The sequence below is a fragment of the Paraburkholderia dilworthii genome, assembly GCF_000472525.1.
GTDB lineage: Bacteria > Pseudomonadota > Gammaproteobacteria > Burkholderiales > Burkholderiaceae > Paraburkholderia > Paraburkholderia dilworthii.
Genome location: NZ_AWZT01000001.1, coordinates 682285 through 739801 on the forward strand (window position 1 = coordinate 682285; position 57517 = coordinate 739801).

General features: G+C 61.7%; 46 protein-coding genes and 2 pseudogenes (1 of these 48 cut by a window edge). 9 read left to right on the forward strand and 39 right to left on the reverse strand.

Features of this window, described 5'->3' with window-relative positions:
* The 17 genes and pseudogenes from F759_RS0103465 to betC all read right to left on the reverse strand — a co-directional run.
* Positions 1–220, reverse strand: the 5' end (the start) of a protein-coding gene (locus F759_RS0103465; RefSeq protein ID WP_027798619.1) for a hypothetical protein. The gene continues 458 nt to the left of window position 1, outside the view; 220 of the gene's 678 nt are visible here — the first part of the coding sequence; the start codon lies at positions 218–220; its stop codon lies off the left edge, out of view.
* Positions 217–1623 (reverse strand): selenium-binding protein SBP56-related protein, encoded by a 1407-nt coding sequence (locus tag F759_RS0103470; RefSeq protein ID WP_027798620.1) that lies wholly within the window; start codon positions 1621–1623, stop codon positions 217–219. The genes F759_RS0103465 and F759_RS0103470 overlap by 4 nt, the downstream gene beginning before the upstream one ends.
* A 198-nt stretch (positions 1624–1821) precedes the next feature.
* The gene (locus tag F759_RS0103475) at positions 1822–2823 is read right to left on the reverse strand and encodes a sulfonate ABC transporter substrate-binding protein (RefSeq protein ID WP_027798621.1); all 1002 of its coding nucleotides are present in this window, start codon (positions 2821–2823) and stop codon (positions 1822–1824) included.
* Positions 2811–3140: a hypothetical protein gene (locus F759_RS43200; protein ID WP_027798622.1), complete on the reverse strand. Its 330-nt coding sequence runs from the start codon at positions 3138–3140 to the stop codon at positions 2811–2813. The genes F759_RS0103475 and F759_RS43200 overlap by 13 nt, the downstream gene beginning before the upstream one ends.
* Positions 3141–3322: 182 nt before the next feature.
* Positions 3323–3943 carry an ANTAR domain-containing response regulator gene (locus F759_RS0103485; protein ID WP_027798623.1) on the reverse strand — a complete coding sequence of 207 codons (621 nt, stop codon included), beginning with the start codon at positions 3941–3943 and terminating at the stop codon, positions 3323–3325.
* Positions 3940–5115 (reverse strand): transporter substrate-binding domain-containing protein, encoded by a 1176-nt coding sequence (locus F759_RS0103490; protein ID WP_027798624.1) that lies wholly within the window; start codon positions 5113–5115, stop codon positions 3940–3942. Before F759_RS0103490 ends, F759_RS0103485 begins: the two co-directional genes overlap by 4 nt.
* A gap of 33 nt (positions 5116–5148) precedes the next feature.
* Entirely contained in the window at positions 5149–6450 is a 1302-nt protein-coding gene (locus F759_RS0103495; RefSeq protein ID WP_027798625.1) for an amidase, read from the reverse strand.
* A gap of 19 nt (positions 6451–6469) precedes the next feature.
* A complete protein-coding gene (locus F759_RS0103500) occupies positions 6470–7177 on the reverse strand; it encodes a branched-chain amino acid ABC transporter ATP-binding protein (RefSeq protein WP_027798626.1) in 708 nt (235 codons plus the stop codon).
* Positions 7174–9081 (reverse strand): ABC transporter permease subunit, encoded by a 1908-nt coding sequence (locus tag F759_RS0103505; protein ID WP_027798627.1) that lies wholly within the window; start codon positions 9079–9081, stop codon positions 7174–7176. Before F759_RS0103505 ends, F759_RS0103500 begins: the two co-directional genes overlap by 4 nt.
* Positions 9074–9907, reverse strand: a complete 834-nt coding sequence (locus F759_RS0103510) for a branched-chain amino acid ABC transporter permease (RefSeq protein WP_027798628.1) — start codon at positions 9905–9907, stop codon at positions 9074–9076. Before F759_RS0103510 ends, F759_RS0103505 begins: the two co-directional genes overlap by 8 nt.
* An 83-nt stretch (positions 9908–9990) precedes the next feature.
* The gene (locus tag F759_RS0103515) at positions 9991–11160 is read right to left on the reverse strand and encodes a substrate-binding protein (RefSeq protein WP_027798629.1); all 1170 of its coding nucleotides are present in this window, start codon (positions 11158–11160) and stop codon (positions 9991–9993) included.
* A 54-nt stretch (positions 11161–11214) separates the two neighbouring features.
* Positions 11215–12105 (reverse strand): nitrilase family protein, encoded by an 891-nt coding sequence (locus F759_RS0103520; RefSeq protein ID WP_027798630.1) that lies wholly within the window; start codon positions 12103–12105, stop codon positions 11215–11217.
* 222 nt (positions 12106–12327) lie between these two features.
* Positions 12328–14748, reverse strand: coding sequence for a flavin monoamine oxidase family protein (locus F759_RS0103525; RefSeq protein ID WP_027798631.1), 2421 nt, complete (start codon positions 14746–14748; stop codon positions 12328–12330).
* 355 nt (positions 14749–15103) lie between these two features.
* Positions 15104–15244 (reverse strand): annotated as a pseudogene (locus F759_RS43205) (ISNCY family transposase); the annotation flags it as partial.
* A gap of 285 nt (positions 15245–15529) precedes the next feature.
* Positions 15530–16678 (reverse strand): porin, encoded by a 1149-nt coding sequence (locus F759_RS0103535; protein WP_027798632.1) that lies wholly within the window; start codon positions 16676–16678, stop codon positions 15530–15532.
* 267 nt (positions 16679–16945) lie between these two features.
* Entirely contained in the window at positions 16946–17899 is a 954-nt protein-coding gene (locus tag F759_RS0103540; RefSeq protein ID WP_084534188.1) for a choline ABC transporter substrate-binding protein, read from the reverse strand.
* Between the two features lie 45 nt (positions 17900–17944).
* Positions 17945–19483 (reverse strand): choline-sulfatase, encoded by a 1539-nt coding sequence (gene betC / locus F759_RS0103545; protein WP_027798634.1) that lies wholly within the window; start codon positions 19481–19483, stop codon positions 17945–17947.
* A gap of 171 nt (positions 19484–19654) precedes the next feature.
* Here betC and F759_RS0103550 point away from each other — a divergent pair, with 171 nt between their 5' ends.
* Together F759_RS0103550 and purU are read left to right on the forward strand one after the other, a co-directional pair.
* Entirely contained in the window at positions 19655–20569 is a 915-nt protein-coding gene (locus F759_RS0103550; protein ID WP_027798635.1) for a choline sulfate utilization transcriptional regulator, read from the forward strand.
* A gap of 126 nt (positions 20570–20695) precedes the next feature.
* Positions 20696–21571 (forward strand): formyltetrahydrofolate deformylase, encoded by an 876-nt coding sequence (purU, locus tag F759_RS0103555; RefSeq protein ID WP_027798636.1) that lies wholly within the window; start codon positions 20696–20698, stop codon positions 21569–21571.
* A 66-nt stretch (positions 21572–21637) separates the two neighbouring features.
* On the opposite strand, the gene F759_RS0103560 is transcribed toward purU, so the two are convergent.
* The 10 genes from F759_RS0103560 to F759_RS0103605 form a co-directional block, all read right to left on the reverse strand.
* A complete protein-coding gene (locus F759_RS0103560) occupies positions 21638–22495 on the reverse strand; it encodes a glycine betaine ABC transporter substrate-binding protein (protein WP_027798637.1) in 858 nt (285 codons plus the stop codon).
* 166 nt (positions 22496–22661) lie between these two features.
* Positions 22662–23930: a hybrid-cluster NAD(P)-dependent oxidoreductase gene (locus tag F759_RS0103565; RefSeq protein WP_036023410.1), complete on the reverse strand. Its 1269-nt coding sequence runs from the start codon at positions 23928–23930 to the stop codon at positions 22662–22664.
* A gap of 33 nt (positions 23931–23963) precedes the next feature.
* Positions 23964–25268, reverse strand: a complete 1305-nt coding sequence (locus F759_RS0103570) for an aromatic ring-hydroxylating oxygenase subunit alpha (protein WP_027798639.1) — start codon at positions 25266–25268, stop codon at positions 23964–23966.
* Positions 25269–25341: 73 nt separating this feature from the next.
* Entirely contained in the window at positions 25342–26130 is a 789-nt protein-coding gene (locus tag F759_RS0103575; RefSeq protein WP_027798640.1) for a drug:proton antiporter, read from the reverse strand.
* A complete protein-coding gene (locus F759_RS0103580) occupies positions 26127–27296 on the reverse strand; it encodes an electron transfer flavoprotein subunit alpha/FixB family protein (protein ID WP_027798641.1) in 1170 nt (389 codons plus the stop codon). The genes F759_RS0103575 and F759_RS0103580 overlap by 4 nt, the downstream gene beginning before the upstream one ends.
* A 4-nt stretch (positions 27297–27300) precedes the next feature.
* Positions 27301–29214, reverse strand: a complete 1914-nt coding sequence (locus F759_RS0103585) for a (Fe-S)-binding protein (RefSeq protein WP_027798642.1) — start codon at positions 29212–29214, stop codon at positions 27301–27303.
* A 2-nt stretch (positions 29215–29216) separates the two neighbouring features.
* Positions 29217–31280 (reverse strand): NADH:flavin oxidoreductase, encoded by a 2064-nt coding sequence (locus F759_RS0103590; protein WP_027798643.1) that lies wholly within the window; start codon positions 31278–31280, stop codon positions 29217–29219.
* A 34-nt stretch (positions 31281–31314) separates the two neighbouring features.
* The gene (locus tag F759_RS0103595) at positions 31315–31851 is read right to left on the reverse strand and encodes a DUF5943 domain-containing protein (RefSeq protein ID WP_027798644.1); all 537 of its coding nucleotides are present in this window, start codon (positions 31849–31851) and stop codon (positions 31315–31317) included.
* Positions 31852–31903: 52 nt separating this feature from the next.
* Positions 31904–32875 (reverse strand): dipeptidase, encoded by a 972-nt coding sequence (locus F759_RS0103600; protein WP_027798645.1) that lies wholly within the window; start codon positions 32873–32875, stop codon positions 31904–31906.
* 16 nt (positions 32876–32891) lie between these two features.
* Complete coding sequence (locus F759_RS0103605) at positions 32892–34166, reverse strand: serine hydroxymethyltransferase (protein WP_027798646.1); 1275 nt, start codon at positions 34164–34166, stop codon at positions 32892–32894.
* Positions 34167–34665: 499 nt separating this feature from the next.
* Between F759_RS0103605 and F759_RS0103610 the strand changes: the two genes are divergently transcribed.
* Entirely contained in the window at positions 34666–35661 is a 996-nt protein-coding gene (locus F759_RS0103610) for a GlxA family transcriptional regulator (protein WP_027798647.1), read from the forward strand.
* Between the two features lie 94 nt (positions 35662–35755).
* Here the strand turns inward: F759_RS0103610 and fdhA are convergent, their stop codons facing one another.
* Positions 35756–36955, reverse strand: a complete 1200-nt coding sequence (fdhA, locus tag F759_RS0103615) for a formaldehyde dehydrogenase, glutathione-independent (RefSeq protein ID WP_027798648.1) — start codon at positions 36953–36955, stop codon at positions 35756–35758.
* 240 nt (positions 36956–37195) lie between these two features.
* Here fdhA and betI point away from each other — a divergent pair, with 240 nt between their 5' ends.
* The 4 genes from betI (at position 37196) to ampC (ending at position 42360) form a co-directional block, all read left to right on the forward strand.
* Positions 37196–37783, forward strand: a complete 588-nt coding sequence (gene betI / locus F759_RS0103620; protein ID WP_027798649.1) for a transcriptional regulator BetI — start codon at positions 37196–37198, stop codon at positions 37781–37783.
* 87 nt (positions 37784–37870) lie between these two features.
* On the forward strand, positions 37871–39340 hold the full coding sequence (gene betB, locus F759_RS0103625; RefSeq protein WP_027798650.1) for a betaine-aldehyde dehydrogenase: 1470 nt from the start codon (positions 37871–37873) through the stop codon (positions 39338–39340).
* A gap of 11 nt (positions 39341–39351) precedes the next feature.
* Positions 39352–41037, forward strand: coding sequence for a choline dehydrogenase (gene betA / locus F759_RS0103630; RefSeq protein ID WP_027798651.1), 1686 nt, complete (start codon positions 39352–39354; stop codon positions 41035–41037).
* Positions 41038–41187: 150 nt separating this feature from the next.
* A complete protein-coding gene (gene ampC / locus F759_RS0103635) occupies positions 41188–42360 on the forward strand; it encodes a class C beta-lactamase (RefSeq protein WP_027798652.1) in 1173 nt (390 codons plus the stop codon).
* 68 nt (positions 42361–42428) lie between these two features.
* On the opposite strand, the gene F759_RS0103640 is transcribed toward ampC, so the two are convergent.
* Positions 42429–43847, reverse strand: coding sequence for an MFS transporter (locus F759_RS0103640; protein WP_027798653.1), 1419 nt, complete (start codon positions 43845–43847; stop codon positions 42429–42431).
* 374 nt (positions 43848–44221) lie between these two features.
* Here F759_RS0103640 and F759_RS0103645 point away from each other — a divergent pair.
* Positions 44222–44593 (forward strand): annotated as a pseudogene (locus F759_RS0103645) (acyl-CoA dehydrogenase family protein); the annotation flags it as partial.
* A gap of 117 nt (positions 44594–44710) precedes the next feature.
* On the opposite strand, the gene F759_RS0103650 reads toward F759_RS0103645, so the two are convergent.
* The 6 genes from F759_RS0103650 to F759_RS0103675 form a co-directional block, all read right to left on the reverse strand.
* Entirely contained in the window at positions 44711–44974 is a 264-nt protein-coding gene (locus F759_RS0103650; protein WP_027798655.1) for a hypothetical protein, read from the reverse strand.
* 73 nt (positions 44975–45047) lie between these two features.
* On the reverse strand, positions 45048–45704 hold the full coding sequence (locus F759_RS0103655; RefSeq protein WP_027798656.1) for a sarcosine oxidase subunit gamma: 657 nt from the start codon (positions 45702–45704) through the stop codon (positions 45048–45050).
* Positions 45694–48696: a sarcosine oxidase subunit alpha family protein gene (locus F759_RS0103660; RefSeq protein ID WP_027798657.1), complete on the reverse strand. Its 3003-nt coding sequence runs from the start codon at positions 48694–48696 to the stop codon at positions 45694–45696. Before F759_RS0103660 ends, F759_RS0103655 begins: the two co-directional genes overlap by 11 nt.
* Positions 48693–49007, reverse strand: coding sequence for a sarcosine oxidase subunit delta (locus tag F759_RS0103665; protein ID WP_027798658.1), 315 nt, complete (start codon positions 49005–49007; stop codon positions 48693–48695). The genes F759_RS0103660 and F759_RS0103665 overlap by 4 nt, the downstream gene beginning before the upstream one ends.
* Before the next feature lie 28 nt (positions 49008–49035).
* Entirely contained in the window at positions 49036–50280 is a 1245-nt protein-coding gene (locus tag F759_RS0103670; protein WP_027798659.1) for a sarcosine oxidase subunit beta family protein, read from the reverse strand.
* Positions 50281–50396: 116 nt separating this feature from the next.
* Complete coding sequence (locus tag F759_RS0103675) at positions 50397–51791, reverse strand: L-serine ammonia-lyase (RefSeq protein ID WP_027798660.1); 1395 nt, start codon at positions 51789–51791, stop codon at positions 50397–50399.
* A 284-nt stretch (positions 51792–52075) separates the two neighbouring features.
* On the opposite strand from F759_RS0103675, the gene F759_RS0103680 reads away from it, so the two are divergent.
* The gene (locus F759_RS0103680) at positions 52076–53158 is read left to right on the forward strand and encodes a GlxA family transcriptional regulator (protein ID WP_027798661.1); all 1083 of its coding nucleotides are present in this window, start codon (positions 52076–52078) and stop codon (positions 53156–53158) included.
* Between the two features lie 114 nt (positions 53159–53272).
* Here F759_RS0103680 and F759_RS0103685 read toward each other — a convergent pair whose 3' ends face one another.
* From F759_RS0103685 to F759_RS0103700, 4 genes are all read right to left on the reverse strand, one after another.
* On the reverse strand, positions 53273–54217 hold the full coding sequence (locus F759_RS0103685; RefSeq protein WP_027798662.1) for a choline ABC transporter substrate-binding protein: 945 nt from the start codon (positions 54215–54217) through the stop codon (positions 53273–53275).
* 108 nt (positions 54218–54325) lie between these two features.
* The gene (locus F759_RS0103690) at positions 54326–55324 is read right to left on the reverse strand and encodes a GlxA family transcriptional regulator (protein WP_027798663.1); all 999 of its coding nucleotides are present in this window, start codon (positions 55322–55324) and stop codon (positions 54326–54328) included.
* 7 nt (positions 55325–55331) lie between these two features.
* Positions 55332–56234 (reverse strand): choline ABC transporter permease subunit, encoded by a 903-nt coding sequence (gene choW, locus F759_RS0103695; RefSeq protein WP_027798664.1) that lies wholly within the window; start codon positions 56232–56234, stop codon positions 55332–55334.
* Complete coding sequence (locus F759_RS0103700) at positions 56227–57408, reverse strand: quaternary amine ABC transporter ATP-binding protein (protein ID WP_027798665.1); 1182 nt, start codon at positions 57406–57408, stop codon at positions 56227–56229. The genes choW and F759_RS0103700 overlap by 8 nt, the downstream gene beginning before the upstream one ends.
* Between the last annotated feature and the right edge of the window lie 109 nt (positions 57409–57517).

Genomic DNA, 57517 nt, shown 5'->3' on the forward strand with positions numbered 1-57517 from the left:
GCACGACCGCGAGCATCGCAAACGGCAACACCACCAGGAAGATCGCCAGCACGTGTCCGGCCGCGAGATAAAAAAGGGCGGTGAACAGCGCGCGCGCCCGTCGTTGCATCAATGCGTTCGATACGGCAAGCGGCCAGCCCATGGCCGGATTGGCGCCGTGATAGCAGCCGCTTGCGACGACCGCGAGCCAGAGGCCGGTCTGCGACCAACCGCCGCTCAAATGCCCACCGACGGGTAACAGAACGAATCAGTCGAGCAGTCTCCGCCTTCGAGGCGAATCTGGTGAGCCCGGTAGCCATCGGGAAACCTCACCCAGAAATCGTCGGCGAGCGTCAGGCCGCCGCCCGAATCCGCATGCGCCATAACCTGCGCCGCGGGCACGCCGTTCGGATAGAACTGGTTGTCCCACGTCGAGTAAAGCGAGTTGGTCCAGTACACGCGCCGGCCGTCGCGGCTAATCTCGACCATCTGCGGGCCGCCCGCGAAAGGCTCGCCGTTCGGATGCGGCGTGCGCCGCACAATGCCGCCCAGATGAACCGAACCGGCGAGCTTCGGCTTGCGCGGCTCCGTCACGTCGTACTGGCGCATTTCGCCGGTGCCCCAGCAGGCGACATAGAGGAACTTGTCGTCGATGGAAAGATCGATGTCGGTGACGAGCGGCGGCACCGCGCCGAACCCTTGCAGCAACGGCGGCAGCGACGCCGGATCGGCCGGCTCGGGGGCAATGGTCGCCGTCTTCTCGATATGGAACTGGCCGCCTTCGCGCCACCATGTCCAGATCGAGCCTTCGAGATTGGTCGTATCGACCACCACGCCGATAAAGCCGTACTCACGGGCTGGATCGTGCGCGGGACGCACTTCGAGCGCCATCTGATGATTCGCGCCGAGGTCTATCGTCTGGACATTGCGCCGGGCGCGCAGATCCCAGAAGTGAACCGCGTGCCCGTACCTGTTCGACAGAAGATCCTCCGGCACGATGCCGTTCTCGAACTGCGGCGGCAACGCCCATTCGCTCGACACCATGTAGTCGCGCGGCAGATTCCACCAGAAATCGTAGTGTTTCTCCTGCAAGCCGCGATCGATTTCCCAACGGCCCAGCACGTCGAACGTTTCGCAGTCCATGATGAAGATGCCAGGCGGCCCGTCGGTGCCGTCCGGTCCCGCGCCGCCAAGCGTGCTGACGTAAATCCCCTCGGGTCCGCAATGAACCGTGTGCGGCCGCGAGTATCCGGTCTTGCGGAAGATCTCCTCGGGCTCGATGATCTTGTGAATCCGCGCCTGCGTCGGATGCGGCTTCGTATCGACGATGTAAATGCGCGACGAGCGCATACCCGGAATGATCAGAAAGCGCCGTTCGAGAAACGCGTGGCCGGTCAGCGGCGAGAGCGCCGACGAGCAGGCATTCCAGCCGAAATGATGGAATTCGTCGCCTTTGTTCGGCACCGGCACCGTGTGAACCACCTGGCTATAGGTCGGCGATCCGGGTTTGACGTCAATCACGGCGAGCGCATCGGGCTGCGAGAAATCGGGGCTGAGCAGCAGCGTGTACGCGTATTCTTCCGCGGGGGCGTCCATCGCGAGTTTCGGCGACGCGTGGAAGGTAGGATCGGGGCGCATACCCATGACGGCTTCTCCTCTGTCTGATCGGGGCGCGGGCTTGCCGCCGGAACGCGCTCCGGCTTTAGATGTAGTTCACCGCGGCGCCGAGAGCAACCGGAACTTTCATGGAGCTTGCCCGCATGGACGTCGGCAGCGCATGGTCCGGGAACGAGCGCCTTTAAACGCTTCGTCGGCGGACATCCGATGTCCGCGCCTGCATCGTCATGCAAGATCCAGTGGTCCGGCCCTCAGCACGTCGACGTGTTTCGGAATCAGACCGAGGTCGAGGAACGCATCCGCAATTAGCTGCTGCTCGCCGAGAATCGCGCGCGTGATGCGCTCGGTGCCGAACTGCTGGCGGGCCACGACAACATCCACGACCGCCTTCGGCAAGCCCCACAATTGCGCGAGTTCGCTCGACAGTGGGTCCTTGTTGCGGCTGCCCCATTGATCGACCTTTTCGATTTCCTCGATCACGATCCGTATCACGTCGGGATTCTTCGCCGCGTAACTCTGCGACGAGAAGTAGTAGCCGCGATTGCCTACCACGCCGCTCGCGTCCGCGAGTACGCGCGCGCCGAGCGACTTCTGCGCGGCAGCAAAGAACGGGTCCCAGATCACCCATGCGTCGATGGACGCGCGCTCGAACGCGGCGCGTGCGTCGGCCGGAGCGAGAAAGGCCACGTTCACATCGGCGTATTGCAGGCCATGCTGACGCAGCAGCTTGACGAGAAAGTAGTGAACGTTGCTGCCTCGATTGAGCGCGATTTTCTTGCCTTTCAGATCCGCTACCGAGCGGATTGGGGAGCCGGGCGGCACGAGCACGGCTTCGGATTGCGGACGGGGCACCGTGGCTGCCACATAGACGAGCGGCGCGCCGGCCGCCTGCGCGAAAATCGGCGGCGCTTCGCCGACATCGCCGAAATCGATCGAGCCGACGTTCAGTGCTTCGAGTTGCACGGGGCCAGCGGCGAACTCCGTCCAGCTGACCGATACGTTCAGCGGCGCGAGCCGCTTTTCGAGCGTGCCGCGCCCCTTCAGCACATTCAGGTAGCCCTTCTGATTGCCGATCCGCAATGAGCGCGGTGCCGCGGTTTTTGGCGCAGAAGCCGGCGCTTGCGCAAAGGAAAGCGGCGCGGCCACGGCGGATGCGGTGGCAGCCGCCGCGCCGACGGAAAGCTTCAGAAAAGTGCGGCGGTTGCGTGGTGTTGTTATCGTGGGCATGGCGGTTGTCTGGTTAGGGATGCATGGCGAGCCATCCTACCTGCGGGCGCGAGGTCGGCGAACCGATCTTTCGCCGTAAGCAAATGACGAGAGGTGGAATAGACGCATAGACGCCTGGACGCGTACTTCGCATTCCAGCGCGTGGGTTCGCGCATCGAAGGCATGCCGGAGCTCGATGAGCCGCCGTCGCTGAACAGATCGGCGAGAATCTGCTCGATCTCGCGCGCAATGTTCTGGTCGCTCTCGCTGCCGGAACCGTTGGCGCCGAGCTGATGAATGAGCTGGTCTAGACGTTGGAGTTCGGCGGCTTCGATCATGATGGTCTCGCTCGAAAGGTGAAGGACGAGATCGGTTGAACGTGCGGGATCAGGCCCACTGTAGCAATGGGCTTTTTGTGGTTCGCAAGAGTTCGGAAGTCGACGACGCTACAGCGAAGCGACGAGCCGCATCGCCAGCGATGCGAGGATGTTGACGCACGTAAAGCGTTCGGTGTTCGGAACTACGGCTTGGTCCGCTTGCCGAGCCCGAGCTTTTCCATTCCCTCATAAGCGTCGATCACGATGGTCGCGATTTCGCCCACCGTGACGCGCAATTCCGTCGCGCGAGAGCGCATGTGCTCATAGGCTTCGTTTTCGCTGAGCCGATGTGCGTCGATCAGAATACGCATCGCGCGTTCGATATGACGGCGCGCCTTGATGGCTTCCTCGAGCTTGCCGATCTTTGCGTGCAGCCGCTGCTGATAACCCGACGACGCCCGCGCGAGCACGAGCGTGCTCAGCACGCCGGTGGAGCGATACGGCTTCGTGATGACGCCGTGCGCCTGCGTATCCAGCAGCATCTTCAACGCGGTCGGATTCTCGTAGTCGGATAGCGCGATCAGCGTGGCTTGCGTATCGGCGGCGCTCCAATTACCCGCGTTCCTGATTTCCGGGCCGACGAGAATAAATATCACATCGGCATCCGCGGGAAGATGGGCGGGTAGCGGCCAGACCGCGCGAACCGGGCAGCCTATGCGCCGCAACTGCTCTTCGAGCACGCTGCGGTCGTCGCCGGGCGGGTGAATCACCACCACGCGCAGCGTGCGCAGATCGTCGAATATGCGGCGCGCGCCCGCATTCATACCGGCTCTCCATCGAGCCAGAATTCCGCGAATCCATACGAAGTCAGATAAGGATCGGGTTTCACCGGACTACGGCCTTCCCAGACGATATCGAATGCGCCGTCGGGCCGGCACACGGCAATGCGCGGCGTGAGAACGGCGTGATTGTTCGCGCGGTCGATTCGCAGCACGCCTTCCGGCGAGTCGAATTCCACGTCGTACACCGCGTCCACCAGCTTCGCCGTATCGAGGCTTCTCGTTCGAGCCAGCGCGAGTGCGAACAGATGCACCTGGTTGTAGGCCATCTCGGACCACATGCTCGCAGGCTGTTCGCCAAAGCGCGCGCGCCACGATTTGAGGAAGCGCTGGTTGCCCGGCAGCGTCAGCGTATTCACGTAGCTCGCAGAAATGATGTGGTTGCCGCACAGTTCAGGACCGATCATTCGCGTTTCGCCCTCGGTCATCGTCAAGCTTGCAATCGGGACACGTGCGGGATCGATTCCGCGCTCGCGATAGAGCTTGTAAAACGCACGCGCCCCCCGGCCAATCAACGTGGAAAATACCACGTCGGGCTCGACGGTCCTGATCTGCTCGACGACTTCCTGCAACGCCGCGGGCTCCGCGTCGCTAGGCAGATAGACTTCTTCGACAATCTCGCCGCCATGCTGCTCGACCATGTCGCGCATGATCCGGTTCGATTCTCGGGGATAAATATAATCGGCGCCAACCAGAAAAAAACGCCGGCCGTGATTGCGCAACAGGTAAGCGGCCAGCTGCATGCTGTTCTGGTTCGGCACCGCGCCCGTGTAGATCACGTTCGGCGAATACTCGAATCCTTCGTAGATCGAGCAATACCAGAGCAGCGCGTTATAGCGTTCGATCACCGGCAGCACCGCCTTGCGGCTCGACGAAGTCGAGCAGCCGAAAATGACCGTGACCTCGTCTTCCTGCAACATGCGCGACGCGAGTCTGCGGTATTCGTCAGGATCGCTTTTTGGATCGTAGGCGACAGGGTCGAGCAGGCGCCCGTCGATGCCGCCTGCCGCGTTGACTTCCTCGATCGCGAGCACCGTGCCGAAAAAATGCTCGGATTCCGTCGCCGCGGTCACGCCAGTACGCGAGAACAGCACGCCGATGCGCCAGCCGGCGTCGGCGGGCAACGGCTTCGCGGACTGTTGCGGGTTCGTCTCCATGCTGTGTTCTCCTTGCTGCGGCTTTGCAATCGGCTAGGCTGCGGCGTGATGTGCGGCGGTTGCCGCGATGGCCCGCTCGACAAACGCGGCGGCGTCGAGGCAGCGTGCATCGTCCCACGGACGGCCGACAACCTGCACGCCGATAGGCGCGCCGCGCGTGCCCCGAAGACCGGGCACATTCACGCACGGACAGCCGAGCAAGGTCCAGTTGCGATTGAACGAAGGGTCTCCCGTCGAAGCGAGTCCGTCGGGCGCTTCGTCGGGTGCGCTCGGCGTCAGTAATGCCGTGACGCCGTCGAACAGTTCCGCGAGCCTCGCTTTTGCGCGAGTCATCGACGCACACGCGTTCGCATATGAAGCGGCATCGACTTTCGATGCACGCGCGAGAAAAGCAAACAGCATCGGCGACAGTTGCCCGCGATAACGATCGTACTCGAAGCCGAGCGCTTGCCATGCTTCATAGCTTTGAATCGTGTCGTGCGCGGCGATCAGATCGGCCATCCACGAGTCGAAGCGCACGCGGCGGATGCGGCCGCCCGAGTGTTCGATCGCTCGGATCGCGGAGTCCAGCACGTTGCTCGCATTCGCCGACGGCTCGGTCCACGGGTAGCTCTCCGGCACACCGAACACGGGGGCCTCGCCATGAGCTTCGGCTGCAAGCGGACGTCCGGTCAAAACCTGCGCGAAATAGGCCACGTCGCGCACGCCAGCAGCAAAGAGGCCGACCGTATCGAAAGACCACGAGAAGCATTTCATGCCGACCGTCGGCAGCATGTCGAACGTCGGCTTGAAGCCGGCGACGCCGCAAAACGACGCGGGCCGTATCGTCGAGCCGCCGGTCTGCGAACCGATTGCGAACGGCGCGATCCCCGCTGCGACGGCGGCGGCCGAACCCGACGACGAGCCGCCAGCGGTGCGGCCAGAATCGCACGGATTGCGCGTGACGGTCGGCGCCATATAGGCGAACTCGCTCGTCACGGTCTTGCCCACGATTACGCCGCCGTTGCGCTTGAGCAGCGTGACGATCGCGGCGTCGGCCTTTGGTCGATGTCCTTCGTAGATCGGCGAGCCGTAGGACGTGACGAAGTCCCCGGTTTCGAAGATGTCCTTCACCGCAATGGGCATGCCGGCAAGCGGGCCTTGCGCTGCAAGGGCGTTTTGGGCAGCGCTCTCGCGGCTCGCGACGGCCGTCATCGCTCGAACGTCGGCGTCGATTTCCTCGATGCGCGCGAGCGATTCGAGCACAAGACGGCTGCGCTCACGCGGGTCGTTCGCCGTTCGCTCGAGCAGCGCGTGGGCGCTGAGCGGTCGATAGAATGATTGTGCAGTGGTCATGGAGTGAGTGCCGCGCCGGTCAGACGCGCAGATGTTCATAGATCGATGCGGCTGCCGCTTCGTCCTTCGCGTTGCCTTCGTCGATGATTTCGCCTTGCTTGAGCACCGCATACCGGTCCGCGACCTTCAGCGCAAAAGGCACGTTCTGTTCGATCAGCAGCAGCGTCGTGCCGTGACGGCTGCGCTCCCACAACAGCGCCTCGGCGAGCCGGTCGATCACCGACGGCTGCAAGCCCTCGGTGATTTCATCGAGCAGAATGATCGACGGGCGCATCATCAGCGCACGCGCCACCAGCAGCATCTTCTGTTCGCCGCCTGACAGCGTGCCGGCATACTGACGCAGACGGCTTCCGAATACAGGAAAAACCGGTTCGATTTCGGCAAAGCGCTCGTCGAACACCGACACGTTCGCAAGCCCGAGCCGCAGGTTGTCGCGAATGCTGAGATCCTGGAATAACGCATGCTCCTGCGGTGCATAGGCGATGCCCGCCCGCGCGATCCGGTGCGGCGGCAGACGCGTGATGTCCTGTCCATGCACGTGAACGGCGCCGCTCTGCTTGGGCAGATAACCCATGATGGTCTTCAGCAGCGTGGTCTTGCCCATGCCGTTCTTGCCAAGCAGCGCAACGGCCTCGCCGTTGCCGACGCTGAACGACAGCTTGCGAAGTACGACCGACGCCTTGTATCCGCTTGTCACGTCCTTCAGGTTCAACGCAATCTCGCTCACGAGGCCTCCCGTTGTGGTGCTGCGCCGACAGACGCGTTGCTCTGCCGGTCCGTCTGCGACTCGGCCTGCGCCGTGCCCGCATAGATCGTTCTGACGAGCTCCGAGTTGACCACCTCCTCGAAATTGCCTTGCATCACGATGCGCCCCTGATGCAACACGACGATGCGGGTGGCGATGCCAGCAACGAAGTCGAGGTCGTGCTCGACCAGCAGACAACACAGTTTATAGCGGTGTGCCAGCGAGGCGAGCACGTTGCCGATCTGCGTGCGCTCGGTTTTCGTGAGGCCAGCGGTCGGCTCGTCGAGCAGCACGATACGCGGTTCCAGCGCGAGCACCATCGCCAGTTCGAGGGCCTGCTGCTCGCCATGCGAGAGATCCTTCGCCACCGCGCCAAGCTTGCGGTCGAGATTCGTGGTGCGGACCACCTCCATCGCATACGGCGGCAACGCAAGCGTGGCCGAGCGACCCGTTAGCGACGGCCGCTCGATCAGCGTACCGGCAATGCGCAGGCATTGCGCCACCGTGAGCGTTTCGAAGATGTTGGCGTTCTGGAACTTGCGCCCGAGGCCGAAACGCACGCAACGGTCGGGCGGCAATTGCCGGATATCGTTGCCGCACAGCATGACGGTGCCAGCGGAACGTTCGGCGCCGTCGCTCATGCAGCGCATCAGCGTTGTCTTGCCCGCGCCGTTCGGACCGATGAGGCCGACCAGTTCGCCCGCGTTCGCCTCCAGATCGATACCTTGCAGGACCTTGAGGCTGCCGAAATGACGCGCGACTCCGCTCATCTGCAATGCGGGCGTGGGCGCACGCTGCTCGTGGTCCGCGCGCACAGGCCGCTCGACGAGTTCTGGCTCGCCGCTGTCGCCCGCGAGGCGGCGCAACGGCTTCACCAGCAGCGGCACGAGCCCCTGGGGCAACAATACGATCACCGCGACGAACGCCGCGCCGAGTATCAATTGCCACGCGAACGGCATGATGCCGCTGAGATATGACGTGCCCACGTTGATCAGAAGCGCGCCGATCACCGGGCCCCACAACGTGCCGCGTCCGCCGAGCGCGACCCAGATGATCAACTGCGTGCCGAGCACGAAGCCGGTCAGTTCGGGCGCGACCACGCCGCTAAATGCGCCATACCCGAAACCCGCGAGGCCCGCGACGGCAGCCGTCGCGACCAGCAGCACGATCTTCACGAGCGACGTGTTGATGCCGAGATACAGGCAGCGCGACTCGTTGTCGCGAATCGCCGCCAGCACGCGGCCGCCGTCGCTGCGCACGAAAACCCAGGCGAGCGCCACGACGATTGCAAGCGCCGCGCCTGCGATCCAGTACCACGCTTCCAGCGAGAGATCGAAGGTCTGATAGCCGGTCAGCCCCGAACTCGATCCGGTCCATTCGCCGCCCGACAGGAGCAATTGACTGAGCACGATGGGCAGCACGAGCGACATGACGGTCGCAAAGAACGGCGACGCGCCGCGATAGAACGACAGCCAGCCGAGCAGGGCGGCCACGCCCGCGGTTACGGCGAGCGTCGCTGCAAGCGCGAGCACCACATACGCTGCCGAGAAGCCACCGTGCGTGAACACGAGTCCGGCCGCATACGCGCCGAGTCCGAAAAAGGCCGATTGACCGAACGTCAGGTAGCCGGTGTAGCCCCACAGGATATCGACCGTCACCGCAACGATCGAGAAAAAGAACGCCTGGATCAGGACGTTCAGCAGATACGAACCGAACAGGAACGGCCCGGCGGCGATCAGCAGAATGCCGAGGCAGCCGGTTACCGCGAGGCCGCGCAACTGCTTTTGCCGATTGCCCGCCCGTTTGCCGTCCCGCTTGTCCGCCCGTTTGCCGGCCGGCGACGGATCGCGTCCGGCATCATCCAGCGACGCATTGACTTTAGCCATGAGAAAACCCCTGCGGACGGATACGCAGCGTGAGCGCGGCCAGCACGGCAATGGTCAACCCGCCGAGCACCGGGCTCACGAACGTACTCACGAGAACCTGGCAAGCGCCGAATACGAAGCAGGTGACGAGCAGACTCACCATCGAATGGCCGGACACCATCACCAGCATGAACGCGCTCACGAGCCACGGCAGCCCCATGTCGGGATCGACGCTCGATAGCGGCGTGATCAGCACGCCGGCAAGCGAACCGAAGGCTGCACCGAGGCTGAACGTAATGAAACGGATACGTCCCGAATGAATGCCGAGCCCGCGGGCGAGGTCTTCGTTCATGATTACCGCGCGGGTCTTCACGCCGAAACGGGTGCCGGTCAGCAACGCGGTCATGATCGCGCAGATGCCGAGCGCGACCGGAATCAGCAGCAGGCGGTAAGCGGAATAGTCGGTGCCTGCGATGGAGACCACGCCCTTCAGCGGTGTCTCGACGAACTGCACTTCACGGCCGAATGCCATCACGATGAGTTGCCCGATCACGATGCCGAGGCCCCACGTCGCGAGGATCGCGTCGAGAGGGCGTTTGTACAAAGGCCGCACGATGATCTGTTCGACCAGCATGCCGACCACGGTGCCGACCACGATCGCAAGCGGCAAGCCGAGCCAGGGATTGAGCTTCAGTTGCGTGACGACGAAGCTCGCGTAGGCGCCCATCGTCAGCAACGCGCCATGCGCGAAATTGACGATTTTCATGACGCCGAAAATCACCATCAAGCCGGCCGTGACGATGAACAGCACTGCCGTGGTGGTCAGGATGTCTAGTGCGAGAACCATTGTTGTCTCCAGTCGCATCCGCATGAAAGCGTGGCAAAGCGCAGACCCCGACGCTCACGCGGATGCCGTGTTGCCGGTAGCGCCTACTTGATGTTCGGGCACTGCGCGCCCGGATCGACGTCCGGGAAAGTTTGCAGGATCTTCACCGAGCCGTCCGCCTGAATCTGGCCGAGGCGCATCGCGAGCGGTGTATGCCGGCTCTTGTCCATTTCGATCTGGCCGCGCGGTCCATTGAACGATACCTGATCGAGCGCCTTGATCACTTTGCCCGGATCGGTGGAGCCCACTTTCTCGACGGCGGCCTTGTACAGATAGAACGCCTCGTACTGCGGCTCGGACAATTCGTTCGGCGTCTTCACGTCTTTGCCGAAGCGCTTGTCCATCGCCGCGAGAAACTTCTTGTTTGCAGACGTATCGATGCTGGTCAGATAGGAGCCCGACATATAGATGCCGGTGGCGACATCGCCCATGCTTCTCGCCGTGCCTTCGTCGATAGCGAGGTTGCCGTATGGCAGTGTGAGGCCCGAACCCTTCAACTGTTTGGCGAGCGCGACGTTGGGCGCGCCGCCCGCCGTCGCGCTGATCAACGCATCGGGATGCGCGGAGCGGATTTTCGACAGGATCGGTGTCCAGTCCGTGCCGTCGGTCGGCAGATACTCTTCGCCGACTACCTTGCCGCCGTGCGCCTCGATGTACTTACGCGTGAACTGCAGCATGCCGCGGCCGAAAGCGTAGTCGTTGCCGACGAGATAAAAGGTCTTCGCACTCTTGCTCTTCGCGAAGTAGTCCACCACCGGCGCGACCTGCTGCTCCGGCACCCAGCCGTTCACGTACATCCACGGATTGCACGAGCGCCCTTCATAGAACGACGTGTAGATGAACGGCTTCTTGCCGCGCGCGACGATAGGCAGCGCCGCATTGCGCGCGGCGCTCGTTTCCATCGAGATGATCGCGTCGACGTTCTTCTGGAACACGAGCGTGTCGTAGGCTTTTTGCGCGCCGACCGCGCCGGATGCGTCGTCGGTGATCTCCAGTTGGACCGGCCGCCCGAGAATGCCGCCGGAAGCATTGATCTCGTCGACTGCGAGTTGCGAGGCCTGAACCACTGCGGGCGCCACCACGCTGTTTGCGCCTGACAATCCGACCGCCACGCCGATCTTGATCGGCTCGGCGGCGAACCCGCTCTCGCAAATGCCCGCACCGGCGATTGCCGCGACGGCGGCAACGAGGAATAGTCTATTGAACAGTTTCATGATTTCCTTCGCAGTGAATGTGAGTGTGGTGAAGTTCGATGAACATGACAGAGCTCACGCCTGAAAAGAAGGCCAGCGGGCGCCCAGCATCGGGTCGTACACATCCGCGCGGCGATCGCGCAGCACGTGATTGAACGCGTTGAGCGTGCGCGCGGCGCGAGTGCGCTTGACGTCGATCGTCGCGTACAGCACTTCTTCGCGGTCGATGCTGGCGGGACCGGCCAACGGCCAGCCGTCGCCGCCTACGATCAGACTCTGACCGATGAACAGCTGCCCGCGCTCGGTGCCGATGCGATTTGCGCATGCGATCGCCATGCCGTTGCTGTGCGCGGCGGCCATCGTGAGCGTTGCGGCCATCGCGGAACGGTTCTCGGGCTGTGAGGGCATCGGCACCCAGTTGGTAGGCACGCATACGACATCGGCGCCTTGCATGGCGGCGAGCCGGTAGGTTTCGGGAAACCATCCGTCGTAGCAGATCGCAATCGCAATGCGTCCGAGCGGCGTGCCGAACACAGGTACGCCGCGGTCGCCCGGTTCGAAAAAACGGTTTTCGTTATTCCACAGATGCAGCTTGCGATAAATGCCGATGTGACCTGATGGACCCGTGAAGAGCGCCGAGTTATAAAGGCGCTTGCCCGCACGCTCCGCGATTCCGATGACGATATGAATGCCGAGCCGCTGCGCCGTGGCGGCGAAGAGTCCGGCGGTCTCGCCGTCGGGCAGTCCTTCTGCCAGCGCGAAAGCCTCGTCGCGGTCCGCGAACACGTAACCGGTCGTCGCGAGCTCGGGCAGCACGACGAGCGATGCACCGTTGCTCGCGGCCGTTTCGACATGCCGGATCAGGCGCGCCACGTTGGCGCGCCTGGCGCCGATGTGCGGCTCCATCTGCACACACGCGATGACGACGTCTTCCAATTCGGGCTTTGCGAGGTCGTAGTGCGACATTGCTGTTTTCGTCTCCCAAAACAAAAAGCCCCCTGACCAGCGTTGTAAACGCAAGTTAGGGGGCTACATAGCCTTCCGTGTGTAGCACGGCAACGTTGCCGTGTTGCCACCACAAAGAGACATGGCGACAGAGTGAAACGAATTTATGAAATCAAATTCCGCATGTCAAGCAATAAGGCCGTTTATAGGGAAAGCACTTGCCTCGTCGTGTGCTGTGCCGGTTCACAGCAACTCCTGATAGTACGGCGAATTCGGCGGCAACTTGCCGCCTTGGCGCCGTACGAACTGCTGCACGCCGTGTGTCGCCGACGCCAGCGCTCCGCTCGCGAACCCGCCCTCGAACGTCAGTTCCTCACCGATCGCGATTGCGCCGTCACTCATCCGCAGAAGGGCCTTGTAAAGCGTGCGGGTGTTGTCCAACTGGTCGGGGCCGTCCATCTTGAACGCGCCGTACTGGTGGCGCTCGAGTCCCCAGTGCGTGTACGCGATCCCCTCGCGACTCTGTTCGACGACGTCGGCCAGATTCGCGAGCTTCTGATGGGCCGGATTGTCGGGATCGCGCGAGGCGACGTCGCGAAGCGTACGGATGTACAGGTCCATCTGCTCGCGATCGGACATGCCGGCTACCTTCGTCGCGTTATCGCCGAGCGTATAGCTAGGGTAGAACACGGCACTGCCGTCTTTACCCTTGACGAGATACGACTGCTGAAATAGTTCGTCCGCCTGAACATTACCGGGCAGTTCGCGGTCTTCCATCAGATCCGCGGCGATCTTCACGGCCATCTTGGTTGCGCCGACCACGCGTGCGTCCTTGACGGCGGCGGCGAAATCCTCCGGCAACAACGGCTCGGAACCCGCCTGCGGACCAGTGAGGCCGAGACGCACCGCCTCGCGCGGTCCACCAGCAAAAAACAGTTCGTCGTACTGCGCGGTTTTTGTTTCTTTGGTGGTCTTGTCGAGCCACGTGACGTGGTACTTGCCGTCTACTTTCTTGATGCTGGTGACTTCGGCGTTCAACTGGATCGCGTTCTGCTCGGCAAGCGATACCGCTCCTTCCGGCAGATCGTCGCTGTCCTCGATCATCTTGTAAAGCGGTGCATCGGCCCCGTCGACGAGGGCAACGTGATCCTCCAGACGCTCGTCCGCGAGAAAGCGGAACTCTTCGAGAAAGCCGGTGCTGAAGTAGCCCGAATAGCCGCCCACGCCGATGCCGGTTGCACCGAACGTGCGCCATTCTTCCTTGTTCCAGGTAATGCCTTTCTCTTTCAGCAACGCCTTCAGGCCGGACTGGAACGTGTGGCTGTCGAACTTCTTTTTCGCGTCGTCGCACAGTTCGCGAAAACGCGCGGTGTCGCCCGCGTCGCGCGCCTCGCGGATCGGTGCGAGCAGCGGCTCGGTCATCGAACGCATGACGTCTTCGGCGACCTTGCGCATCGTTTCGTTTTCCGGCGGCTCGCCTGACTGCGCTTCATAAACGTTGCCGCCGATGATGTACGAGGTCTGCACCGAGCTCGAGTTCGGAAACGGCACATGCCGCAGCTTGTAATGTTCGGCGATGCTCCAGTAGAAGTTGCCGCGTGTCGTGTGAAAACGCATGCCGCCGGGGTGATAGGGCGTCGGGTCGCCTTCCCAACGGCCTGATGCAATGCGGCCGCCGATGTGGTCCGCCTGTTCGAGCACGACCGGCTTCACGCCGATGCGGTTCAGCGCGTCCGCCGCCATGATGCCGGCCGGGCCCGCGCCGACCACACAGACCTTGAGGTTCTCGGCCACGCCTTCGGGCAGCGTGCCGACCTGGCGGTTGTTGTCCCACCAGAAGCCGGTGTAGTCGTACATGTGATCGAGCGGCATGGTCATGCGCAGATCGGCGAAGCGGTCCTTTAGCAATGCCTTCAGATCGCTATCGTCGGCTGCGGCCTTCATCGGCATTTCAAGGTTCTGGCGAGCCTGCGGCGTGCATGAGCCGAGCAGCCGTCCGGCGACTTCGGGCTTCATGAAGACCGCCGTATGCTCGAGCCAGTCGCGAACAGGCGTGCGCGGCAGATCGTGCGCGGCCTCGCGTGTCGTGTCGCCGAGCAGATCGGACTGCCGCGTACCGAGCGCTTCGAGCACGTCGCCTTGCTCGGCTTCGCAGAGTGCATGCCATTGCAGCGTGGTTTCGAGGTGCAGTTGTTCACGCTTCGGTCCCGCTTCCATGCTGGCGAGCCGGGCCAGGTTGCTGTTGACTGCGGGGCCGAGCTTGTTCCGGTCGCGTGGCCAGTCGCCCACCGGTTCCTTGAAATAGCGGCCGACCGACTGCGGAGTCAGGGGCGGCAGGGCGCGTCCAACCGTATTGAGCGAGGGATCGCGAGCGAGCGCGCCCGAGCCTGTCAAGTTAAGGTACTTGCTCATGAACGCTTCGCGAGGCCACGCGCTGCGCACTGCGGGTGTAGGCGCTTCGGGCTTCGCGGGAAGCGCCTGGCGGGCGCGGCCCGCTGCGGCAGGTTCTCCTGATCCTTCGGCGCGTGCTCTCGCGCCCGGCATGCCGGGCGGAAGCGCCCGCGGTGTGGCCGCGGGCGTAGTTGGCTCGGACGGAACACCGCCGGGCGGCGGCAGATGCGCGTTATTGCCGGATGAAGGGGAGCCTGGTTCGATCTGGGGCATGTTGTGTTTCCTGGTTAAGTTGTCTCGACGTCATGACGGCGCGAATCGACTGGCTTTCACATCGACTGTGAGCGCAGGCGGCCGGCGACGGGTAACCGGTGAAGGACGCGCGGCAAGCAATGCATGAAGTGCCCGGAGCGAAAATCGCCGGTCTGCCGGATGCGGTTACAGGTGGGCAGCCGGCGTATGCAAGCGGGTCAGTCGGACTGCATGCATCGGCGACGGCAGGGTTGCTGCGCGAACGTTGATACAGTTAGGGAAGTTACTATCGCGCGGATCGCTAGCCACGGAGGAAGCGAATCGCGTGACGAAGAAACGAACAGGGAAAGACGAGTTGTCAGCGTCTGGAAACGTGCAACCGCTCAACCTGACGCCGGCTCAACTGAAGCCGTTCTGCTGCCTGCCACGTCATCAGCATGCCATCGACTACCGACTGGATCGTCCTGAGCCGGTCAACCTCGCGCATCGTCATGGTGATCGTCCCGGATGTCGTCATGCGAGCCTCCCATTAAAGGTCAACCAGCATGACATGCGACGCTTCAGCTTTGCCCAGGTACGACATTACAGCTTTGCCGTAACATCGAAATAGTTGATAATTTATATTATGTCAATTAACATGAGTCGTCATACCGAGTGACCTGATTCACCAACCCAACGCATGTCCAGTCCACCGCGCTCACGTTGCCCCAATCAGAGAACCTGCGCGGAGCCCCCACTTCGCCCAGCAAAGCCCAGAAGCACAGGCGGACTCCCGTTGCCGGCAATCCGCCCTCGCAAACTTTCAGAATGAATGGCGCATGCCGATACGCACATCGGCTTGCGTACTCGTGGTCGACGGCGTGAAGCTGTAGCCAATGACCGCATTGACACCATCCGATGCGCGCAGATAATCGCCGGAAATATAGACGTCGGTGCGTTTCGACAACAGGTAGTGAAGACCAAGCGACCCCTGATTCCAGTGGTTTCCTTCGAAACGTGTGTGCTGATAGCCGCCGTACAGCATCAACGCCGGCGTGAAAGTATACGAAGCGCCGCCTTCGTAAACCTGCATGTGCGACGTCTGCCCGAGGCCCTTGATCGTCGTGTACGTAAAGTTGCCGCTCAACATCACATTGCCGATCGTGTAGGCGGCGCCGACTGCAAAAGCGCCCTGCTTGTCGACCGGGAACGAAGAAGAACTATACAAATCTGTTACCGCGCCGGTTGCAGGATCGACCGAAACAGTCGGCCGGCCGAGGAAAGTATGCGTGCCGATCATCGCATACGGATCGAATGCGTAAATGCCGAACGGATTGTTCAACTGCGTATAGGCGGCGCCCATGTTGAACGCGCCGTGTTCATAACGCGCGCCCACACTCCACGCGCTTTTCTGATGGAAGTCGCCCGCAGTATTGCCGAACGAGTACATGCCGCCAAAAGAAAAACCGGAGATATCGTTGGAGAGAAACTTGATTGAGTTCGGCAGCCGGTCGCCGTTCATCCGGTCGAAGTCGCCCTGGTGAATCGCATAACCGCTCGCCCACGCCGATATGTTGTACAGGTAGGCGAACTCTTCGGTCATGTCCAGCTGGTTACCGAACGACAAAGTGCCCCAGTTGTTTTTCAGCCCGACATACGCCTGCCGGCCAAACTCGGCGCCGCCGAATCCTAGCTGTCCATTACCCAGGTGGAAACCCGACTCCAGTACGAATACCGCCTGCAAGCCCCCGCCGAGATCCTCGACGCCCTTGAAGCCGATACGATTGCCATATGAAATGCCGTCATCGAATTTGACCTGGTGGGAGCCACCGGCGTTGCTCACGTACGTGATGCCTGCGTCCAGAATGCCGTACAGCGTCACGCTGCTTTGCGCGTGGACAGCCGATGGCGCGAATGCGGCGCTTGCTGCAATAGCGAGTCCCGAAAGACCGACGGCATTTCTCTTCTTCATTTGATTCTCCCCTGCTCTGTGCCTGCGCAATTCGTTGGATAAAGCGATCCCTGCCGCGCTACTTTCAGGCGCGCGGCATTTCTCGCGTGACGGGCAGTTCGAAACCGGCTGAGACCGATCGATATGGCCTGGCCTTTATTTGCCGGGCATAAAAATTTCGCCAGACCTGTATCGACGGGTCAAGAATACGGGTCCAGATTTACGACGAATCGATTGGATGCGACATGAATCTGTCGCCCGGCGACCTCGCGATCCCCATTGCTTCTGCTACTTGATCCCTAGCGCCGTCTGAACAGCTTGCAAGCCATTAGCGCCACTCGCAGTATTCACGCCGTCGAGCCAGGATTTGAGAACCTCCGGGTGGCGCTTGAGCGCTTCGGTCGCGGCCGCATCGACACCGGTTTTCTTTTCGAGTACTTCGGTGATCACTCCGTTTTCCAGATCGACGTTGAACGTCAGTTGCCTGAAAAGACGGCCCACGTTAGGGCATTGTTCCGCGTAGCCGCTGCGTGCGACGGTGTTGACCGTGGCGCCTCCATAGTTCGGGCCAAAGTACTTGTCGCCTCCGTCGAGATAGGTCAGCTTGAACTTGGTATTCATCACGTGCGGCTCCCATGCGAGAAACACGATCCACTTCTTCTCGCGCACCGCACGCTCGACCTGCGTGAGCATGCCCGTTTCGCTCGATTCCACGACCTTCCAGTTGCCGAGCCCGAACGCTTTGTCATCGACCATCTTCTTGATGTTCTGATTGGCGGGCGCGCCTGGCTCAATGCCATAGATTCTGCTGTCGAACTTGTCAGCGTTCTTTGCAAGGTCCGCGAATGAGTGAACACCTGCAGCCGCTACGTAGTCGGGCACCGCGAGCGTGAACTTCGCATTGCTCAGGTTCGGATGCACGACCTCGATCGATTTTTCTTCCTCGAAAGGTTTGACGACCGGCGCTTGCGCGGGCATCCAGTTGCCGAGAAACACGTCGATTTGCCCTTTTTTCAGGCCCTGATACGTGATGGGCACCGAAAGGTTCGCCACCTTCTGTTTATAGCCGAGTGCCTTCAGCACGACGCCGGTCATCGCATTAGTTGCGTCGATGTCAGTCCATCCCGGCCCCGCCATGTTGACCTGCGTGCATGATTGCGGCTCGGCGGCCGACGCGAAACTGGCCGCCGCGCATAGCAGCGCAACGCCGGATATCGCCTGTTTGAATAGCTTGTTCATCATCGCGGCTTCCTGTGGGTGGGTGAATCGTTAGCGTCCAGAGATCGATTAGTGCTCGACGGCTGGAAAGCGCGCCATTGCCTCCAGCGTATCGAGATCGATGTGATTGCGCATATAGCGCTGACTTGCATCGACCCACGGTTGCCAGTCCCACGAAGCCACGATGCCTTGCGTGGTCGCAGCGAAATGGAAGCGGCGACGACGCTGGCTTTGCAGCACAACCTCGTGCAGCGCGGCGAGATTCCAGCGGGTGGCGATCTCTTTGCGCAATGCCTCGACTTCGGTGGTGTACTCCGCTTTCAGTGCGAGGTTCACTCGCTCGAGCGGATCGGCTTCGACGTCGTAGAGCTGGTCGGGGTCGGCAGGCGTGTGTATAAATTTGAAGCGCCCACGCCGCAGCATCACGATCGGCGCGATAGCGCCTTCAGCAAGGTATTCGCCGGTTGCTTCATCATGACCGCCCTGCTCTGCTCGAAGATGCGGCACGAGACTATAACCGTCGAGAGAATCGGGCCACGCCGCCGGTTGTTCGCCGCGCGCCAGTTCGACCAACGTGGGCAGCAGGTCGAGATGCGATACGGAAGCGCGAACGCGGTGCGCGTCGAATTGCTGCGGCGCATGCACAATCAGCGGCACACGGCAGCCACCTTCGAAGAATGTCATCTTGTACCAGAGGCCCCGCTCGCCGAGCATTTCCCCATGATCGGAAGTGACGACGATGATCGTATCTTTCGCGAGCCCCGCCTGTTCGAGCGCTTCGAGAATCGCGCCGAACTGATCGTCGACATAGGAAATAGCGCCGTAATAAGCGCGCCGTGCGTTGCGGATCTGCTGTTCGGTGGGCGGCGTACGATCGGTCTCGCAAACGTGCCGCAAGCGCCTGGAGTGGGGATCGGCTTCGTCGAATGAATCGCGATGTGCGGGCATGTCGATATCTTCATCCCGATACATGTCCCAGTACTTTTGTGGAATGGCGTACGGGTCATGCGGATGTGTCAACGAGGCGACCATGCAGAACGGCCTCGCATCTTTTCCGGCATGCCGTTCGCGCGCGATATTGAAGAGCTTCTGGCGCGTGGTGAACGTGACCTCATCGTCGAAATCCAGTTGGTTCGTGCGCACGCACGGGCCCGCGTCGATGACCGAACTCATGTTGTGATACCACGTGGGACGCGCTTCGAAATCGTCCCAGTCCGGCGTCCAGCCAAAGTCGGCCGGATAAATGTCGGTGGTAAGGCGCTCTTCGAAACCATGCAACTGGTCGGCGCCGCAGAAATGCATTTTGCCCGAGAGAATCGTGCGATATCCTTCCGCGCGAAGGTAATGCGCGAATGTCAGTGTTTGCGACGGAAATTCCGCTGCATTGTCATAGGCGCCAATCGCGGAAGGCAGCTTGCCCGATAGAAACGAAAAGCGCGACGGGGCGCACAGCGGACTCGCGCAATACGCGGAATCGAATACCACGCCCTGCTTTGCAAGGCGGTCGAGATTGGGTGTTCTGGTCAGCGGATGTCCGTAGGCCGCGAGCGCAAACGGAGTCATCTGGTCGGCCATCAGAATAAGAATATTCTTTTTGCTGTCAAGCATTGGAGCGCCTCGAATAAAATCATGAATGTCAGTGCAAGTACCTATGCCGTTGCAAGTTCAAGTTCGACTGCAAGCAAGGAGCGCGGCCCGCTTCCGGCATGAATGTCACTATTGCCGGCCAATTCGGCGCTGTGAAGACGGCAATTCGTTATGTGCCTATAAGGGGGCGTTATGTCGAGGCAGGACCGCTTGCCGTCAATGCAGGCATTGACGATGTTCGAGTCCGCCGCGCGTCTCGCGAGTTTCACCGCGGCCGCGCGCGAGCTAGGCTCAACGCAGCCGGCAGTGAGCCAGCGCATCGTGCAGCTCGAAGAGACGCTGGGTGCGCCGCTTTTCGAGCGAGGTCATCGCGGCGTCAGGCTCACGGAAGACGGTGAGCGGCTCTTCGAAGCGGTGCGGCATGCGCTCGACACGATCCGCTTTGCCACCGCTGAAATCCGCGCGCGCCGCACGCCGCAGACACTCACGCTGTCCACCGATTTCGGCTTTGCGACTTATTGGCTGATGCCGCGCCTTTCGCAATTCAAGGCGCTGATGCCCGATGTCGACGTGAAGATCATCACGTCGCAAAGCGTGTTCGACCCGTCTCACGATCAGGCGGACGTGGCGATCGCATTCGGCGACGAACATGCGGACTGGAACGCGCGTAGCGTGGTCAAGCTCTTTCCGGAGCGTGTGACGCCGGTGTGCAGTCCCACATTTTTCGCGGCGCACCCGCCGCTGAGCTCGCCGTCCGAATTGCTCGCGCTACCGCTTCTGCATCTCGAACCAACGCAACCGGCGCGCTGGCTATCATGGGCCGACTGGTTCGCGGCACATGGCCTCGTTGCGCCCGCCGCGCATCGCGGCATCACATTCAACAGCTTTACGCTCGTCGCTCATGCAGCGATCATGGGCCAAGGCGTAGCGCTCGGCTGGGCGCCGCTTGTCGACGAACTGCTCGCGACCGGCCAGCTGGTCGAGCTGTTCGGTGCCCCTGTTGTGACCGAGCGCGGCTATATGCTCGTCACGCAGCGCGCGGCCACGCCGGCCGTCGACGCGTTCCGCCAATGGCTACTCGGCGAATGCGGACTCGACGCGGAATAATCAACTGGCGTTCCCATTCCACTGCCACGGCGATTCGCTTCTATCCGCGCCGCGTGTCAATTTGCTCTACTGCGACGATGCATGCCGCGCCCCGCGGCATCGCCCTTTCGTCTATGTGGAGAGCGCATGTCCGCCGATTCCCGTCCCGATCAACTGGTCCTTACGGTTGCGTGTCCGAGCGCTGCGGGCCAGGTTGCCGCCGTTGTCGGCTTTCTCGACCGGCATCATTGTTATATCGACGAACTCACCGTCTTCGACGACGACCTCAGTGAACGTTTTTTCGTGCGCTGCGTTTTTCATGGCGTGGACAACAACGAAACGCTGAATATCGCGGCGCTCAAACGCGAGTTCAGGTCCATTGCCGAGCGCTTTCGTATGACGTGGGCAATGCACGACGTCGGCACCCGGCCTAAAGTACTCATCATGGTGTCCAAGCTCGAGCACTGTCTCGCGGACTTGCTATTCCGCTGGCGAATGGGCGAACTGAAAATGGACATTGTCGGCATCGGGTCGAATCATCGCGATCTTGAACCGCTGGCGAGGCAGCACGGATTGCCGTTTCATCATCTTCCGATCACGGCCGATACCAAGCCGCAGCAGGAAGCGCGTTTGCTCGATCTGTTCGAGACGTCCTGCGCCGAATTGATGATTCTCGCGCGCTACATGCAGATTCTTTCCGGCGAGACGAGCCGCGCACTCGCCGCGCGCGCAATCAACATTCATCATTCGTTTCTGCCCGGATTCAAGGGCGCCAAGCCCTATCACCAGGCGCATGCGCGCGGCGTCAAGCTGATCGGCGCCACCGCGCACTTCGTGACCGACGACCTCGACGAAGGTCCGATCATCGAGCAGGTGGTCGAACGTGTCGATCATTCATACAGCCCCGAGCGGCTGCTCGCGACCGGACGCGATGTCGAGTGCATTACGCTCGCCCGCGCGGTGAAGGCGTTTATCGAGCGGCGCGTGTTCATCAATGGCGACAGGACTGTCGTGTTGCAATAAGCAAAAAAAACGCCGCTTAAAAAAGCGGCGTTTCCTTGAGTTCCGGCATCGGCCGCTAAAGGGGACTCACTTCACCCAGCTATCCACTCGATCGCCATGCGCGCTGATCCACGCATCGGCGGCGGCAGTCGGCTTCTCGCCGTTTTGCGTCGCGAGCATCACACTGTCGATCTCGCCCGGTTTCCACTGGAATTTCTTCAGGAACGCAACGACCGGCGGCGCCTTCTTCTCCAGTTCCGGATTGACGACGCTGTCAACGTGCTCGGCCTCACCGAATACCTTCTTCGGGTCTTCCAGGAACTTCAGCTTGTACTTCGCGAACATCCAGTGCGGCTTCCAGCCGGTCACGATGATGGGTTTGCTGGCCGCTTCGGCACGCGCGAGTTCCGCAGTCATCGCGCTGCCTGAGCTCGGCATCAGCTTGTAATCGAGCCCGTACGCCTTGATGGCCTCGCTGGTTTTCTGCATCACGCCCGCACCGGCGTCGATACCGACGATGCGCGAACCGAATTCCGCCTTCTTCGCTTCCAGATCGCCGACCGTTTTCACGTCGAGATTGTCGGGCACGATAAGACCGATCTTCGCGTCGTTGAAGTTCGGACCGAGATCGACCACTTTGTCCTTGAAGTTGTTCCAGTACGCACCGTGCGTGACCGGCAGCCATGCGGACAGCGTCGCGTCGAGGTCGCCGCGCGCCACGCCTTGCCACATCACGCCGGCTGCAACCGGCACCAGTTGCACCTGATAGCCAAGCCGTTTTTCGATCACGCGTGCGGCCACGTTGGACGTCGCAACGCTATCGTCCCAGCCTTCCACGTAACCGATCTTGATCGTCGGCTTCGTATCCGCCGAAACGCCTACACTCGTTGCCGCCAGCGCCGCGCTCAGGGTGCTCAACACCAGTATCTTTTTGATCAGTCTCATCGCCGTTCTCCCGTTCGCCATCTAAAAACAACCCAAAGAGCATTTAGAATCGCCAGCCAGAATTGCCTGCTAACGTTGTTTTGCGACATGTAGTTGTCCGCACGCGACCTGGCTTACACAGCTGTTGCCCGACTCGCGGTAGTTCTGTTTTCAGCGTTAGCTCCAGTTACTTTTCGACGACGAGGTCAGTCAGCGGCTTGCTGCAACACAGCAGCACCATGCCTTGATCGATCTCGCGCTGACGAATGCCGCCTGCGTGTTTCATCGCGACTTCGCCTGAAACGAGCTTGACCTTGCACGTTCCGCACATGCCTTGCGTGCACGATGCCGGCAGACGTACACCGGCTTTTTTTGCGGCGTCCAGCACATGCTGGCCACTGCCACATTCGATTTCCCGATTGCTTTTAGTGAAGCTCACCTTGTAGCGCGTCTGCGTTTCAGCCTCAGACAGTGCGGCTGGAGCAGAAACCGAAGCAGGCTCGAAGCCTGGCGATTCTTCTCGCGCCTGCGCAAAGCTTTCCACTGTTACGGGCTCCGGCGAAGCTTGCAGGACATTCGCCACATGCGTGGTCGTCAATTGCGCGGCGACCTCGCTCACCGTTTCGAACGAGAAACTTTCCTCGTGATAATGGCTGCGATCGAAGCCGCCTTCATCGAGCAGCTTGCGCACCGCCTGCATATACGGTGCTGGCCCACAGGTGAAAATCTCGCGCTCCAGAAAGTCTGGAGCAATCAGTTTAAGCAACGGCAAAGTCAGAAAACCGGTCACGCCTGGCCAATTCGTGCGCGCGCCCAGCCGCTCGCAAACAAATGCAGTACGGAAATGCGCATGGTTCGACGCAATCAGATCGAGCTCGCGCGCAAAAATGATGTCGTCGGGCGTGCGGGCGCTGTGCACGAATACGATGTCGCTGTCCTCGCCGAGTTCATGATGCGCGCGGCTCATCGACATCAACGGCGTAATGCCCGAACCTGCGGACAAAAACAGTAACTTGCGAGCGGGATGGCGGGCGCACGTAAATTCGCCTGCGGGTCCCAGCACGCGAACTTCGCCGCCCACTTGCAGATTGTCGTGCAGCCAGTTCGACACCTTGCCGCCCGGCACGCGTTTTACCGTAATGGAAATGGTGTGCGGACGCGTCGGCGGCGAGGAAATCGTATAGCAACGATTGATCGATTCGCCGTCGATGTCCAGTTCGAGCGTGATGAACTGCCCAGGCTCGAATACGAACGTCCGCTCGCCTGGTGCGCGGAAGAAAAAGCTCTTCACGTCATGCGTTTCCTGACGGACGTGGCAGCACACGAGAGTGTCGTCGACATCGCTATTCCACCTCGCGGGCAGCGTATCCCAGAAGCGCGGCTGCGTAACACGGCTTGTTGCGTACTCCGAGGCCGGCTCGGTGCCGAGCTGAAACGTCGCCTGTTCGCGCATCATTGTTTTCTCCCGCTCCTGGTTGCGCTCGTGCGCTCAGCGCTTGAAGGACACGACTTTCTCGCCGAAGGTGGCCGGCGCGGCGTCGTGCGTTTGCGGTGCATTGCTGTAATCCGCGATGCGGCCGATGTACCACTCGCAGAACTTCTCCACGAGACCTTCCGTGAACGGCGAATAGGGGCCCGGCTCGTAGGCGCTGCTCGATGCACCGCGTTGCGAGTATTCGACGAGCGCGCGGTCCTGGTCGTTGGTCGCGCGCCATACGGCTGTGAGATTGTTCACGTCGTAATCGATGCCTTCGCGCGCGTCCTTGTGTACGAGCCATTTCGTGCGCACCAGCGTTTTACCCGCGGAAAGCGGAATCACCGAAAAGCTCACAATGTGATCGCTCATGAAGTGATGCCACGAATTCGGCTGCGTCCAGAAAGACAGGCCGCCGAGATCGGCCTGCTCGAAACCGCCGAGCAATTTTTTCGACGCCACTTTCGCGTCGAGCGTCTGCGATTCGCCATCGCGATCCAGCGGCAGACGTTGCGTGCGAAACCCGGTGACGAGGTCCGCGAGCCGTTCGATTTCCACCGACGGCAGCTTCATCGCCTCCCATTGCGCAGTGCGGCGCGCCACCGTCTCTTCGAAAGCGGCCATGCCTTCTTCGTTAGCCGGCGTGCGTTGATAGCCGAAGCCGTATTCGTAAAGTGAAATGGTGAGCTCGGGATGATTCGCGACACAGTGATAGCACTCGCGATTGTTCTCCATCGTGAGCTTCCAGTTGCCTTCCTCGATGATGTCGATCGACGCCGCGATCTTACAACCAGCCAGGCCATGCGGCAGCAGATACGGCTCCATCGCTGCGCGCATCACCGAGAAGTCGGCGGGCGGGTTGTCGGCGAGACAAATGAAAATGAGACCCGCGAGGTTCTCGACGTGGACTTTCTTCAGGCTGTGCTTACAGCGGTCGAACTGGTCGCCCATATGCTCCGCGAACATCAGGTCGCCGTTCAGGTTATACGTCCAGCTGTGATACGGGCACACGATGTTGCCGAGTGAGCCCTTGTCGGTATTGCACAGGCGTGCGCCCCGATGGCGGCACACATTGTGAAACGCCCTCACCTGCATATCGTCGTCGCGCACGATCAGAATCGAATCGTGGCCGATTTCCACCGTGATGTAATCGCCCGGTTCGGGCACGTCCGGTCCCACCGCGACCTGAATCCAGTGCTGGCGGAAAATCGCTTCCATGTCGAGCGCGAAGATTTCCTCGCTCGTATAGAACGGCGACTCCAGCGTGTAATCCTTTTTGCGGCGTTCGATCATTGCGCGAACGTCTGCGGAAACTTTCATTGTGTGCTCCGTTGCGTGTCACGTCTGGCGCCGCGCCAGGCCCTCCTGGCCGCATGCTCGCCTGAACCGGAAATCAGTAATCCACGAGTTGATGCTCGCGCAAATACGCAAGTATCACTTGTGCTTTTTCGACGGAACTCCCTTCAATTACGACGCTGCCGCCACGGCTTTCCGTCGTTGTCGCCGAGAGCATGCGGGCGTGACCGGAACGCTTCTCGGCGGCGGCAAGACGCACGGGTTTGGCGCTCGCTGAGCGAATGGTCCAGGCCGGTTCCGCTGCGGCACTGCTGCCTGCGCTGTGCACGCCGTTCGCGGCGGGACGAATCGTGCCCTCGCGCAGACGTGCATATGCATAGGTAGGCGTCGCGTTTGCCATCGGATGTATGGCGATCAGCGCGGGCAACTGAACCTCGACGCGTCGGCGCAGCCCCTTCGGCATGAATTGCCGCACTTGTGCACAGTCGTCCTTCACAACCACATCGACCGCGGCGCCGACGAGCGGAATGTCCAGCGCATTGGCGATGCGATACGGCAGCATGCCGCTGTCGAATGCGCCTTCGGCGCGTGTGCCGGTCAGCACGAGATCGTAGCCGCTCAGACGCGCGGCAAGCAGCGTTGCTGCGTCCGCTTGTGACTCGCCTGCTTCGGGAACGGCAAGCACTTCCACCGAGCGTGCGCCAAGCGCGAGATATTCCTGTAACGCGGGATTCGAAGGATCGCCCGCATGCAGTACGTCGAGCGTCGCGTCGTGCTGCCTCGCGAGCGAGAGAGCCAGCGTGAGTGCGGCCGCGTCGTTGCGGCTATAGCGCGCGACGCCGCTCACCGGATGTCGGCCCACGGAAACCAGTACGGCGATTTTCATGCGAGCGCTCCTTCCACGACGGCCTTCGAATTCAGTAATGCAGCACTGGTGCCCCGAGCCGTGCGCGCCGCGGCAGCCGCGTCATTGAGTGCCGCGATGGTTTCCTGCGCGTCCGCGATGACGGTAAGGTTCGCGCGCTTCGCAATCGGCGCGCTCGCGTCGAGGTTCACCGCGATCACGTGGCGGCAATCCTTGATGCCCTGCAAATGCTGCACCGCGCCCGAGATGCCGAACGCGATATACACGCTCGCTTCAACCGTTTTGCCTGTCGCGCCGATCTGCTTGTCGCGTGTGAACTTGCCGTCGTCGACGGCAACGCGGCTCGCGCCGATTGCCGCGCCGAGCGTGGCCGCAAGACGCTCGAACGCGGGCACGTCGCTCACGCCGTTGCCGGCGGAAACGATAAAGTCCGCTTCCTCCAGCGCGAGTTGCGCCGCGTCCATTTCCTCGATGCCGAGATCACGCACGATGCGTTTCGCCGCAGCGGGTTCGCCATCGAAGCGCCACACGACCTTCTCTCCCGCGCCGACGAACGGCAGCTTCGGATCGACGGCATTCGGCGCAAGCAATATCACTTCGGGCAGCGCACACGAAGCGAATGCGGTATTGGCCTGCACATAAGCTGCCACGTGCGAGGCGTCGATTTCAACGACATGCGTTGCGACGCTCGCATTCGCGGCGGCCGCATAACGACGGCCAAGATCGCCGTCGCCAGTCGCGTTGTCCGGCAGGAAAACGTGGACCGGCGCATAAGCGGCGACGCAAGCGGCAAACGCATTCAATTCGTCAACCGGTGCGAATTTGCGTCGATCGAAAATGGGCAGTTCGATCAGCTTGTCTGCGCCGAGTGCGGCAGCATCGCCAGTGAATTCGCCGAATACGAGCAGCACCACTTCGGTTGCCGCGTCCGCGATCAAGGCCGCGGCGGCGAGCGTCTGCCGCGCGTGATCTTCGAGCGCGCCGCGGTCCGCGTGCGCGGCGACCAGCATCACATGCTGCGGCGTGGCCGTCGTGCGGCGCGGCTTCGCGTGCTCACGATGCGCGGCGCCTGTTGCGGCGAAATCCATCGCGCCCGCTACGCCGGTCACGCCCAGCGTGATACGCCTGAGTCCGTCTGCCGTAATCGTGAACGGCCGGCGCGGATCGGTTCGTTTGATTGTGTTCATCGCGTTACTCCAGCGCTGCTGCAACGAGTTCGGCGACGTCCAGCACTTCAGGACGCGGCCCGACCACGCCTTCGAGCATCGCGGTGCAATTCGGGCAGCCCACGGCGACGATCTCTGCACCGATGCCGCGCGCGTCGTCGATACGAATGTCGGGAATGCGCCGCTTGCCCGGAATGTCGGTCAACGGTGCACCGCCGCCGCCACCGCAGCAACGTCCACGCATGCCGTTGCGCTCCATCTCGACGACCTTGATGCCGATGCTCTTCAGCACACGGCGCGGCGCTTCCGTTTCGCCGTTATAGCGGCCCAGATAGCACGGATCGTGATAAGTGATCTTGCGATCCGCGTAAGCAGCGACTGCGCGCGGCGACAGTTTGCCGCTCGCGACGAGTTCATCGATCAGCGCCGTGTGATGCTGCACTTCATAGAAACCGCCCAGTGCGCGATATTCGTTGCGCAAGCTGTGCAGCACATGCGGGTCGGAAGTCACGATCTTGCCGAACGAGTACTGCGAAAGCGTGCCGATCAGTTTGTGCGCGAGCTGCTGGAACGTGGCTTCGTCGCCGAGACGCCGGGCCGTGTCGCCCGTATCGGTTTCGACACCGCCGAGCACCGCATAGTCGATGCCCGCGCGATTGAGCACCTTCACGAGCGCACGCAGCGTGCGCTGATAACGCATGTCGAACGCGCCTTCGCCGGCAATCAGCAGCACTTCCACGCGACGCCCAGGCTGCGCGACCTGCACCTGCAAATCGACGGCCCAGTCGTAACGCGCGCCGATGTCGTAACCATTCGAGCTGCCGGTCTCGCGCAGATTCGCGAGCGTGATCGGCCCCTTGCCCGGCACGACGCCTTCCACGAGCGTCTGATTGCGGCGCATATCCACGATGGCGTCCACATGCTCGATCAGCATCGGACACTCCTGCACGCAAGCGCGGCAAGTAGTACACGACCACAGCGTTTCCGCTTCGATCAGACTGGAGATCAGCGGCTTGCCAGGCGCACCGCCGTGCTTGCCGACCGGAATGCCGGGCGTGGGGCTGCCCGCGTATTCGGCGTCGGTGCCGCCGACCATGCCCGTCACCAGGTCCTGAATCAGCTTCTTCGGATTAAGCGGCTGGCCGGCCGCGAACGCGGGACATGCCGCCTCGCATTTGCCGCATTGCACGCAGGCGTCGAAGCTCAGTAACTGGTTCCAGCGGAATTCGACAGGCTTGCCCACGCCATATTCTTTCGCGTCGAGCAGCGGCGCCTTCAATGCAGTCGGCGGCACTACGTCGTGATCGTTACGCGCGGCAAAGCGCTCCTGACGCGGATGAAACGCGAGATGCAACAGACCCGCGAGCGCGTGTTTCATCGGACCGCCACGCGCCGCGCCGAATGTCATCGTGAAGGCGCCCACTGCAATCAGCAGTGCGACGATGATCGCGAGCGCGCCCGACATGGCCCCAGCCGGCAATGCGATGAACAGCACGAGACCGAGGGCGAACGACCCGAGCAACAGCGGCAGATGATCCCAAGGCCCATGCGAAAGCCGCGCGGGCACCGCCTTCGCGCCATGCCGCCGACGCCATACGAACACGGCGCCGACCAGCATTACGAGCGCGGCCAGAAAGATCAGCTTGTCGAGCCACGGCGAGTAGATCGCGAGACCGTAGTTGACGAATACGAGCGCCATCGCGAGAATCGCCCCGCCGGCGGTTGCCACGTGCGTTTTCGCAATGTAGGGGTCGCGCGCGACCACATGATGCAGATCGACGAAGTAGCGCTTCGGAATCGACAGCAGGTTGGCCCAGCCGTACGCGCCCGCCGCCGTCGCGCGACCCACGCGCCAATACGCGGCGCGCTTCGCGAGCGCGAACGCGAGACCCGCCATCGACAACCACAACAGCACGGTGATGACAGACACGGGGCTCATCGTCAGAAATCCTTGCAAAGGCGCAGCGCGTCGTAAATCGCGCCGTGAATGTTGTGCATGGAGATGCAGTCGCCGACGCGAAACAGCAGAAAGCGACCATTGCCGAGTTCTTCGGAAAGCGACGGCTGCGGCTCGGACGCGAAGAGCTTATGCACGTCGACCTGCCCGCGATTGACCGACTCGGGCTTGAGCTTCCAGTACAACTCGTCATTCGGCGTGCTGCCGTTTTCGATCACGACCTGATCGACCGCGCGCTCTTCCTGCTCCTCGGTGTACTCGTTGCGGATCACGGCGATCTTCTTGCCGTCTTCCTCATACACCTTGTCGAGCCAGTAATTGGGCGTGTGCACAACGCCTTGCGCGTAGAGGCGTCGATAGAAAATCGGGAACGTGGTGCCGCCTACGTCGTCGGCCACTTTCACGTCCGGCGTGACGATTTCCACATTCGAGCCGCGGCTCGAGATGAAATCGGCTACTCCGGCTCCGGCGTGCGTGCTGACGCCGTCATACACAAGTACGTTCTTACCCGGTTCGACCTTGCCCGAGAGCACGTCCCACGAACTCACCGCGAGACCAGCATCTACGCCCCACGCCGCGACTTGCGACGTGAACGCCGAGCCGCCCGTGGCCAGGACGATGATGTCCGGCTTCTCGGCCATGATGGTTTTTTCGTCGGCGGCGACACCCAGACGCCGATCGACGCCCAAGCGCTTCGTCTCCATGTCGAACCAGCGGACGATGCCCGCCATCTGCTCGCGCTGCGGCGCCTTTGCCGCGAGCATGATCTGGCCGCCCACATAGTCGTTCTTTTCGAACAGCACGACGTCATGACCGCGCGACTTCGCGACGCGCGCGGCTTCGAGTCCGGCCGGACCCGCACCGACTACGACGACCTTGCGCTTCGGCCCGTTCGTGCGCGCGATCACATGCGGCATGGTCGCTTCGCGCGAGGTCGCCGCATTCTGCACGCATAGAACATCGAGCCCGTTGTACTGGCGGTCGATGCAATAGTTCGCGCCGACGCATTGCTTGATTTCGTCCTCGCGGCCATCGCGAATCTTGATGACCATATGCGGGTCGGCGATCTGCGCGCGCGTCATGCCGACCAGATCGACCATGCCGCTCGCGAGCAGACGCTCCGCCTGGCCCGCGTCGCGAATACTTTGCGCATGCATGACCGGAATCTTGACGACCGATTTGATGCCGGCCGCGAGATGCACGAAAGGCTCGGGCGGCAGCGCCATCGGCGGCATGCAGTTGGCGAGCGTGTTGTGCGTATCCGCGCCGGAGCCGATCACGCCGAGGTAATCGATCAGGCCGCTTTCGCTCATCGCCTGCGCTATTTCTTTCAGCTGCTCATGGTCGAGACCGTCTTCATGGAACTCATCGCCGCACATGCGCAAGCCCACGCAGAAATCCGGCCCCACTGCTTCACGCACGGCCTTCAATACTTCGACGCCGAAACGCAGGCGATTTTCGAGCGAGCCGCCCCATTCGTCGGTACGAAAGTTGGTGCGTGGGCTCCAGAACTGATCGATCAGATGCTGGTGCGCCGCCGAGATTTCGACGCCGTCCATGCCGGCGTCCTTCACGCGTTTCGCGGCGGCCGCGAAGTCAGTGATAATGCGGCGAATCTCCTCGACCTCGATGATCTTCGCGTTGCCGCGATGCACCGGCTCACGCACGCCCGAAGGCGACATCAGATGCGGCCAGTGCTCGCCATGAAACGCGGAGCGGCGGCCCATATGCGTGGCCTGAATCATGATCTTCGCGCCGTGCGCGTGCATCGCTTCGGCGAGCCGCGAGAGCGGATCGATGATCTTGTCGGTCGACAGATTCACCGACTTCCACCAGCCTTGCGGACTGTCGATCGATACCGGGCTCGAACCGCCGCACACGGCGAGGCCTACACCACCCTTGGCCTTTTCCTCGTAGTAACGGATATAACGGTCGCCAGGTAGCCCGCCCGGCTCCGCATACACCTCCGCATGCGCGGTGCTGACGATGCGGTTGCGCAAAGTCAGCTTGTTCAGCGTGAGAGGTTTGAAAAGGTTCGGGTAACGCATCGCGATCGACCTCGGAATGATATGACTTGTAGTGCTATGCCGTGAGCGGCGACACTTCGAACACGCAATGGTCGTGGCCTTCCGCCGCGCAGCGCGCTTCCTGCGATTTCGAAGGCGGACCCTTGCGTTGCGAATCGGGCGCCGTGTCGTTGACCCAGTCCATCGCGCCCGCGAACCAGCCGGCGAACATGTAGCAGAGCTTGCCTACTTTGCCCGGCTGCGCGAGTACAAACGACGAGTGATGCAGTTCAATGCGCGCATGAGAAGAAGACGGATCGCTTTCGGTGATCGTGAAGATGCCCCAGCCGCGTTGCGAAAGCCGCTTCAGGTAGTGCTCGAACACGGCCATGCCGGCAATGCCGTGCTGTTTGGCTTCCTTGTCGCACCAGAAGTACGCAGACTTGTAGCCGGCCTTATAGAGAATCTCTGCATACGTATCGATGCCGAGCGCTTCTTCAACGGCGGTGTGGTTGTTCGTGAAGAAATGACGGGGCACGTACAGCATCGGCAGCGCGTCGGTGGTCCAGACGCCGGTGTTCGGATCGACGTCGATAGGCAGTTGGGGTTGCATGTGGAAGACTCCGTTTTTATGGGGTGAATTCGTTTGGAAATGCGCGTGAAGGTCAGACCTTCCACACTTCGCCGAATACCCGCACCCAGTTTTCACCCATGATCTTCTTGATGCGCGTCTCGCTCCAGCCCGCGCGTTCCATCGCAGCAGTCAGATTCGGAAACTCGCCGATCGTGCGGATGCCTTCCGGATTCACGACCTTGCCGAAATTCGTCAACTGGCGATAACGGCCCTTGTCGTGCGTGATCCAGTCGAAGAACTCCGTGCTATAGCCTTGCGTGAAGTCCGTGCCGATTCCAACCTGGTCTTCGCCGATCAGGTTCACCACGTACTCGATTGCTTCGATATAGTCTTCGACGGTCGCATCGGCACCGCGCTTGAGGAACGGCGCGAACATCGTCACGCCGACAAAACCGCCGGCGTCCGCGATCTCTTTGAGTTGTTCATCGCTTTTGTTGCGCGGATGCTCTTTGAGTCCCGACGGGCAGCAATGCGAATAGCACACCGGCTTTTTCGACGCCGCAATCGCTTCGGACGAAGTTTTTCCGCCGACATGCGAGAGATCGACCATGATGCCGACGCGATTCATCTCCTGAATCACTTCGCGGCCATAACCGGACAGTCCACCGTCGCGCTCGTAGCAACCGGTGCCGACGAGATTCTGCGTGTTGTAGCACAGCTGCACGACGTTCACGCCGAGGTCCTTGAATGCCTCGATATAGCCAAGGTTGTCCTCGAATGCATGCGCATTCTGGAAACCGAAAATAATGCCCGTCTTGTTCTCTTTCTTTGCGCGGAAGATGTCGTCGGTGGTACGCACGAGCGTGAGGATCTCGCCATACTCACGGATCTGCTGCTTCATTTCAGCGATGTTATCGACGGTCTTCTGAAAGCTCTCCCACACCGACACCGTGCAATTCACCGCGGTTACGCCGCCTTTGCGCATGTCTTCGAACACCGATCGCTCGAACTTCGAAATGTTCAAACCGTCGATGATGATGCTGTTTTCGTGCAGATTGCTCATCGTGTGCTCCAGGTGCTCAGTAGATGGGGAAGCGCTCGCACAGCGCGAAGATTTCGCGGCGCACGCGTTGTTCGGTAGGCGCATGGCCTTCGGGATGATCGCGCAGCGAATCGAGCACCTCCACGATCAACCGGCCCACGTCGCGGAACTCATTCACGCCGAAGCCGCGCGTCGTGCCCGCCGGTGTGCCCAGGCGCACGCCCGAGGTCACCGTCGGCTTTTCCGTGTCGAACGGAATGCCGTTCTTGTTGCAGGTAATGCCCGCGCGTTCGAGTGCCTGCTCGACCTGATTGCCCTTGAGCCCCTTCGGTCGCAAGTCGACCAGCAGCAGATGGTTGTCCGTTCCGCCCGTCACGAGATCGACGCCGCCTGCTTTCAGCACTTCGCCGAGTGCCTGCGCGTTGGCGAGCACATTGTCGATATAGGCCTTGAAACCCGGTTGCAGCGCCTCGCCGAACGCAACTGCCTTTCCGGCGATCACATGCATCAGTGGGCCGCCTTGCAAACCTGGGAACACCGCGGAGTTGATCTTCTTCGCGATGTCTTCGTCATTCGTCAGCACAAAGCCGCCGCGCGGGCCGCGCAACGTTTTGTGCGTGGTCGATGTGACCACATGCGCATGCTCGACAGGATTCGCATGACGTCCGGCCGCGATTACGCCGGCGATATGCGCCATATCCACCATCAGCTTCGCACCGACGCTATCGGCAATCGCGCGCAGCCGCTTGAAATCGAGCGCGCGCGGATAGGCCGAGAAGCCGGCGATCAGCAGCGCGGGCTTATGCTGCTGCGCGAGTTCTTCAATTTGCTCGTAGTCGATCAGCAGCGTGTCGCGGCTGACGCCGTACTGCACCGCGTTGAACCACTTGCCCGACATCGCGGGCTTCGCACCGTGCGTGAGGTGGCCGCCCGCGTCGAGCGACATGCCGAGCACCGTGTCGCCCGGCTTCACCAGCGCGAGCATCACTGCACCGTTTGCCTGCGCACCGGAATGCGGCTGGACGTTGGCGAATTTAGCGTTGAACAGTTGCTTGATGCGCTCGATCGCAAGCGTTTCGATTTCGTCGACGTATTCGCAACCGCCGTAGTAACGCTTCCCCGGATAGCCTTCCGCATACTTGTTCGTCAGCACCGAGCCTTGTGCTTCGAGCACCGCGCGCGACACGATGTTTTCCGACGCGATCAGTTCGACTTGCGACTGCTGGCGCTCGAGCTCTTTCAAAATTGCGCCGCGCACCGCCTGATCGCGCGTGGCCAGCGATTCTTCGAAGAAAGGATTCGGATTCGACATGAAAGGTCCGTGAAGTCGTTGACGGGAAGGCCCGGAAGCGGCGCTGGAGCTGCGCCTGGCGCCTGCTGCTGCCGGCTTGCATTGCGTCTATTCTTGACGCTTGCATCGCGCGTCAATTTATGAATTCAGACGCGTTCTTTGCCTTTTCCGCCATGAGCGACCTTTTTCGACAAGTCGCTTCGAAAACTCTCGCCAACGGGTTGAGCGTTCGTCGGTAATCACCCTCAATCACCCTACGCAACCACTGACTGAAATGCCGAACGATCGTTCGTTGCGGGTCGCGATGCTGCACTGCGGCCGAACGAAGTGTGCGTCCGAGGTGCGGATTTGAAGATGGGCCGCGCCGTTGTGGTGCCGTTTCCGGCGCGTTCGATCCAACAACATCGGCAACCGAGGGTTTAGCCTGATGGCATGGTAGTTGCGCTAGTCCTCAAAATTGCATAAGTCGCTGTTCCCCACGGCGACGCGACACTACAGATTCCAAGGAATCATTCCTCACATGTCCACCGATCGCACGGCGTCACTGTCGCATTTCGCCTTCATGCCCGTTCCGAACTTCACGATGATCGCGTTCACCAATGCGATTGAAGTACTGCGCATGGCGAACTACCTGACGGGACAGACGCTTTATCGCTGGTCGATCGTGAGTCCCGAAGGCGGACCAGTGGCGGCAAGCAATGGGCTGTCAGTCGATACGGGTCCTGTCGAATGCGTCGGCCAGCCGGACATCGTGTTCGTGATCGGCGGCATCGACGTGCAGCGCGCGACCACTCAGGCCCATCTCTCCGCATTGCGCCGCTTCGCGCGCATGGGCTGTGTGCTCGGCAGCCTGTGTACGGGCACCTATGCGCTCGCGCGTGCAGGTCTGCTCGCAGGCTACGCATGTGCGATTCACTGGGAGAACATGTCGGCGCTGAAAGAAGAATTCCCCGACACGCGTTTTCTGAAAGAACTATTCGTGATCGATCGCGATCGCGTGACTTGCACAGGCGGTGTTGCGCCGCTCGACATGATGCTGAACCTGATCGCCCCGCGCGTCGGCACGGCGCGTGTGACGCAGATCGCTGAACAGTTCATCGTCGAACATGTGCGCGATACGAGCGCGCAACAGAAGATGCCGCTCGTCGCGCGGCTCGGTTCGGCCAACAAGTCGCTCTTCGAAGTGATTTCGCTGATGGAGAACAACATCGAAGAGCCGCTCTCACGCGAGGAACTCGCAAGGCTCGCCGGCATGTCGCAACGCCAGTTGCAGCGCCTCTTCCGCGAGCATCTGGGCATGACGCCCACGCATTACTATCTGACGCTGCGCTTGCGGCGCGCGCGCGAGCTGCTGCTGCAAACCGATATGTCGATCATGAACATCACGATGGCGTGCGGCTTCCAGTCGGCCTGCCACTTCTCGAAGAGCTATCGCGATGCGTTCGGCACCGCGCCCACACGCGAACGTCGCAAGCAGGCTCCTTCGCTCGCGTCTGCGCCTGTGATGGCGGCTTGAAACAGCGTCACGCAATCGTCGTCAGACAAAAACGCGTTGAACGGAATCCGTTCAACGCGTTTCTCTTTTCACGAGCCGTAATTCTATGTGGCGATCAAGCCGCCTTCAGCAAGCCGTGCGGATCGATAACAAACTTGCGCGGTGCGCCGCCATCGAACTGACGGTAACCATCAGGCGCCTGATCGAGCGATACCACGGTCACGTTCACGATGTCCGCAATCGGCAAGCGGTCCCACAAGATCGCCTGCATCAGATTATGGTTGTACTTCATCACCGGTGTTTGGCCCGTATGGAACGAATGCGACTTGGCCCAGCCGAGCCCGAAACGGATGCTCAGGCTGCCCTTGCGTGCGGCCGGGTCCACGGCGCCGGGATCGTCTGTGACGTATAACCCCGGAATGCCGATGGCGCCCGCTGCACGTGTGATTTCCATTAGCGAATTGAGCACCGTGGCCGGCGCTTCTTCGTGTGAGCCGCTGCTTCCGTGACCGTGCGCCTCGAAGCCGACGCAGTCCACCGCGCAGTCCACTTCCGGCTTGCCGAGAATCTGCTCGATCTGTTCACCGAGCGTCGCGTCTTTCGACAGATCGACCGTCTCGAAGCCCATCTTGCGCGCATGCGCGAGGCGCGCTTCGTTCATGTCGCCGACAATCGTGCAGGCCGCGCCCAGCAGGCGTGCCGACGCCGCCGCCGCCATGCCGACCGGCCCCGCGCCCGCGATGTACACCGTCGAGCCCGGCTTTACGCCCGCCATGACGGCGCCGTGATAACCGGTCGGCAGAATGTCGGATAGACACGTCAGGTCGCGGATTTTCGACATCGCCTGCGCACGGTCGGGGAATTTCAGCAAGTTGAAATCGGCGTACGGCACCAGCACGTACTCGGCCTGGCCGCCGATCCAGCCGCCCATGTCCACATATCCGTAAGCGCCGCCCGCGCGTGACGGGTTCACGTTCAGGCACACACCGGTGTGCTGCGACTTGCAGGTCGGACACCGTCCGCAAGCCACGTTGAACGGCACCGACACGAGATCGCCGATGCTGAGCGTCTCGACGTCGCGGCCCACTTCGATCACCTCGCCGGTAATTTCGTGGCCGAGCACGAGGCCGACCTCGGCGGTGGTGCGGCCGCGCACCATGTGCTGGTCCGAGCCGCAAATATTGGTGCTGACAACTTTCAGGATCACGCCGTGGCCGATCGCGCGGCCACGTGGATCGACCATCTTCGGATAGTCGATCGATTGCACTTCCACCTTGCCCTGCCCGAGATACACGACGCCGCGATTGCTGCTCATTGAATGTCTCCGTGTCTTGTGAGCGGCGCGCCGCCTGTACGCCGCACGCCGTTCAACGAGCGTAGCGCCCGCTGCGAGCAAGCACCTGCATCGAACGCGACATCGGTTTGGCTGGAACCGACATCGCCGGAATCACCCGTTTTTATTGATTGACCGTTCAATATAAAAAAACTACGATGCCCCGATCGGATAGTTGGGCAAAGTGCCCGCTGTGAGTCGTTCAATCTTCACATCATCGTCATGCCCAAGCTCGGAATGCGCGAGATTCGCCGCGCACAATTGATCGACGCCACCTTGCTCACCATCGACCAGACCGGTCTGGCGGGCGCGACGCTCGCGTCGGTCGCGCAGCGCGCGAGCATTTCGACCGGCATCGTCAGCCACTATTTCGGCGACAAGGACGGCCTGCTCGAAGCCACCATGCGCCACATACTGCGCGATCTGTGGCACGCCACCTCACGTCGGCGCCGTGCGGCGAGGGCCGATCCGCGTTCCAAGCTGCGAGCGGTGGTTGCGGCCAATTTCGATGCTGAGCAAACGAGCGCGCCGGTGATGAAGACGTGGCTCGCGTTCTGGTCGGAGAGCATGCACAAGCCGCAACTGCGTCGGCTGCAATACGTGAACACGCGGCGCCTTAACTCGAATCTGTGCGCTGATTTTGCCAAAGCAATGCCGCGTGCAGCCGCGCGGCGGGCGGCGAGCGGTCTCGCTGCATTAATCGACGGACTGTGGCTGCGCGGCGCGCTGTCGGGCGAACCGTTCGACACTAAGGCGGCATTACGCGTGGCAAACGAATATATCGACCTGGTGCTGGCGGCGCACGAATAAGCACCCGAATAAGCGCACGAGCAAGCGCACGAACAAGCACACATCGCGCACGCAAGAACCGGCGATGTTTTTACCAAGGAGCAAATCATGGCGGTATTCGCAACGCAACGTCTCTATATCGGCGGCGCCTATGTGGACGCGACCGGCGGAGAAACCTTCGATACAGTGGACCCAGCCACTGGCGAAACGCTCGCCACCGTGCAGCAGGCGAGCGCCGCGGACATCGACCGCGCGGTGCAATCCGCGCGCGACGGTCAGCGCGAATGGGCCGCGCTCACAGCGATGCAGCGCTCGCGGATTCTGCGCCGCGCCGTCGAGATTCTGCGCGAGCGCAACGACGAGCTCGCCGCGCTCGAAACGCGCGACACCGGCAAGCCGATTGCGGAAACGCAGGCAGTGGACATCGTCACCGGCGCGGACGTAATTGAGTATTACGCGGGCCTTGCAACCGCTATCGAAGGTCAGCAGATTCCGTTGCGGCCGTCGTCGTTCGTGTACACGCGGCGAGAGCCGCTCGGCGTATGCGCGGGCATCGGCGCGTGGAATTACCCGATCCAGATTGCATGCTGGAAGTCGGCACCCGCGCTCGCCGCCGGCAACGCGATGATCTTCAAGCCGAGTGAAATCACGCCGCTGTCCGCGTTGAAACTCGCCGAGATTTACACACAGGCCGGCGTGCCGCCCGGCGTGTTCAACGTCGTGCAAGGCGACGGCCGCGTGGGCGCGATGCTGGCCGCGCATCCGGACATCGAAAAAATTTCGTTCACGGGCGGCGTGGAAACGGGCAAGAAAGTGATGTCGATGGCAGGCGCGTCGTCGTTGAAAGAAGTGACGATGGAACTCGGCGGCAAATCTCCGCTGCTCGTTTTCGACGACGCGAATCTGGAACGTGCCGCCGACATCGCCATGAGCGCCAACTTCTTCAGTTCGGGCCAGGTCTGCACGAACGGCACGCGCGTATTCGTGCAACGCAGTGTGCTCGAGCGCTTCGAAGCATTGGTGCTCGAACGAGTGAAGCGCATCCGCGTAGGTGCGCCTCACGACGCATCCACCAATTTCGGCCCGCTCGTGAGCGCCGCACAGTTGGAGAAGGTGCTGGGCTATATCGAAAGCGGCGTGCAGGAAGGCGCGCGGCTGATCGCGGGCGGCAAGCGCCTTAGCGAAGGTCATTTCCGCCAGGGTCAATACGTGGAGCCGACTGTGTTTACCGGCTGCCATGACGACATGCGCATCGTGCGCGAGGAGATCTTCGGGCCGGTCATGAGCATCCTCGTATTCGACGACGAAGACGAAGCCATCGAGCGCGCGAATCGCACCGCTTACGGTCTCGCCGCCGGTGTCGTCACCGAGAACCTCTCGCGCGCGCATCGCGTGATTCATCGCCTCGAAGCGGGCATCTGCTGGATCAACACATGGGGCGAGTCGCCGGCTGAGATGCCGGTAGGCGGCTATAAGCAATCCGGCGTGGGTCGCGAAAACGGCATCACTACGCTTGAGCACTACACGCGCATCAAGTCGGTGCAGGTGGAGCTCGGCGCGTATCAACCGGTGTTCTGAGGGGCGCAGCCATGACTTCAAACGAATATGACTACATCGTCGTCGGCGCGGGTTCGGCGGGCAACGTGCTTGCGTCGCGTCTCACCGAAGACGCCGACGTTAGCGTGTTGCTGCTCGAAGCGGGCGGCCCCGATTACCGGTTCGACTTCCGCACGCAGATGCCCGCCGCACTCGCCTATCCGTTGCAAGGACGGCGCTATAACTGGGCGTATGAGACGGACCCCGAGCCGCATATGAACAACCGCCGCATGGAATGCGGCCGCGGCAAGGGTCTCGGCGGATCGTCGCTGATCAACGGCATGTGCTATATCCGCGGCAATGCACTCGATTACGACGGCTGGGCCACGCGCCCCGGTCTGCACAACTGGAGCTATCTGGATTGTCTGCCGTATTTCCGCAAGGCCGAAACGCGCGACGTCGGTCCGAATGCTTATCACGGCGGCGACGGTCCCGTGCACGTGACGACGAGCAAGCCCGGCAACAACCCGCTTTTTGCGGCGATGGTCGAGGCCGGCGTGCAGGCCGGCTTTCCACGAACCGACGATCTGAACGGCTATCAGCAGGAAGGCTTCGGTCCGATGGATCGCACTGTCACGCCGAATGGCCGGCGCGCAAGCACCGCGCGCGGCTATCTGGATCGCGCGAAAGCGCGTGCGAATCTGACCATCGTCACCCATGCGTTGAGCGATCGCGTGCTGTTCTCCGGCAAACGCGCGGTGGGCGTCGCGTATCTGCACGGCGGGGCAACGGTGAACGCACACGCGCGCCGCGAAGTGCTGGTGTGCAGCGGCGCGATCGCATCGCCGCAATTGCTGCAACGCTCGGGCGTGGGTCGCTCGACGTGGCTGCGCGAACTCGGCATTCCCGTTGTTCACGATCTGCCCGGCGTCGGCGAGAATTTGCAGGACCATCTGGAGATGTACATTCAATACGAGTGCAAGGAACCGGTCTCGCTCTACCCTGCGCTGCAATGGTGGAACCAGCCGGCCATCGGACTCGAATGGATGTTGAATGGCACCGGCATTGGCGCAAGCAATCAGTTCGAAGCGGGCGGCTTCATTCGTACACGCGACGACGACCTGTGGCCCAACATCCAGTATCACTTCCTCCCGGTGGCGATCAATTACAACGGCTCCAATGCGATCAGGATGCATGGCTTCCAGGCGCACGTCGGCTCGATGCGTTCGCCGAGCCGCGGCCGCGTGAAGCTCACGTCGCGCGATCCGGCGGCGCACCCGAGCATCCTCTTCAACTATATGGCCGATCCGCTCGACTGGCGCGAATTCCGCGACGGCATTCGCATCACGCGCGAAATCATGCGGCAACCGGCGCTGGATCGTTATCGCGGACGTGAACTGAATCCGGGCGCCGAGCTGACCACCGACGCGCAACTCGACACCTTCGTGCGCGCGCGCGCCGAGACCGCATTTCATCCTTCGTGCTCGTGCAAGATGGGCTACGACGACATGGCCGTGGTGGACAACGAGGGACGCGTGCACGGTATGGAGGGGCTGCGCGTGGTGGATGCGTCGATCATGCCGCTCATCACTACCGGCAATCTGAATGCGCCGACCATCATGCTGGCCGAAAAGATCGCGGACCGGATTCGTGCACGCGAACCATTGGCGCGCGTCGACACGCCCTACTTCGTCGCGAATGGCGCGCCTGCGAGGAAGCGCGAGCACGCGACCGTCTGACCTCCTGTTTCCGCCTGGGTGGGGAGCTCTCCCCGCCCATAACTTTTTCTTGGCCCTGTCGAAACTTATCCTCCATTGTCAGCGCTCAGCGAAAGCCGGATAGTGCTGCGTCAGCACACCCGTCGATAACAATTCAAGGAAACGCTGGATATGAAGCTAAAAGCCGTGAGCCTGATGGCCACCGTCGTCTTTGCGTTGAGTGCAACCGCACTGACAAGCCGTGCGGCAAGCGACACCGAGGGCGCGATCAAATCAGTAGTGGACTCGTCAATCGAGCCTCTGATGGCGAAACACCATGTGCCAGGAATGGCTGTCGGCATCATCGCCGACGGCAAAACGTATGTGTTCGACTATGGCGTAGCGTCTGTCCAGACAGGCAAACCTGTCACGCAGCACACGCTGTTCGAAATCGGTTCCGTCAGCAAGACCTTTACCGCAGCGCTCGCCGCCTATGCACAACTCAGCGGTCGACTGAAGCTGTCGGACGAGACGCAAAAGTATTTGCCTTCATTGCGAGGCAGCGCCTTCGGCAAGGTGAGTCTTCTGAACCTGGGCACGCACACGCCCGGCGGTTTGCCGCTTCAGGTACCCGACGACATCCATGACAACGCCCAGTTATTGCAGTACTTCAACGCATGGAAACCCGCCTATGCGCCCGGCACTTACCGCACTTATGCGAATCCCGGGATCGGTACGCTTGGTTTGATCACCGCGAAAAGCATGGGCCAGAACTTTGCGTCGCTGATCGAGCAACACATGTTTCCCGCGCTCGGCATGACCAACAGCTACATTCACGTTCCCGCCGCAAAAATGTCCGATTACGCGCAAGGCTATACAAAGGACGGCGCGCCGATCCGGATGAAAGGCGGAGTTCTCGCCGACGAAGCCTACGGCGTAAGAACGACCGCTCCCGACATGGTCCGTTTCGTTCAGGCGAACATGAACCTGATCGACGTGGACCGCAAGCTTCAGCACGCGATCACGGCCACGCACACCGGCTACTTCAAGGCCGGCGTGCTGACCCAAGACCTGGTATGGGAACAATACGCGTATCCGGTGACGCTCGATACCTTGCACGAAGGCAATGCGCCCGCCGTGGCAGTCACGCCGATACCCGCAACTGCAATCGAGCCGCCGCTTCCGCCGCAGCAGAACGTGTGGATCAACAAGACCGGTTCGACGAATGGTTTTGGCACATACGTGGCCTTTATTCCGCAGCAACGCGTGGGCATCGTGTTGCTCGCCAACAAAAACTTCCCAATCGAGGACCGTGTAAGCGCGGCGTATCGAATCATGTCGGCACTCGCCGCCAGCACACAGTAGGACGGATTGGCGTGGTCGCGCCACGGTGCAGAACAGGACCGGCAACGGCTGCCCCGTGGCGAAAGCCTCTATTCGCGCGCCGGACTGAGCGCGCCGTGCGCATCGCTCTCCACCGCTTCCGACACGAGCGTCTCCAGCGCGAGTCCGCGTGTCTCGATGCCGAGTATCCACACAGCCACAGCCGCGATCACGAAGCACATTGCGCCGAGCGAGAACACGCCGCCCTGCCCGAACATCGGCAATACCACGCCTACCACATACGGCCCGATCAGCGAGCCCACGCGGCCAATCGCAGATGCGAAGCCAGAACCCGTGGCCCGCGCTCCGGTGCCGTAAAGTTCCGGCGTATAGGTGTAAAGCACGGCCCACATCGCAAACAGGAAAAACTGCATCGCAAGGCCCGCGCAGATCAGCAGCGTAGGCGTTTGCGCGTGAAGCGCGGTTTGTCCATACACGTAGGCCATTACCGCGCTACCCGCAAGCGACGCGATACAGGTCGGCTTACGTCCCCACCGTTCGACGAGCCACGCCGCGCAAATAAAGCCCGGAATTCCGCCGAGAGAAATCAGCACCGTATACAACACCGACTTCGTCACGGCAAAGCCGGCCTGCTGCATCAACGCGCCGAGCCACGACGTCAGGCCATAAAAGCCGAGCAGCGCGAAGAACCATAACGTCCACACCATGATCGTGCGGCGCCGGTAAGCTGCGCTCCATATTTCGCGAAACGCACCGGTGCCCCTAGCCGCCACAGGTTCTGCAAGCATGATGGGCGCACGCAGGCGGCTCAGTCCCGCGGACTTCATCACTTTAACTTCGATGTCGGCCAGGATCCTGTCGGCCTCGCCAGGACGTCCGCGATGTTCGAGCCAACGCGGCGATTCCGGCACGACGCGTCGCACGATCAGCACGAACACAGCGGGAATCGCGAGCAACGCGAACTCCGTGCGCCAGCCGAAGGCAGGCAGCACGAAATACGACACCACGCCCGCCGTGATGAAGCCGAGCGGCCAGAAACCGTCCATCAACGCGATCAGACGTCCGCGCGAAGAAGCCGGAACAAATTCAGACAGCAGCGTTTGCGCGATCGGAAACTCCATGCCCATGCCAAAGCCCAGCAGCACGCGATAAAAAATCAGCGCTTCGACACTCTGCGCGGTCGAGCACAGATAGGAAGCCAGGCCCCACAGCACCATGCTCCATTGAAAAACCGGCCGGCGCCCGAAGCGATCGGCCAGCAGACCGGCCACCGCTGCACCGCCCACCATGCCGAAGAAGCTCGCACTGGCGACGAGCCCCGCGGTTGCAGTCGACAGACCGAATTCAGTCTTGATCGAACCGAGCACGAAGGTCATTGTGCCGAGATCGACGGAATCGAAGAAAAACGCAATCGCGATGATGATGAAGATGGTCCGGTGATAACCGGAGAACGGCAGCCGTTCGAGCCGCGCGGCGGCGCTCGCGCGAGACTGAGAAGCGGTAGGCATGGCATCCCCTGAATATTGCGGCGGCAGCCGCGAGTGATGTTCCGATCAGCACATTCAGTAGACGCCGACATAAATCGGCCACATAGAAGAAATACGTCATCGGGATGGAACATGGGCGCCGTCCGGTAGGGCGTCCACGATTGAAAACCCCCAGGCGACACGAATGGCTCCGCACGTATTGAGCATGCTCTTGCCGGGTAGTCCGCCAAGCTGCACTGCACTTTCTGCGGCCGCACACGGATCACGATCAACTCGTCCTGCGCCATTGGACCGCAACGCATCGACCTTCCTTAATTTCTTTCTACCGAACGTACAAATTACAGCGGGCAAGGGAAGTCGATAAAAGGAACGTGACGGCCGATGCTTTCAGGGCGGCACGCTTGCATCGCGCTCTTGCCGAACGAGTTGCACGCGAGGCGTATGGCGCGCCCATCGCGCGGCTGCGAGGCGTTGCGTTCGATCTCGCGGACATGGCCGCCCAGGTCGATGTTGCATTTCAGTACTGCATACATGCAGCGCGTTTGCGCGACGCTGGTGTCGATTGCATGAAGGAAGCGTCGATTGCGAAGCTGTTTGCCAGTGAGATCGCCGAAAAGGTGTGCTCGACCGCGTTGCAGATCCACGGCGGCTACGGCTATTTGTGCGACTTTGCGGTCGAGCGCTACTTGCGAGACGTGCGCGTGTGCAAGATCTATGAAGGCACCAGCCACATCCAGAAACTTATCATCGCGCGCAGTATGGGCTAACGCGCGCGTGAACAGTACAGGATTCGCGCTGCAAAAGAATGGAACGGAGGCGACGTCGTTCCGACGTTTAGGCGATTGTGCGGCGACCGCGAGCAAACAGCGAGGCAACAGCCAACCCTACGTGCGTAACCGCGTCCGCGCAGCACTCGCAACACGCGCGAGCGCTTCCGCGCTCAAACGCGCGGCGATTTTCCGCACATAGTCATGATGCCGCGCCTGCAACGGCGCGCCCAGTTGCTGCGCGAGTAGATAGCGGATCAGCGCGATGCGCCGGTGCCGCAGCCCTATGCTCTGATCGAGCAGCGCGAGCGCGGCATCGGCATCGCGCTGCTGGCACGCGCGCTCAGTGAGGCGCGCGGTGACCACGCGGGTCGACGTCATGTGAGTTCCGCAACGGGAAGACCGCGAGCGATGCGTGAAAACACCGCGCGCGGCGTCACAACAGTGACAACAATCACGGCATCAACGGCTCGGCTGCATCGAGCATGATCTTCACGAAGTAGTCCGCGAAGCTACGCCGCACGACGATGTCGAAACTATCGGCGCCGGTCGGCACGAGGGTCATCGACGCCTTGAAGTAGTGGCTTTGCGCGCACTGCCCATCGCCGAACAACTTCGGATGCAAGTCGAGCGGGCAGCCGCGCGCGAGTACTTCACGCGTGCGCGTGCCGCTGATTTCGAGCACCGTATAGCCGCTGCCGATATCCACCGCCGACGCGAACACGCCTGCTAGCGCGGCGCCGAGCTTCGCCTGCAACGGCGCGGTGCGCGTTGCGTCGTGCGCGGTGGCTGAGCGCACAAGCCACTCGTCGGGGCCGAGCCACAACATGTCGTAGCCGTTGCCGCGCGCGACCGTGTTGGCTTTCTCCGGCGGCGGGCAGCCGAGCACATCGTTCGCCGCCTGCACAAACGTGGCGTCGCGCGTATCGCCGCGCAGGTTCACGAGTTCGAGGAACGGCCGCTCGCTTAGCTTGAAAGCGGCACTTGCCGTTGCCTGATGCTTCTTCAGCAGCGCATCCGCGCCCACCAGCGGCGATTCCTGCCACACCCCGGTTTGCCTGCCGACGGCGCGATCCACGACCGACGCCGCCGTTTTGGTTTCATTCCACATGTTGACGCGCTCCTTCGCTGTCGTAGAACACCGAACTGGTGATCTTCGCTGCAATCTGTTTGCCGCTGGAAAGCGGAACGGTGACGGTTTCGCCGATCTTGTCGAGACCGCCCTTCACGACCGCCATCGCAATCGAGCGCTTGAGGATCGGGCTGTAATAGCTCGACGTCACGTGTCCGAGCATCGGCGCGGTATCGCCCTGGAACGGACCCGCGACGATCTGCGAACCTTCGGGGATCACGAACGACGGATCGTCCGAAAGCAGTCCGACCAGTTGCTTGCGCCCTGCCTTCGCCGTATCGGAGCGCGTCAGCGAACGCTTGCCGAGAAAGTCCTTCGACTTCGCGACGAGCCCGCCCATGCCGAGGTCGTAAGGCGTCATCGAACCATCGGTATCCTGGCCGACGATGATGTAGCCCTTCTCCGCGCGCAACACGTGCATCGTTTCGGTGCCATACGGTGTGATGTCGAATTCCGCGCCCGCGGCCATCAACGCTTCCCACACCGCACGCCCCACATTCGCCGGCACGTTGACTTCATACGCGAGTTCGCCGGAGAAGCTGATGCGCATGACACGCGACGCCGCGCCCGCGACCGTGCCTTCGCGATAGCTCATGAACGGAAACGCGGCGTTCGCGAAGTCGATGTCATGGCACACCTTCCGCAAGACCTTGCGGCTGTTGGGGCCGACCACGGCGAACGTTGCCCAATGATCCGTGACCGATGCGAGGCGCACGCGCATGTCCGGCCATTCCGTTTGCAGCCAGCGTTCGAGCCACGTGAGCACGCGCGCCGCGCCGCCGGTGGTGGTCGTCATCATGTAGTGCTGGTCGGCGAGACGCACGGTTACGCCGTCGTCGAAAATCATGCCGTTTTCGTCGAGCATCAGGCCGTAGCGGCACTTGCCGACTTCGAGTTTGCTCCACGGATTCGTGTAGACCCAGTTCAGGAGCTTCGCCGAATCGGGGCCTTGAATGTCGATCTTGCCGAGTGTCGATGCATCCAGAATGCCGACGCTCGTGCGCACTGCGAGCGATTCGCGTGCGACGGCCGCGTGCATGTCTTCGCCCGCTTTCGGGTAGTACCACGGACGCTTCCAGTTGCCGACGTCCTCGAAAGCGGCGCCGTTTTCGACGTGCCATTCATGCACGGCCGTCTTGCGTACCGGATCGAGAAATTCGCCCAGCTCGCGGCCCGCGAATGTGCCGAAGGTGACCGGCGTGTAGTTCGGGCGGAACGTCGTGGTGCCTGTCTCGGGAATCGTCTTGCCGAGCGCCAGCGCGAGAATCGCCATGCCGTTGATGTTGCCGAGCTTGCCCTGATCGGTGCCGAAGCCCATCGCGGTATAACGCTTCACGTGCTCGACCGATTCGAAGCCTTCGCGTGCGGCAAGGAAGATATCCGCTGCGGACACGTCGTTCTGGAAGTCGATGAACTGCTTCGGACCGCGCGTAGCCAACTCGCGTCCGCCGACGAGCCACAGCGGCTCGATCTTCGCTTCGCTGATTTCGGCGACCTGAACCGGATTCGGCCGCTTGACGATATGGCCCGCCGCGCGTGCTGCCTCGACGCCCGCATCGACTGCGAAACGGATGCCCTGGCCGAGCGTGAAATCGCCGTTGCAGGCGCCGATGCTCGTCTCCGCCTGCATCGCCTTGCCCGGCACGAAGCAGGCCTTGTCGTCATGCCAGTGTGCCTTGCCGCCCGATTGTGCGAACAGATGCAGCACCGGGCTCCAGCCGCCGGACATCGCGAGCAGATCGCAGGACAATTCGCTTTGCTTCGCGCCGACCTGGCCATTCGCATATGAAGCGATATCGACGGACGCCACGCGCAGTTTGCCGTGCGCCGCGGTGATGACCGCGCCGCTGATCACCTTCACACCATAGCGGCGTGCAAGCGCGGGCAGCGTGCCCTTCGATTCACCGGCGCGCGGATCGATCACCGTGACCTGTGCTCCGGCCGCTTTCAGATCGAGCGCGCATTGGTAGCCGTCGTCGTTGTTCGTGAAGACTACCGCGTTGCGGCCCGGCAATACTGCATAGCGATGCAGATATGTCGAGACCGCCGAAGCGAGCATCACGCCGGGCAGATCGTTGTTGCCGAACACGATGGGCCGCTCGTGCGCGCCGGTCGCGAGAATCACGCGCTTTGCGCGGATCTTCCACATCAGTTCACGCGTGCCCTTGCGTTGCGACACCGGCAGATGATCGGTCAAACGCTGAGTGACCGTGACGAGATTGTGATCCTGATAACCGAATGCGGTGCTGCGCGAAAGAATCTTCACGTCAGGCATCTGCCGCAGTTCGTCTTCGATCTTGTGCACCCATTGCAATGCGGGCTTGCCGTCGATCTCGGCGCGGCACGACAGCAGCGAGCCGCCGAGCTCCGGCTGATCGTCGACCAAGGTCACGCGCGCGCCGGACAAAGCGGCCGCATGCGCGGCCGCGAGGCCCGTCGGCCCGCCGCCGACCACGAGCACGTCGCAATGTGCAAAGCACTTATCGTAGCGATCCGCATCGCGTTGCTCAGGCGCCTTACCGAGACCCGCGGCGTCACGGATCACTTCTTCATACTTCGGCCAGAATCTGCGCGGCCACATGAATGTCTTGTAGTAGAACCCCGCCGGGATGAAGCGCGCGAACTTCTGGTTCACCGCCATGCGATCTTTCTCGATACTCGGCTTCGCGTTCACGCTGTTTGCGACGAGCCCCTGATACAACTCGACTTCGGTCGCACGCGCATTCGGCACCGTATATGCGCCGGTTTCGAGTTGCACGACGGCATTCGGCTCTTCCACACCCGCGGTCACGATGCCGCGCGGCCGGTGATATTTCCAGCTACGCGCAACGAAATGCAGGCCGTTGGCGAGCAATGCCGAAGCGAGCGTATCGCCCTGATAACCCTGATACTGGCGGCCGTTGAACGTGAACGTAAGCGGCAATGCGCGGTTGATGCGCCCGCCATTCGGGAGTCGGTCTGTCTGGCTCATTGCGTCTTGCCCTCTTCTACCTTGCCGTCATTGCTGTCCATCTTGAGCAGCGGACGATCGAACGTCTCGTAGCCCTGGATCTCGTAGCTCACCGTGTCGCGCTGTGCCTTGAACCAGCGGCGGCAGCCTTGCGTATGCATCCATTGCTCGCGATGCACGCCGCGCGGATTCTTGCGCATGAACAGGTAGTCGCCCCATTCCTTGTCGGTGAGTTTTTCGGTGTCGAGCGGACGCGCAATGTCCGCTTCGCCGCCGCAGGAAAATTCGGTTTCGGCGCGTGGCCCGCACCAGGGGCATTCGATCATCAACATATTTGTCTCTCTATCCAGCTCTAGTGCGTTAGTGGGCGACGGCGGCGGCGCCGTGTTCGTCGATGAGATGGCCGGTATAGAACCGGTCCAGCGAGAAAGGCGCGTTCAGCTCATGCGGCTCGTCCTTCGCGATTGTGTATGCATAGGCCCAACCAGAACCCGGTGTCGCCTTGAAGCCGCCTGTGCCCCAGCCGCAATTGAAGTAGAGTCCCTTCACGTCGGTCTTGCTGATGATCGGGCATGCGTCCGGCGACACGTCCACGATGCCGCCCCACTGACGGTTCATCCGCACGCGCGAAAACACCGGGAACATTTCGACGATGGCTTCGAGCGTGCCTTCGATAATCTGAAAGCTGCCTCGCTGACCGAAACCGGTGTACTGGTCCACGCCCGCGCCGATCACCAGATCGCCCTTGTCGGACTGGCTGATATACGCATGCACCGCGTTCGACATCACGACCGTGTTGACGACCGGCTTGATCGGCTCCGACACCAGCGCCTGCAACGGATGGCTTTCGAGCGGTAGGCGCACGCCGGCCATGTCCGCTAGTGTGGACGTATTGCCGGCAGCCACTACCGCAACTTTCTTCGCCTTGATGAAACCCTTCGTGGTATCGACGCCTGTCACCTGGTTGCCGTTGCGGCGAATGCCGGTTACCTGGCAGTTCTGCACGATATCGACGCCGGCCTGATCCGCGCCGCGCGCGAAGCCCCAAGCTACCGCATCGTGACGCGCCACGCCGCCGCGCCGCTGAATCGACGCGCCGAGCACCGGATAGCGGCTGTTCAGATTGATGGTCGGCTCAAGCTCCTTGATCTGCGCGGGCGTGAGGAATTCGGCATCGACGCCGTTCAACCGGTTAGCATTCACACGACGCTCGGTGTCGCGCACGTCCTGCAATGTGTGCGCGAGGTTCATCACGCCGCGCTGGCTGAACATCACGTTGTAGTTCAGATCCTGCGAGAGCCCTTCCCACAGTTTCATTGCTTTTTCATAGAGCGCCGCGGACTCATCCCACAGATAATTCGAGCGCACGATGGTCGTATTGCGTGCCGTATTGCCGCCGCCGATCCAGCCCTTCTCGAGCACGGCGACATTGCGCACGCCATGCTCTTTCGCGAGGTAATAGGCCGTGGCGAGACCATGCCCGCCACCGCCGACGATCACCACGTCGTACTCGCGTTTGGGCTCGGGACTCTTCCACTGTCGCTCCCAGTTTTCGTGATACGACATCCCGTTGCGCAAGAGGCTGAATATCGAATAGCGGCTCATCATTGATCCTTGTGGGTACTGTCGGTGCTTTGGTGCTTTGGTGCTTTGGTGCTTTGGTGCTTTGGTGCTTTAGTGCTTGTGCCTGGCGCTTCGTCGCATCTGGAACAAAGCGCTGTTCAACACTCGATGACGTTCACGGCCAATCCGCCGCGCGACGTCTCCTTGTACTTCGTCTTCATGTCCGCGCCGGTTTCGCGCATTGTCTTGATCACGTTATCGAGGGACACGTAGTGCTGGCCGTCGCCCTTCATTGCCATGCGCGCGGCGTTCAGCGCCTTGATCGCGCCCATTGCATTGCGCTCGATGCAGGGAATCTGCACGAGCCCGCCGACCGGGTCGCAGGTCATGCCGAGGTTGTGTTCCATGCCGATTTCCGCGGCGTTTTCCACTTGCGTCGGCGTGCCGCCCATCACGGCGGCCAGCGCCGCGGCGGCCATCGAGCAGGCCACGCCCACTTCGCCCTGGCAGCCCACTTCGGCACCCGAAATCGACGCGGTTTCTTTATAGATGATGCCGATAGCCGCAGCCGTCAGCAGAAAATTGACGATGCCCTCGTCGTTCGACGCATGCATGAACTTCACGTAGTAATGCAGCACGGCGGGAATCACGCCGGCCGCGCCATTGGTCGGCGCGGTGACGACGCGCCCGCCTGCCGCGTTTTCTTCGTTGACGGCCATTGCGTAGAGGTTGACCCAGTCGAGCATCGAAAGCGGATCGCGTAGTGACTCTTCCGAGCGCGAGCGCAATTGCGCGCACAGATCGGCGGCGCGGCGCTTCACATGCATTGGGCCGGGCAATTCGCCGCGCACCTTGCAACCGCGTTCGACGCAAGCCGACATGGTGCGCCAGATCGCGAGCAGACCTTCGCGCACTTCCTGTTCGGGCCGCGCCGCGCACTCGTTCTTCAGCGTCACTTGCGCAATCGAGAGGCCGGTCTCGCGGCATACGCGCATCAGATCGTCGCCAGTGCGAAATGGGTACGGCACCTCGGCGCCGGCACGCACGCCGTTCACGCGGTCGCCCTCGCGATTCACCACGAAGCCGCCGCCAATCGAGTAATACTCTTTTTCCACCAGCAGTTGCCCGTTTTCATCGAATGCCTGAAAACGCATGCCGTTCGGATGCACGATGCCCGAACCAGGCGCGCCCGGCATCAACTTGCGGAAAAAGCCGAGGTGCTCGCGCTCGTCGAATTTCACCGGATGCTTGCCGAGCAGCGCAAGTTGCTTCGTCTCGCGGATAGCCTGCAAACGCGGCTCAATCGAGTCCGGATCGATCAGTTCGGGCAGATTGCCTTCCAGCCCGAGCAGTACCGCTTTATCCGTACCGTGCCCCTTGCCGGTCGCGCCGAGCGAGCCGAACAGTTCCACCTTCACGCGGCGCACGAAGGCGAGCAGGTTTGCGTCTTCGATATGCGACGCGAAGCGGCAAGCAGCGATCATCGGCCCGACCGTGTGCGAGCTTGAGGGACCGATACCGATCTTGAACAGATCGAAGACGCTGACGTTCATGGCGTGCCTTATGCGTTGCAATGCCTGGGTGGCGGGATGTACCTTGAAACAGGCCCCATTGCACCGCACGTCAAATTGGATCGATAGAATAAAAACGGCATGACAGTGGGATAGTGGCGTCAAGCGCACCACGCGCCAAGCGCCGCGGCGTATTTGCGATGGCTTCTGACGCATTTGCGACAGGCGCCGTGCCTGGGGCTGGCGATGCTGACGGCATGACGATAAATGCCGCACCGCGTCCCGGTGCTATGCTTGGCTCAACCTTTTCCGCTCTGGCTGCATGCATGAACTCCGCTGAACCGCTTCCCCTTCAATCGATCGACGGCACGCCAAAACAGCGCATCCGCTTCGGCATCATCCTGCTGCCGAACTTCACGCTGACGGCGTTCTCGGGTTTCGTCGACCTGTTGCGCCTGTCCGCGGACGAAGGCGACTTCAGCAAACCCGTACGCTGTTCATGGAGCGTGATAGGGGAAACCCTTGCCCCGGTGCGTGCGAGTTGCGGCATTCAGATCACGCCTTGGGAGACCTTCGACAACGCCGAGCCCTTCGATTACGTGGTCGTGGTGGGCGGCCTGTTGCACTCCGGACCGGCCGCGAACGACGCGACGCTCGCCTTCATCCGCCACGCCGCCGCGATGAATGCGACGCTTGTTGGCATGTGCACGGGCGTGTTCTCGCTGATGCGCGCGGGCGTGCTCGACGGTCATCGCATTTGCGTGAGCTGGTTTCACTACTGGGATTTCATCGAGCGGTTTCCGGCGGTGAATGAAGAGGCGCTGGTGGCCGACCGGCTGTTCGTGATCGATCGCCGGCGCATTACCTGTTCAGGCGGACGCGCGTCGATCGACGTGGCGGCAGCCATTCTGTTGCGCCACTTCGAAACCGCAACAGTGCAAAAGGCACTGCGCATTCTGCTCGTCGACGACATGCAGAAAGGCAACGCTCCGCAGCCGCATCCGCCAGGACTTGCGCCCGCCGCGCATCCGAAAGTGAAGCGCGCGATTCTGCTGATGGAACAGCACGTCGGGCGTTCGCTTTCACTCGATGAACTCGCGCGCAAGCTGGACCTGTCGCCGCGTCAACTGGAGCGGCTTTTCAAGGCGCAAACCGGTAAGGCGCCACAGGCTTACGCGAAACAGGTGCGCCTGCGCACGGCCGCCTGGCTGTTGACGAGTTCGGACAAGACGGTGGCCGATATTGCATCGAGTTGCGGCTTTTCCGATGCATCGCATCTGGGCCGAGAATTCCGCAAGCAATTCGGTTTACCGCCGATGATGTACCGCGAGCAGCGCGGCACGGCAGCCGAAGCTGCAGACAGTGGTGACTACGACGAGACGTTTCCGGGGCGGGCGCAGGCGATTTGATGCCCTGATATAAGGCGTTTTTCCTGGTCGTGTGAATTTTAGGCCTTTAATCAGGGCCTCGAATCGCGCAACACCAGTCTTTGCGCCGCGCCACGCGGCGCAAAGACCCGCACATCACTTCCCTGCTACGTACGCCCTCACCGCCGGCAAACCATCCTTTCCGTCGAATGTCTTCACACCCGCCAGCCACTGATCGAGCACCGCCGGATTCGCCTTCAACCATTCACGCGCGGCCTTGTTCGGGTCCGTCTTGTTCATGATCGGCAGCATCACGTGATTCTCGATATCGGTCGTGAAATGCAGGTTCGACACGAGTTTCGCGACATTCGGGCAACGCGTCGAGTAATCGGTCGGCGTGACCGTCATGACTTTCGCTTCTCCGTAGTTCGGGCCGAATACATCGTCGCCGCCGGACAGATAATCGATTTTCATCTGCACGTTCATCGGATGCGGTTCCCAGCCCAGGAACACAATCGGCTTCTTGTCGCGGATCGCACGGTTCACTTCGACCAGCATGCCCGCCTCGCTCGACTCGACGAGCTTGAACTTGCCGAGCCCATACTGGTTGGTGTCGATCATCTTCTTGATCAACGCATTGCCGTCGTTACCCGGCTCGATGCCATAGATCTTGCCGCCGAGCTTGTCGTAGTTCTTCGCTATGTCGGTGAACGATTTGATGCCCGCCTGGTACGCGTAGTCCGGCACCGCAAGCGTGTACTTCGCGCCCGTGAGGTTCGGCGTGGGCAGCACGCTCACCTGGCCGGCCTTCTTGAAGGGGTCGATCATCGGGTCCATAGTGGGCGACCAATAACCGAGGAATACGTCGATCTGCTTGCTCTTAACCCCAGCAAACGTGATCGGCACTGAGGCGATCGTCTTGGTCGGCTTGTAGCCGAGTCCTTCGAGTACCGTCGAGGCGAGCCCTGTAGTCGCCGCGATATCGGTCCAGCCGACATCGGCAAAGCGGACGTCGCGGCATGTTGCGGGTTCGGCGGCGAATGCCGACGGGACAGACGACACAGACAGCGCGCACAACGACGCAGCCCACAAACGTTTCATGGCGTTTCCTCAGGGTGATTGATGCTTGACTGGTTTGTTACGCGAATTCTTTCGACGCTGCCTGCTGCCGATCGCGGCACACGCAAGCGCATGTGAAGCGAAAGCGGCCTATGCCGACAGCCGTCGCTCCACGCTCGGCGCATGACCGAATTGCGCGCGGTACGCCTTGCTGAAATGGCAGGGTGAATGAAACCCGCAAACGGCCGTGACACGCGCGATGGAGGCGTCGGTGTTACGCAGCAATTCACGCGCACGCCGCAGGCGCAGCGTCAGGTAATAGTGCGTCGGCGACACGCTCAGGAACATCTTGAACATACGCTGCAAATGGCGTTGCGACAGACGCACGAGCCGCGCAAGTTCGTCGAGCGATAACGGCTCTTCGATATTCGCCTCCATCAAGCGCACGACTTCTATCAGTTCGGCGCGAGAGAAACCGACGCGGGCGTCGACGGGAATATGCTGGTAGTCCGTCGAGCCGCGAATCCTTTCCACGATGAACTGCTCGGACACCTGCGCTGCAACCGGGTGACCCAGGCGCATGCCGACCAGGTTCAACATCAGATCGAGCGGCGCGGTGCCGCCCGTGCACGTCATGCGGTCGCGGTCGATTACGAAGAGCTCGTCCGCGAACCGTACATGCGGATAGCTCTTGTGCAACGGCGACATGTCCTCCCAATGCACGGTGCAGCGATAACCATCGAGCAATCCGGCTGCGAGGAGCGCGTACGGCCCCGTGCAAATGCCCCCGAGCGGTATGCCCTGCGCAGCCACCTCGTGCAGCAGGCCGATCACTGTGTCGTCGACGTAATCGCGCACGTGCCAGCCCGCGCACACGATCAGCACATCGGGCATGCCGGCCTCGGCGAGCGTCGTAGTGGGCTTCACCGTGATGCCGTTGCTCGCCCGCGCCGGCTCGCCGTCAGGCGTAATGACCGACCATCTGTAGTGCTCTGCGCGGCCCACGTAGTTGGCCATGCGCAGCACCTCGACCGCGCTCGTGAACGCGATCATCGAAAAGTTCGGCAGCGTCAGAAAGCCGACGTGCGCGAGCCGGGAGAGCGGTGAATCGGGCGGGGCCTCGACCTGAGTGATCGCGTCGCGCTTCATGAGCGGCTCAACTGTGCTGTGCCGCCGGCGCGCGGCGCACCTTCATCAGATTGCGCAAGCCAGAGAACAGCGGCGCGCGCGCCATGCCGGGTGAACGGCCGAAGCTCTCCGTGATGCGGTCGAGGATGATCGCGAGCATCACGACCGAGAGTCCGCTCTCGAAGCCCAGACCGATGTCGAGCCGCTGAATGCTGGCGAGCACGTCGTTGCCGAGACCGCCTGCGCCGACCATCGACGCGATGATCACCATCGACAGCGCCATCATGATGGTCTGGTTCACACCCGTCATGATCGACGGCAGCGCATTTGGAAACTGCACCTTGTAGAGCAATTGCCACGGCGTGCAGCCGAAGGCCTGCCCCGCTTCGACGATTTCGCGGTTCACATGCTTGATGCCGAGCGACGTGAGACGCACCGCCGGCGGCATCGCGAAGATCACCGTGGAGAGAATGCCGGGCACGCGGCCAAGACCGAACAGCATCGCGGCCGGAATCAGATAGACGAATGCAGGCATGGTCTGCATCAGGTCGAGCACGGGGCGCACGATCATTTCGACGGTGCGGCTCTTCGCAGTCCAGATGCCGAGCGGCACGCCGAGCAGGAGGCTGATCAACGTGGACGAGAGCGTGAGACCGAGCGTGATCACCATCTGATCCCAGAAGCCGGTGCCGTAGATCAGCAGCATGGCGAGCAGCGTGAACAGCGCGAAGCGCCATCCCACCCGCCACAATCCGATGCCGACGAAAAACGCCATCAGCGCCCACATCGGCACCCCTTGCAGACCTTGTTCGATCAGCGCGGCAAAACTCTCGATGACCTTGCCGATCGAATCGAAAGTCTTGGCGTCATGGTCGAGCAGATAGTGGACGCCGTGATCGACCCAGGCGCCAAGTGGAATGATTTCAGACATGGGAACCTCGATGGCGCGTGAGAACGTGCAGCACGTTCGTCTTGTTGACCGAACCACAGTAGGAGCCGTCCGCTTCGACGACCGGCAAGGGCGCGCGGCTCGCGACCACACGCTGCACCACGTCGTCGAGCGGCGTGGTGCGTCGAATGCACTCGACGTAGTTCAGTTTTGCCGACGCGCTACCCGTTTCGTCGCGGCACACGAAGCCGCGAATCTTGCGTTCGCTGTCGAGCACGAACGCGTAGTCGGCGCTGCCGTTCAACGTGGCGGCCACGCTCGATACGTCGATCTGCGGCGAATGCGAGTGCATCAGCGGCACGGCATCCGTCTGCATCAGATCGCCGGCCGTCAGATAGCGGCTCGTGTCGATCCCTTCGAAGAAAGCGCGCACGTAATCGTCGGCGGGATTCGTGATGATCTCCTGCGGCGTGCCGATCTGCACGACCTTGCCGCCTTCCATGATCGCGATGCGTGTGCCGATACGCATGGCTTCTTCGAGATCGTGCGACACGAATAGAATCGTGCGCTGCTGCTCGCGTTGCAGATCGAGCAGCACGTTCTGCATTTCCTTGCGCTTGAGCGGATCGAGTGCGGAGAACGCTTCGTCCATGATCATCAGCGACGGGTTGACCGCGAGTGCCCGCGCGAGCCCCACGCGCTGCTGCATGCCGCCCGACAACTGCGCGGGCAGCTTCGCCGCGAATGGCGCGAGGCCGACCTGCTCGAGCACGGTCATCGCGCGTGCTTCGCGTTCCTTGCGGCCGATGCCCGCCACCTCGAGCCCGAAGGCCGCATTCGACAGCACCGTGCGTTGCGGCATCAGCGCGAAGGACTGGAACACCATGCTCATGTCCTTGCGGCGCAGCGCCGTCAATTCGGCACGCGGCACGCTGGCCACGTCGCGTCCATCGATCAGCACCTTACCTGCCGACGGTTCCACTAGCCGGTTGATCAGGCGAATCAGTGTCGACTTGCCGGAACCGGAGAGACCCATCAGCACGAAGATCTCGCCTTCCTTGACTTCGAACGATACGTTATGAGCGCCGACTATCTGGCCGGTGCGCGCGAATACTTCTTCTTTCGTGGCACCGCCTGCCAACATGCCGAGTGCCTGTTTCGGGTTGGTGCCGAACACCTTGCACAGCCCTTCGACCACGACCTTGGGGGAATTCATTGAATGCTCTCCTATGTCGGCCAGAGTTAGTGCGAAGCACTTACTCTGGTCCCATGCAAAGCTGTCGGCCAGAGTTAGTGCGAAGCACTTACTCTGGTCCCATGCAAAG

What these genes read in the sequence shown, in the direction of transcription:
- F759_RS0103475 (WP_027798621.1), bottom strand. Translation starts at nt 2,823, where the DNA reads ATGCCCACGATAACAACACCACGCAACCGCCGCACTTTTCTGAAGCTT.
- betB (WP_027798650.1), top strand. Translation starts at nt 37,871, where the DNA reads ATGGCGGTATTCGCAACGCAACGTCTCTATATCGGCGGCGCCTATGTG.
- F759_RS0103640 (WP_027798653.1), bottom strand. Translation starts at nt 43,847, where the DNA reads ATGCCTACCGCTTCTCAGTCTCGCGCGAGCGCCGCCGCGCGGCTCGAA.
- F759_RS0103600 (WP_027798645.1), bottom strand. Translation starts at nt 32,875, where the DNA reads ATGAGCAATCTGCACGAAAACAGCATCATCATCGACGGTTTGAACATT.
- F759_RS0103650 (WP_027798655.1), bottom strand. Translation starts at nt 44,974, where the DNA reads ATGACGTCGACCCGCGTGGTCACCGCGCGCCTCACTGAGCGCGCGTGC.
- choW (WP_027798664.1), bottom strand. Translation starts at nt 56,234, where the DNA reads ATGTCTGAAATCATTCCACTTGGCGCCTGGGTCGATCACGGCGTCCAC.
- F759_RS0103580 (WP_027798641.1), bottom strand. Translation starts at nt 27,296, where the DNA reads ATGAACACAATCAAACGAACCGATCCGCGCCGGCCGTTCACGATTACG.
- purU (WP_027798636.1), top strand. Translation starts at nt 20,696, where the DNA reads ATGTCCGCCGATTCCCGTCCCGATCAACTGGTCCTTACGGTTGCGTGT.
- F759_RS0103590 (WP_027798643.1), bottom strand. Translation starts at nt 31,280, where the DNA reads ATGCGTTACCCGAACCTTTTCAAACCTCTCACGCTGAACAAGCTGACT.
- F759_RS0103585 (WP_027798642.1), bottom strand. Translation starts at nt 29,214, where the DNA reads ATGAGCCCCGTGTCTGTCATCACCGTGCTGTTGTGGTTGTCGATGGCG.
- F759_RS0103565 (WP_036023410.1), bottom strand. Translation starts at nt 23,930, where the DNA reads ATGATGCGCGAACAGGCGACGTTTCAGCTCGGCACCGAGCCGGCCTCG.
- F759_RS0103515 (WP_027798629.1), bottom strand. Translation starts at nt 11,160, where the DNA reads ATGAAACTGTTCAATAGACTATTCCTCGTTGCCGCCGTCGCGGCAATC.
- F759_RS43200 (WP_027798622.1), bottom strand. Translation starts at nt 3,140, where the DNA reads ATGATCGAAGCCGCCGAACTCCAACGTCTAGACCAGCTCATTCATCAG.
- F759_RS0103535 (WP_027798632.1), bottom strand. Translation starts at nt 16,678, where the DNA reads ATGAAGAAGAGAAATGCCGTCGGTCTTTCGGGACTCGCTATTGCAGCA.
- F759_RS0103690 (WP_027798663.1), bottom strand. Translation starts at nt 55,324, where the DNA reads ATGAAGCGCGACGCGATCACTCAGGTCGAGGCCCCGCCCGATTCACCG.
- F759_RS0103540 (WP_084534188.1), bottom strand. Translation starts at nt 17,899, where the DNA reads ATGATGAACAAGCTATTCAAACAGGCGATATCCGGCGTTGCGCTGCTA.
- F759_RS0103570 (WP_027798639.1), bottom strand. Translation starts at nt 25,268, where the DNA reads ATGAAAGTTTCCGCAGACGTTCGCGCAATGATCGAACGCCGCAAAAAG.
- F759_RS0103520 (WP_027798630.1), bottom strand. Translation starts at nt 12,105, where the DNA reads ATGTCGCACTACGACCTCGCAAAGCCCGAATTGGAAGACGTCGTCATC.
- betA (WP_027798651.1), top strand. Translation starts at nt 39,352, where the DNA reads ATGACTTCAAACGAATATGACTACATCGTCGTCGGCGCGGGTTCGGCG.
- betI (WP_027798649.1), top strand. Translation starts at nt 37,196, where the DNA reads ATGCCCAAGCTCGGAATGCGCGAGATTCGCCGCGCACAATTGATCGAC.
- F759_RS0103680 (WP_027798661.1), top strand. Translation starts at nt 52,076, where the DNA reads ATGAACTCCGCTGAACCGCTTCCCCTTCAATCGATCGACGGCACGCCA.
- F759_RS0103660 (WP_027798657.1), bottom strand. Translation starts at nt 48,696, where the DNA reads ATGAGCCAGACAGACCGACTCCCGAATGGCGGGCGCATCAACCGCGCA.
- F759_RS0103510 (WP_027798628.1), bottom strand. Translation starts at nt 9,907, where the DNA reads ATGGTTCTCGCACTAGACATCCTGACCACCACGGCAGTGCTGTTCATC.
- F759_RS0103550 (WP_027798635.1), top strand. Translation starts at nt 19,655, where the DNA reads ATGTCGAGGCAGGACCGCTTGCCGTCAATGCAGGCATTGACGATGTTC.
- F759_RS0103525 (WP_027798631.1), bottom strand. Translation starts at nt 14,748, where the DNA reads ATGCCCCAGATCGAACCAGGCTCCCCTTCATCCGGCAATAACGCGCAT.
- F759_RS0103605 (WP_027798646.1), bottom strand. Translation starts at nt 34,166, where the DNA reads ATGTCGAATCCGAATCCTTTCTTCGAAGAATCGCTGGCCACGCGCGAT.
- F759_RS0103595 (WP_027798644.1), bottom strand. Translation starts at nt 31,851, where the DNA reads ATGCAACCCCAACTGCCTATCGACGTCGATCCGAACACCGGCGTCTGG.
- ampC (WP_027798652.1), top strand. Translation starts at nt 41,188, where the DNA reads ATGAAGCTAAAAGCCGTGAGCCTGATGGCCACCGTCGTCTTTGCGTTG.
- F759_RS0103685 (WP_027798662.1), bottom strand. Translation starts at nt 54,217, where the DNA reads ATGAAACGTTTGTGGGCTGCGTCGTTGTGCGCGCTGTCTGTGTCGTCT.
- betC (WP_027798634.1), bottom strand. Translation starts at nt 19,483, where the DNA reads ATGCTTGACAGCAAAAAGAATATTCTTATTCTGATGGCCGACCAGATG.
- F759_RS0103495 (WP_027798625.1), bottom strand. Translation starts at nt 6,450, where the DNA reads ATGACCACTGCACAATCATTCTATCGACCGCTCAGCGCCCACGCGCTG.
- F759_RS0103700 (WP_027798665.1), bottom strand. Translation starts at nt 57,408, where the DNA reads ATGAATTCCCCCAAGGTCGTGGTCGAAGGGCTGTGCAAGGTGTTCGGC.
- F759_RS0103665 (WP_027798658.1), bottom strand. Translation starts at nt 49,007, where the DNA reads ATGTTGATGATCGAATGCCCCTGGTGCGGGCCACGCGCCGAAACCGAA.
- F759_RS0103560 (WP_027798637.1), bottom strand. Translation starts at nt 22,495, where the DNA reads ATGAGACTGATCAAAAAGATACTGGTGTTGAGCACCCTGAGCGCGGCG.
- F759_RS0103655 (WP_027798656.1), bottom strand. Translation starts at nt 45,704, where the DNA reads ATGTGGAATGAAACCAAAACGGCGGCGTCGGTCGTGGATCGCGCCGTC.
- F759_RS0103675 (WP_027798660.1), bottom strand. Translation starts at nt 51,791, where the DNA reads ATGAACGTCAGCGTCTTCGATCTGTTCAAGATCGGTATCGGTCCCTCA.
- F759_RS0103670 (WP_027798659.1), bottom strand. Translation starts at nt 50,280, where the DNA reads ATGAGCCGCTATTCGATATTCAGCCTCTTGCGCAACGGGATGTCGTAT.
- F759_RS0103575 (WP_027798640.1), bottom strand. Translation starts at nt 26,130, where the DNA reads ATGAAAATCGCCGTACTGGTTTCCGTGGGCCGACATCCGGTGAGCGGC.
- F759_RS0103505 (WP_027798627.1), bottom strand. Translation starts at nt 9,081, where the DNA reads ATGGCTAAAGTCAATGCGTCGCTGGATGATGCCGGACGCGATCCGTCG.
- F759_RS0103485 (WP_027798623.1), bottom strand. Translation starts at nt 3,943, where the DNA reads ATGAATGCGGGCGCGCGCCGCATATTCGACGATCTGCGCACGCTGCGC.
- F759_RS0103610 (WP_027798647.1), top strand. Translation starts at nt 34,666, where the DNA reads ATGTCCACCGATCGCACGGCGTCACTGTCGCATTTCGCCTTCATGCCC.
- fdhA (WP_027798648.1), bottom strand. Translation starts at nt 36,955, where the DNA reads ATGAGCAGCAATCGCGGCGTCGTGTATCTCGGGCAGGGCAAGGTGGAA.
- F759_RS0103490 (WP_027798624.1), bottom strand. Translation starts at nt 5,115, where the DNA reads ATGGAGACGAACCCGCAACAGTCCGCGAAGCCGTTGCCCGCCGACGCC.
- F759_RS0103470 (WP_027798620.1), bottom strand. Translation starts at nt 1,623, where the DNA reads ATGGGTATGCGCCCCGATCCTACCTTCCACGCGTCGCCGAAACTCGCG.